Origin of the sequence: Candidatus Anaeroferrophillus wilburensis, from assembly GCA_016934315.1 — a bacterium.
Lineage (GTDB): Bacteria > Desulfobacterota > Anaeroferrophillalia > Anaeroferrophillales > Anaeroferrophillaceae > Anaeroferrophillus > Anaeroferrophillus wilburensis.
Window position 1 is genome coordinate 1 of record JAFGSY010000008.1, and the last position, 57,671, is coordinate 57,671.

Sequence of the window (57,671 nt, forward strand, 5' to 3'; positions counted from 1 at the left end):
CGAATAATTCGTAACAAACGCAGTAAAATCAAGCCTGATTTAGTGAAAATAGCGGCTTAACCCTCTAAAAACTTTAGACTGTCAAGCAACAAGGATAAAGACTGGAAAAATGATAACTGTTTATGATACAGCATGCGGCTCTAAAAATCTTGGTGATCAGATTATCATGGAGTCGGTGGTGCGTGAGCTGGCGGCTATTTTTCCCCATTCCCATCTGGTTACGTATCCGACGCACTATCCCCTCAGCAGACATGCATTGAGGAAAGCATGGGCTAATCAACTGGCATTCGTTGGTGGAACAAATATCCTCCGCAACAAACGTCGTTTTCGGGCGCACAGAAACCCATGGTCATTGGCTTTTCTTGATGCACGGCGGATGACTCCTGCCATTTTCATGGGAGTGGGAGCTTTCAAGTACAGTGGTGCCCCGGACTGGAAGGCCAGGTGGTTTTATCAAAGGGCTCTATCCCATAGTTGGATCCATTCTGTCCGTGATAACTATACATTGTGCCAGTTATTGCAGATGGGTGTGAATAACGTGATGAATACTGGTTGTCCAACCATGTGGTGTCTGACGGATGAACATTGCAGGAACATTCCCTATTCAAGGGCAAATAATGTGATATTTACCCTGACTGATTATCATCAGGATTACGTCAGTGATAAAGCGCTTGTGGCAATACTGCTGAAAAGCTACGAGGGGGTTTTTTTCTGGCCGCAAGGCTCAGGGGATCTTGCCTATGTCAAAAAATTGATGAGAGATGACTGGCACGCACGCATTACGATTATTCCATCTCATTTGCAAGCTTTTGATAGCCTGCTGGAACACTCACATAGTCTTGATTATGTTGGCACCCGTCTCCATGCGGGTATTCGTGCACTGCAAAAATCCAGACGGACAATTATCGTTGGTATTGATAACAGGGCTCTTGAAAAACAGCGGGATTTCAACTTAAAAGTATGTCATAGGAATAATGCGGTTGCTTTGACAGAGGCCATAGAGGGCTCATTCCAAACACAGATTAGGCTGCCAAGTGAATGCATCGAAAAATGGAAGTTGCAATTTGATGGTTGGCAACAGGTATAAACTCATCAATGAACGGCTGCTTATTGGCTGTAAACTCATGAGCTGGCAGATGGGTGGTAGACAAAGTTCGAGGATAGGGGTTTTCTGTTTTTCCAGCTTGACACCTATTCTCCTTGTATCTATATGACGCATGATTGTGGTATTTCTTCTCTGCATGCTTGTGTTATTGCTTGAATCCACTGCTGCAGTCAGTTGTTTTTGATGGCTAAATCGGTGTTATTGTCTAACTGAAAAAAAGAGAGGTGCCGTTTGTATCGAGTGAAAATTTATGGTGCTGGTTCTATCGGCAACCATCTGGCCCACGGTTGCCGTTCCCAAGGATGGGAGGTGACCATCTGTGATCTGGACCCGGCGGCTTTGCAGCGCACCAGGACGGAGATTTATCCCGCTCGCTATGGTTCCTGGGATGCAGCCATCAGACTGGTTGCGCCTGCTCAGGTTGCGGCGGAGCCTGCTGACCTGGTGATTTTGGGAACGCCACCTGACACCCACATGGCGATTGCCAAAACCATCCTTGCCGGAGATAATCCGCCTAAAGTGCTGTTGATTGAAAAGCCTGTGTGTACTCCAGCTCTGGAGGATGCCCGGGAGTTGGTTGCCCTGCAGAAGAGCAGTGGTACTTTTGTTGCGGTCGGTTATAATCACACCCTGACCAGCAATACCCGGCGAGCCGAAGAACTACTGGATAACCAGCTGATTGGTCAACCGCTGACCATCAGCGCCCGATTCCGCGAATACTGGGGGGGGATTTTCCGGGCCCATCCTTGGCTCAACGGTCCTAAGGACAGCTATCTTGGTTTTGCTGCCCGGGGTGGCGGCGCCGGCGGCGAGCATTCCCATGCCACCAATATTTGGCAGCACTTTGCCCATTTGGTAGGGGTCGGACGGATTACTGAAGTTGCAGCCATGCTCGATATGGTTGATGACGGCACTGTATGCTACGATCGGGTTTTTCAGGTTCATGTGAAAACGGATGCCGGGCTCGTGGGTTCGATCATTCAGGATGTGGTGACCGAGCCGGCTGAAAAAATGCTGCGGATCCAAGGAACGGAAGGCTTTCTCGAATGGTGTGTTAACCACGATGCCAGCCATGATGCTGTTCGTTATGCCGGTTCCCGTACAGAAATGACCGAAGAACTTTTTGCTAAAACCAGGCCGGACGATTTTCTTGGTGAGATTGAACATCTTGGAGCTATTCTTGGGGGGCAAAGTCCCGAGGCGTCGCCCATTGCCCTGAACAGAGGGCTTGACACCATGCTGGTTGTCGCCGCAGCCTACCAGTCTCACCAGCTTCAGCGGCCGGTACGAATCAACTATGATGCCGGTTACCAGCAAGAGGCATTGGAAACTGTTTGAAAGGAACAAGGAAGTAATAATGCACACATTTGATTTCAATAATCTCTTTACGTATGATATCGCCAACAACCATCAGGGTGATCTCGACCATGCCCTGCGGATTATCACGGAGATCGGTGCCGTCAATGCCAAGGCGGGTGTTCGTGGTGCCTTCAAATTTCAGTTTCGTCAACTGGAAACCTTTATCCATCCGGACTACAAGGAGCGGCAGGATATTAAACATATTCCGCGGTTTATGGGGACGGCCCTGAGCCTGGAACAGTACCGGCAGCTCGTTAAAGCGGTGGACAACCATGGAATGTATTCCATGTGTACCCCTTTTGATGAAGAGTCGGTGGATATCATCCTTGACATGGGCATTAAAGTCATAAAAGTGGCCAGCTGCTCGGCCGCCGACTGGCCGCTTCTCGAACGAATAGCGACAGCCAGCCGGCCGGTGGTGGTTTCAACCGCCGGCCTGAGTATTGATAAGATTGACCGGCTGGTGAGCTTTCTGGAGACCAGAAATGCCCATTTTGCCCTGATGCATTGTGTGGCTCTCTATCCGACGCCGTTGGAAAAGTTGGAATTAAACCAAATAACAGTGCTGCGGGAGCGGTTTCCCCACGTTCCAGTGGGTTTTTCCACCCATGAAGTTCCAGATAATTATATCCCGGTGCGCCTTGCCTATGCCCTTGGAGCCCGGCTGTTTGAACGGCACGTTGGCATAAAGACGGATGTCCATGCCCTCAATGCCTATTCCTCCACCCCGGAACAGACGGCCCGGTGGATTGAAGCCCAACAGGAGGCGGTTGCCGCCTGCGGCGGTGAGAACCGCAGCCCGGCAACGCCGGAAGAACTTGCTTCACTGCACTCCTTGATGCGGGGCGTTTTTGCCAAAAAGGCGATTGCAAAGGGGGAAGCGCTGACCAGAGAAGAGGTCTTTTTTGCTATGCCCCTGCACAAGGGACAGCTGGTGAGCGGCGATTGGGTTGACGGCCTGCCCGCCGACCGTGATTATGGGCTGAATGAACCGATCAGTGAGACAGTGGCTAATGCCAGCCTGCCGGATCGGGAGATTATTTATCGGATTATGCTGCAGGTCAAAGGGATGCTGAATAATGCCCGGGTTGTCATTGGCAAGGATAGTGCCATTGAGCTTTCACACCACTACGGCCTTGAGCGTTTCCGGGAGTTTGGCGCGGTGATTATCACCTGCATCAACCGTCAGTACTGCAAAAAACTGGTTATTCAGCTACCACGGCAAAAACATCCCTACCATTATCACCAGCAGAAGGAGGAAACCTTTCAGCTCCTCTATGGTGACCTTGAGGTAGAACTGGCCGGTCGGCGCATCAAGGCGGAACCGGGGGATACCATCCTGGTCAAACCGGGGGAGTGGCATAAGTTCCATACCCTTGACGGGGCGATTTTCGAAGAGGTTTCCACAACGCACATCAATAATGATTCCTACTATGAGGACGAGCGGGTTGCCCGGCTGCCCCGTGAGGCCAGAAAAACAGTCATTCCCAACTGGAATGCCATCGCCGGGGATGGTTCTTTTGCCGGTTAGGTGTCCCCGGGCGGTAGCCGGAGTGAGCTGTTTTTCAGGGCGACAATACCGTTGGTGATGAGTTTTATGTTGCGGCTGGCGGAGAGTAATGAATGGCAATGAGGAGTAGGGTCGTTGTTCTGGATTTTGATGGGACGCTGATTGATTCAAATCGCCTGAAGTATGAGGCTTTTTTTCAGCTGTTTGACGGTGATGAGCGGCATCGCCAGGTGATCCAGGCGGTGCTGGCCGAGATGTTGGAGGCCAGCCGCTACATCATTCTCGAAGAGATTCTGCGTCGTCTGCAGAAGACCAGCGATGATCACCGGAGGGTGGAGGTACAGGGGCTGGCCAACCGTTATAATGAGATCGTCCTTGAGGCTGCCAAAACATGCCCGTTGATAACCGGGGTACCGGCGGTGCTGGCTGACTTGGCACCGATGGTCCCTCTCTATGTCAGTTCAACCACTCCGGTTGATGCCCTTCGAGAAATTATTGCCAGTCGCAACTGGGAAGACTATTTTGCGGGTGTGTTTGGTTATCCGGCGGCGAAAGCACAGACCCTCCAAGAGATCATTAAAACGGAACAGGTGAAGAGCAGCGAAGTGCTGGTGGTTGGTGATGGAGAGTCGGATCGAAATTCTGCCAGAGACAATGGCTGCCTTTTTATTCCTGTTCAACGGGATGTTTTCCCGACTGCTGCCGTTATGCGGGCAGTGATGGGATGAACGGTCACCCGTCAGGAGCGAAAAATCGATGATTGACGGTAACACTATTCTGGTGGTTGTGCCGGCCAGAGGCGGCAGCAAGGGGGTTAAACTTAAAAATCTGCGGCCCCTTAACGGGGTTCCCTTGGTTTCCCTGGTTGGTCAGGTGGTTCGGCAGCTTCCCTATGTGGATAGGGCGGTGGTTTCCACTGACCATCCCGAGATAGCAGCTGCCGCTGTAGCCAGCGGCCTGGAAGCACCATTCCTCCGTCCCGACTCCCTTGCCGGGGACCGGATTGCCGACTGGGATGTCCTGCACCATGTCCTCATGATCTGTGAAGAGATGGACAGCTGCCGCTATGATGTCATCGTCATGCTGCAGCCGACCTCTCCTTCCCGGCGGCCTGAGCAGGTGACTGCCACGGTTCAAAAGCTCATCACCGGCGGTTATGACGCGGTGTGGACGGTGAGTGAAACCGATAGTAAAGCACATCCGCTGAAGCAGCTGGTTATTCTCGAAGACCGGCTGTCCTACTATGACCCTGCCGGCGCTACAATCATCGCCCGTCAGCAGCTAACCCCAGTCTACCATCGGAATGGCATTGCCTATGCGATCAGCAGGGACTGCCTGGTGAACAAAAGAAGCATCATGGGGGAACAGACATCTTTTGTCCTCGTCGATGGGCCGGTAATCAATATCGATACGGAACTGGATTTCCAGTTCGCCGAGTTTCTCCTGCGGCAGGCGGGGTCCCATGATTGATGACCTTTATTTTCGTGGTTTGGACACGCCATGAAGGGAACCCTGATTATTCCCATTGAGAATCAGGTCCGTGAGCTTGATCCTAAGTTGCTGTTGGCTTGCATCGCCGTTCGGCAAGGATTTTCCGTCATTATCGGTTCGCGGCAAGAGATTGATTTTCATATTGCCAGCTTTCCCCCCAGCCTCTATCTGGCGAAAAGCATGACCGCCCGCAGCGTCAAAATGTTTCGCATTATGCGGCAGTTGGGCCATGCGATTGCGGTATGGGATGAAGAGGCCCTGATCCATCCGCCAGCTGAGACCTACTTTACCCGTCGACTTTCCCCCGCAGCGATCTCTCAGGTTTCCCACCTGTTTGCCTGGGGGGAAGACAATAGCCATCTCTGGCGGCAGTATCCTCACCTGCCTGCCGGCTTGCCCATCCATGTTACCGGCAATCCCCGGGGTGACATGCTGCGACCGGACATGCAGCCTTTTTTTGCCGCCGAGGTTCGGCAGCGGCGGCAGGAGCACGGCGACTTTATCTTGATCAATACCAACTTCAGTTTTGTCAACGCTTTCTATCCTGAGTTGAACCTTTTCCAGTCGGCTGAAAATCCTGGCCAGCTGCCAGCCTATGGCCGGGCGGCAGTGGGGATGGAGCGTCATTTTGCGGAGAACCTGCGGGACCACAAACAGGCCGTTTTTGCCGATTTTCAGCGGTTGATCCCCGCGCTGGAACGGGAATTTCCCCAGCTGACCATTATTGTCCGACCCCACCCGATAGAGAACCCGAGGGTTTACCATGACCTTGCCGCCCGCTGCTCCCGCGTTGTCGTGACCAATGAGGGGAATGTGATCCCCTGGCTGCTGGCCGCTAAGGCGGTCATCCATAACGGTTGTACCACCGGTGTGGAGGCCTATATCATGGGGGTGCCGGCTCTCAGTTATCAAGCCACGGTCAATGAGGAGCTTGACTATGGTTTTTACCGGCTGCCCAATCTGTTGAGTCACCAGTGTTTTGATTTTGCCAGTTTGCGAGAGACGATTGCCAAAATTCTGGCAGGTGATCTGGGGGCTGCCGGCGGCGATGAACGGAGGAAACTGATGGCCGGCTACCTGACCTCTCAAGATGGTCCACTGGCCAGTGAGCGGATTGTCAGCGTGGCAGAAGAGATTTTTGCGGCCAGTGATTGTTGGCCAACATCGACGCTGCCCGAAAGGCTGGCTGGGCGTTTCCAGGCCAGCCGACGTCGGCTGGCAAAATATCTCAAATCCTTCCAGCTCCAGTCGAAATACAGACCGGAATTTCAGCGTTATCGCTATCCCGGCCTGTCACCAGCAGCACTGGAAGAGCGCCTGGAAAGGCTGCGGCAGGTACTTGGTCAACCGGCAGTCCTGCGGACCAGGCAGCTTACTACCCATATCTTCCGAATCACTTCCTGATCGACGATGTATGTCCGCTATTGACGGGATTGGCCGCTGTTACCGAAGTGATCGCTTCCTTGAGCTTGAAGTGAATCCGGCCGAGAGTTGGCAGGGATCCGCTGATGTGCAAGGGGATGCCTGAGGCATCATCGACTACCATGGATATCTCTCCTTTCAGACCCAAAAATGAAAACTCCTCCCTCTCTTCTGTCGCTTCGTTCAGCGGCCTGCTGACCAGCCGAATGCCGTGGACAGGCGACGGTTGGTTTTTGCCTAAAAGGTTGTTGCCGGGCAGCTGAATTTCAGCGGCGTCAGCGTCCAGGCTTGCCAATCGCACCTGGAGAAACTGTTTTTTGTTGAAAACCGTTAGCGTAGAACCTATTCGGCAGTCCGTCGGCTGGGCCGTAAGGTGGAAGAACAGCAGTGACGGCTCCGAGACCGGTACCATCGATGTCAACTGCGGCGGTCGGGGATAAAAGCTTTCCTCTCGATCAGTCCATTGCTCCGGCGGCAGACCGAACTCATCGGGACCGGCTGGCTGCAGCCTGATGCGACGTACTCCCTCGGCAGTAACCCAGTAGAATTTTTGGTAGCTGTCCGTTCCTGTTCGGCTCCGAACCCTGGCGACCGCCTCGCCGGAGCTGGCCAGAAACCAGACCCTGCTGTGCAGTACTTTGTTGGCAGTCAGGAAAGGCTTGACAGTAGTCGTGGTGGAGAGGGCTAGACAGCCGGATGGCAGCTGCCAGCCGTTATGGCCGCTAAACAATGCCGGCAGCACATCGGCTGACAGCGTGATTTCAACTGTGGCGGTGCCCATGATGGTTTTTGTTTCATATATCAGTTTCTGCCACGATACTGGTCTGAGGTTTGGGGAAGAACACAAGGTTTCCTGCCCCCATGACCGGTTGCCAGGAAGTATCAAGCTGAGCAAAAGCAGGAAGAATAGCAAAATTTTCATGCAGGGGTAGTGGTATAATGTTCAGTGGATGAATGCATGCCTTGCAGCTTATGATTAAAAGTGACGAATTTTTGTTGTCGAAGAAAAGCAGGCTATCTGCCACGTACAGCAGGACCTGGTTTAAGGGTAAATTCAGCTGCTGTTTTGGGCCCGCTTAAAGCGCCATTTGACAATTCCCTTACGTGTCATTCTGAGTGCGTACCAAAACTGTCTGACGGGCTGTGGGGCGGTATGCCTCTTGAATGCGAGCAACGTTTTTCTCCTGATCTCCTCTGGATCATCTAGCTCCATGTCCAGCAAATCCTTTGGAAAGCCACGGGAACTGACCACTCTGACTGATCCCCCATGAAGGCCATAGGATGTTGACAGCACGCTTAAGCCGGATATCTCGAAAAGAGCCCTGAGAGAACGTTCAGTGTGATAGCAGAGGTGGGCTGTATGGATTGAAACCGGATGCTTTCCATAGTTTGTCTGCCACTCGGCATTGGGAACTTCCGCACATAAAAGTCCGTCCCTGGCCAAAAGGCTGCCTGCACATTGCAGAAACTTCCCTGGATTTTCACTGTGCTCGAGTACGTGTGAGCAGGTAACGATGTCGTATGAACCTGGCTGGTCAGTGGCATATTGCTCTAGGGATCCTGAGTACACGTCGAATCCTCTCTCTTGAAGGCGTTTTGCATGCCTAACAGAAGGCTCTATGCCTGACACCGAGGCGCCTCTGGTTTTGGCCTCGGTAATGAGGAAACCATGGCCGCAGCCTATGTCCAACAGTCGGAGCCCTTGTAATAGTCGGTGGTTTCCCACGGCATCCAGAATCTCCTTGGCAATCCGGTGCTTCCTTTTGACCCATGTGGGGTTCTCGGATTTTTTGTCCATTGAGTATTGTTTATAATAGTTTGAGGAGTAGAATTGTGTCAGTCCCTCATCATCCATTCTGGGGTTGAGTTGCCGCAAACCGCAGGTCTTACATACACTCAGCGAGACGGGTTGGCTATGTCTGTCAGTCCAATCGATGACATGTATGAAATCATTACGCCCACAGAGAAGACATGGATATGATTGTAGAATTTGCTGGTTTGACTTCATTCTGTGATTCCTTACGTTGAATGAGGGGAGTAGCGAAGTTGAGTGAAAGGAGTTATGCAAATAGGGTAAAAATTAATAAATACGAGTAGTTGATAAAGAGAAACCTTTATGATTATTGCTGGTTGCAACCAAAAAATACCTATCAAAAACAGAATCTTATCATAGAATTCAGGAATATCAAGTTGATGGTAAAAAAACAACTTAAAAGAGAATCTCCTGAAAAACACCTTCCCCACGAATTAGCTGCCGGACCTTCAGGGATCGGCGGTTGTCCGCAGGCTGCTTCTACAAGCTGTAATCGCTACAGGTGGCTTTTTCTTTTTCACATTATTGACCCCTACTTGTTCTTCTGTTAAGTGGTATGCAGGAATAGCGGGCGGATTGCCAAGTGATCATTGCCTGACAATGGTGATTGCGATTTTTCTTTCAGCGGCAGAAAGGTTATTTTATTCCATGGCAGATCCGACAAAATTCCGTTTTTCCATTGATCGCGGCGGCACCTTTACGGATATTTACGCCGAAGTTCCCGGCGAACCGGCAGGGTGGGTGCTCAAGCTGCTGTCTGAGAATCCGCAACACTATGATGATGCCCCTCGGGAGGGGATCAGAAGGATAATTGAGGCGGCGACCGGTAGTCCACTGGCCGCCGATGAGATTCCGGTGGACAGCATTGAGTGGATCCGGATGGGAACCACGGTGGCGACCAATGCTTTGCTGGAAAGGCAGGGTGCTCGGTGCGCCCTGGTGATCACCAAAGGTTTTGGAGACCTTTTGCAGATCGGCAACCAGACCAGGCCGCATCTTTTTGATCTGGAAATTCACAAACCTGATCTGTTGTATGAAACAGTACTGGAGGTTGATGAGCGACTGCGCCTCCTTGGCGCCGAGGAAGCAGCAGGACCGTTGCAGGTGGTTAACGGAGTGACCGGTGAATCGCTGGTGGTGGCCAGGAAGCCCGATCTGGCGGCAGTCCGTCGGCAGCTGCAACAGGTCTATGACCAGGGCATTCGCAGCCTGGCGGTGGTGTTCATGCATGCCTATGCCTGGCCCGACCATGAACTGGCGGTTGGCCGTCTGGCCGTGGAGCTGGGCTTCTCCCAAGTTTCCCTTTCCTCTGCGGTTATGCCGATGGTCAAGATAGTTCCCAGGGGGGACACTGCCATGGTTGACGCCTATCTCACCCCCCACATCCGCACCTACCTTGCCGGTTTCCAAGCCGGGTTTGCCGGCCGTCTCCAGCCGCGTAATCTGCTATTCATGCAGTCGGATGGTGGTCTGACGCCGGCCGGTGACTTTACCGGCAGCCGGGCAATCTTGTCGGGTCCGGCGGGTGGCGTGGTGGGGTACGCGGCAACCACTTATGAACAGCAGGGTAAGCGGCCGGTGATTGGCTTTGATATGGGTGGCACGTCCACCGATGTCTCCCGGTTTGCCGGCGAGTACGAGCTGGTCCATGAGACGGAAACCGCTGGGGTTCGCATCCAGGCGCCCCAGCTGGAGATCAAAACGGTGGCCGCCGGCGGCGGCTCGCGGCTTTTTTTTACCAACGGCATGTTTCTGGTGGGACCAAAATCCTCGGGTGCCCATCCTGGCCCGGTCTGTTATCGCAACAACGGTTTTTTGTCGGTTACTGATGCCAACCTGGTGCTCGGCCGTCTGCAGCCTGATTATTTTCCCCATATTTTTGGGCCACAGGAGAATCAGCCCCTCGACCTGGAGGCATCAAGAAAGGCATTTGTCCGGCTGACGGCTGAAATCAATGATTATTATGGCCGGTTGGGACGGCCGTCAATGACCATGGAGGAAGTGGCTTATGGCTTTCTCCAGGTGGCCAATGAGGTGATGGTCAGACCCATCCGGGAGATATCGGTGCTGCGCGGCTTTGACATTAAGCAGCATGTGCTGGCTACTTTCGGTGGTGCCGGTCCCCAGCATGCGGTGGCGGTTGCCCGCTCACTGGGTATTTCGCGCATTGTCATTCATCGTTATGCCGGCATTCTTTCAGCCTATGGCATGGGGCTGGCGGCAGTAGTAGTGGAGAAACAGCAGCCGTCGGCGGTGGTCTACAGTAGTGGGGCGGCGGTCGGCCTGCAGACGGCACTGGATACTTTGGAGCAGCAGGCATCAGGAGAGCTGCTGGACCGGGGTTTTACCCCTGAGCAGCTTATCAGTCAGCGATTTCTCAACCTCCGCTATCAGGGGACGGACTCGGCATTGATGATCGCCCAGCCGGCGGACGGCGATTTTGCCGCCGCCTTCCGGGTGGCCTATGAGCGTGAGTTCGGTTTTGAACTGCCCGGCCGTGATGTTGTGGTTGACGACCTGCGGGTCAGGGTCAGCGGCACCCATGACCGGGTGCATGTGCCATCCCCGCTGCCAGCCATGGGAGATCCTGTCCCAGAGGGTGAAGCAGTCTGTTATTTTGCCGGTGGCTGGCACCAGACGCCGATTTTTCAGCTGGCGGTTCTAGCCTCTGGCCAGCAGCTTGCCGGGCCGGCGATGATTATCCATGACACCTGCACGATCCTGGTGGAACCGGACTGTCTGGCCAGGATAACGGCCACCGGTGACATCCAGATCGACGTTGGCGGGAGCTCGTCACAGCGGGCGCAAACCGCTCTTGATCCCGTGCAGCTTGCCATTTTCAGCAACCTCTTCATCTCCATTGCCGAACAGATGGGGCGAACCCTCCAGAAAACGGCGATCTCCACCAATATCAAGGAACGGCTCGATTTTTCCTGTGCCCTCTTCGGTCCCGGCGGCGAGCTGGTGGCCAACGCACCCCACCTGCCCGTCCATCTTGGTTCCATGAGTGCGGCGGTGAAGGAGCAGATCCGCCTGCGTGACGGTGTCTTCCATGAAGGAGAGGTGCTGGTGAGCAACCATCCGGCCGCCGGCGGCACCCATCTCCCCGATATCACGGTGATCACACCGGTGATCCATGATGGCAAGCCGTTGTTCTTTGTTGCCAGCCGGGGCCATCATGCCGATATTGGCGGCATATCTCCCGGTTCCATGCCGCCTTTTTCCCGGCAGTTGGCGGAGGAGGGCGCCTGTATCAGCTCCTTTACCCTGGTGCGTGACGGTGTTTTCCAGGAAGCGGGCATTAGTGCTCTGCTGACGGCATCCGGCGGCGAAGCAGGTTTTTCCAATCATTTGCCAATTCAGGGGACGCGTGCCATTGAGGATAACCTCTCTGATCTGAAGGCCCAGGTCGCTGCCAATCGGAAGGGAATTGCACTGATCAAAGAGATGATCAGTGCCTATTCCCTGGAAATGGTACAAGCCTACATGGGGTATGTGCAGGACAGTGCTGAACGTGCAGTTCGGCGGAGCCTCAAGGCGTTGTCCCGGCAAAAGGGGCTGCGGGAGGTTGATACGGTGTATGCCGAAGAGTTCCTCGATGACGGCAGCCCCATCGTCTTGACCTTGACGCTTGACCGGACAACCGGCAGTGCTATTTTTGATTTCGATGGCACCGGACAGGAGGTATGGGGCAACTGCAATGCCCCCCGGGCGGTGACCATGTCGGCGATTCTTTATGCCCTGCGCTGCCTGATTGCCGAAGATCTGCCGCTGAATTACGGCTGTCTGGTACCGATCACCATCAGGATTCCGGCTGGCTCGCTGCTGGATCCCTCGCCGACGGCAGCGGTGGTTGGCGGCAATGTGCTGACTTCCCAGCGGGTGGTTGATGTCATTCTCAAAGCTTTTGGCGTTGCGGCCGCGTCCCAGGGGTGTATGAACAACCTGACCTTCGGCAATGAACGATTTGGCTACTATGAAACCATCGGTGGCGGCGCTGGCGCCGGCCCCTCCTGGCATGGCCAGTCGGGGGTTCACACCCACATGACCAATACCAGGATTACTGATCCAGAAATCCTCGAAAGACGGTATCCGGTTCTTCTGTGGGAGTTTGCCATTCGGCCCGACTCCGGCGGCGCCGGGCGCTTCTGCGGCGGCAATGGTTTGATCCGTGAACTGGAGTTTCTCGAGCCTCTGCAGGTGGCGATTCTTTCCGAGCGCCGGGTCCACGCTCCCTATGGGCTGGCCGGCGGTGAGCCGGGCAAGCGGGGGCAGAATCTTTTTATCCGGACCGATGGCCGGGTGCTTAATCTGGGCGGCAAAAACGAGATCACTGCCGGTCCCGGAGACCGGATTCGCATTCTTACCCCCGGTGGCGGCGGATTCGGCGGTGAGTAGGGTGCCAGACAGCCTGTCGGCCTGTCAGAGTGTGCACAGTACGCCATGTGCTGCTCTGAGATCGGGGAGAGATGAGTTGCCGGTTCAGCGATTGTGCCATTGGACGGGGGTTTTGTGGAGAAAAGCCTTGATGCCGTTCTGGGCGTCGTCGGCCAGGTTGTTGAGGGCGATGGTATGCTTGGCATAGTGGAGTGCCTTGTCGTCGGTCTGGTCAATCTGGGCGTAGAAAGCCTGTTTGCCGATCCCCAGGGTCAGCCAGCTGGCGGCGGCGATCCGGCGGGCAAGATCCACGGTGCTGTTCTCCAGCTCGGCCAAGGGGACCACGGTGTTCACCAGCCCCAGCTCTTTTGCTTCAGCAGCTGAAACATAACGGCCGGTCATCAGCATCTCCATGGCCGCCTTGCGGCCGATGGCCCTGGTGACCGCCACCATGGGCGTCGTGCAGAACAGGCCGATCTGAACCCCTGGAGTGGCAAACCGTGCCCCCTCTTCAGCAACCACCAGGTCGCACCAGGCGGCCAGCTGGCAGCCGGCCGCGGTGGCAATCCCCTGGACCTGGGCGATCACCGGCTGGGGGATTTCATGGAGCAGCTGCATCATCCTGGCGCATTGATCAAAGATATCCTTATATTCCTTCATTCCCCCATCCACCATCTCATCCAGTTTGTGGCCGGCGCAGAAGTTGCTGCCGGCGGCCCGGAGAATCAGCACCTTGAGGGACTCATCCGTGGCAACATGATGCAACACCGAGATGATCTCCTGGATCATGAGCCGGGAGAGGGCGTTGATTTTTTTCGGGTTGTTCAGAGTCAGGAAGCCAATCTCGCCATCGGCGGCAAACAGGATCTCTTCGTACTTCATGCGATTTCCCCTTGATAAAAATGGTTTGGGCTGTGGCAATATTTGTCTGCAGCAGCGATAACCATGCTTATCCTGCCGCCGGTGGTTTGTCAAGCCGCTCCAGCTGGTAAAAAATATGCTTGCTGTCAGGCCCTACTATGATATGCTTACGTCCACAATATGGAGGGTGCGATGATAGAGAATGGGACAAGGTATCTGGTGATTGTGGTTCTGGGTGTTGTGCTGGCCGCCTGTTCGGTGCTGCCCCAGCGGCTGACGGTGCAGCCTTCCCTTGAGGGCGTCGAGTCCGGCCTGGTCGGCCGGAGTGTCGAGGTTGGGGTGAGGGTGGTTGATCTTCGAGCCGGGATTGATATTGGGTACACTGAAACCTGGGGTGGCGATCGGCAGCCCATTGCCACCACCGGTGACCTCCTTGCTGTTCTGGCCGACAGCCTCAGTGAAGGACTGCGCAAAAAAGGTTTTGTTCCCTGTGCTGATTGGGCCGGGAAGGGCCGGTTGTTGACAGTTGAGGTTGAAAAAGTCAGCCATGTTGTTGTCCATGGTCTGGTGAAAACCACGGTGCAGACCAGTGTTGTTGCTAAGACCATGGCTTCTTGCGGGCGGCGAACACTGAGCAATCAGGTTGACGTCGATAACCAGTCAGTCATGGTTGCCAAGCCGTCTATTGAGGATAACCAACGGCTGGTGAACAAAGCCTTGAGCGACCTGATTGAAAAGATCTTTCAGGATCAAGAAACCCTTGTCCTACTGGCCCGGGGAGAGTAGTAGAGTGACCGGAAGTTTGGGAATGGGATGATGGTGGCTTGGTACCTGTCGTTGTCGCTGGCTGCCCAGCTGGGAATCAGCGTCATTGCCTTCATCTTGGGAAAGGTTGTCATTGTAGCCCTGTTCAGCATCATCCAGTCGCTGTTTCTGCGCTGGTTTGGCCGTCAACGCCCATAGTCATGGCGGCGGTGAAGAGGATGATGTCCATGGGTGGAGGGCGAAAAAAGATGGTTGGTGGCGCGTTTTTTCTTTTGGTTCTTGGCTGGTTGGTGGTAGTCGGCTGTTATCAGCTGAAAAAACCACTGCCTCCCGGGATTGACTACCGGGGGGAGTTGCGTCTGACCGCCGCCGATCAGGTGACCTTTCTCCATGATCTGACTTTTGCTGATCACCTGGGCCGCCGGGTGTTGGACCAGCAGATTTTTGACGCCCTTTTTAGCCTTCTGGAACAGGCCCACCACTATATTCTTCTGGACATGTTCCTGTTCAACAACCATCAGGGCATGATGAGCTCCAGTTTCCGTCCCCTGGCCCAGGAACTGACTGACCTGTTGATTCGCAAAAAACGGGAAATCCCATCGATTAGCATTGACGTTATTTCCGATCCGATCAACTCCTCCTACGGCGGGTCTTCGGCTAAGGAGCTGGACCAGCTTCGTGCTGCCGGTATCAATGTCATCATTACCGACGTCAAGCCGCTTCGTGACAGCAACCCCCTCTATTCTTCCGTCTGGCGGACCTTTTTTCAGTGGTTCGGCAACAGCAAGAACGGTGGTCGGTTCAAACATCCCTTTGCCGGTGATGGCCAGCAGGTGAGCCTGCGGAGCTACCTGGCCCTGCTGAACTTCAAGGCCAACCACCGGAAGATCTGTGTTGCCGACCACCGGGGAGAGATGGTGACAATCATCACCTCAGCCAATCCCCATGATGCCAGTGCAGCCCATTCCAATGCGGCGTTTCGGGTAACCGGGGATCTCTGGCGGGATGTGTATCGCTCCGAGGCGGCGGTGGCCGCATTTTCCGGCGGCCGCCTGTCGCTGGTGGGTGTTGAACAGCTTGCAAAAGCGCAGTTGTCCGTAGAGTCAACCCTACAGGTCCAGCTGCTGACCGAAAAGCGGATCAAGCATGCCTGCCTGGAGATTATCGGCCGGGCCGGCCACAGCGACACGGTTTCCATGGCCATGTTTTATCTGGCCGACCGCCAGATTATCCGCTCTCTACTGCAGGCAGCCAAACGCGGTGCAGAGATCAGGATTATCCTTGATCCCAATAAGGATGCCTTCGGCTATCGGAAAAACGGCATTCCGAACCGTCCGGTAGCCCATGAACTGGTGCAGAAATCGGGAGGGCGGATACACATCCGCTGGTATGATACCCACGGGGAGCAGTTTCACACCAAGATGATTATTGGCAGAAAGGCCGACGGAACGATGAGCGTTCTTTTGGGGTCGGCAAATCTGACCCGCCGCAACATCGATAACTTCAATCTGGAGAGTGATGTGCTGGTGGTTGGTAACCAGTATTCATTGGTAATGCGCCGGGTGGCTGATTACTTTGAAGCTGTCTGGCATAACACTGATGACCGCCGGTATACGGTGCCCTATGACGCCTATGCTGAATCGTCCGACAGCAAAACCATTCAGTACCGTCTGCAGGAAGGACTTGGCCTGGGTACGTTTTAACGCAGCTGCTCAGGTCATTTCCCGGCCGGCCAGATAATTTTTAATGTCATCCAGGCGGCTGTTGATCACCTTGAGCTTTGATGCCAGCTGTTGACGGGTACCAAAATCGGGGATATCTTCCATGTCTCCGAGGCGGGCCATGATCTCATCCAACTCTTCCCAGGAGTGTTCCAGCTCGGCTTCAAAAGCCATCGGGGGAACCATGGTTTCCGTCGGCACGATCTTGCCTTCCGCCAGGTTGATATCAAGAATCTCACCCATTGTTGGAACCATGGCTGACCATCCGAGCTGGTTTTCCAACTGATTGCACAACGTCATGGAGGCCTCCGGCTCACCGTGGACAATAAACGTTGTCTGCGGCGGGGAGGTGAAGTTGCCGGCCCAGCTCAAAAGTCCCTGCTGATCGGCATGGGCGGAGAAGCCGCCGATGGTGTGGCAATGGGCATTGACCGCCACTTCTTCGCCGAAGATTTTCACCCTCCTGGCTCCGTCGACAATCAGCCGGCCAGTGGTCCCCTGGGCCTGGTAGCCGACAAAGACCACATGGGCCTCCGGACGCCAGAGATTGTAGCGCAGGTGATGTTTGATCCGGCCGGCGTGGCCCATACCGCTGGCGGAGATGATGATTGCCCCGCCGGTGATCTGGTTCAGACGCATGGACGCCTCCGTTGAGCGGGTGAAATGGATGCCGGGGAATTCCAGCGGGTGGTTGCCGTTGCGCAGTTTGGTCATGGTATCCGCATCGAAGCATTCTGGATGGTCAAGGAAAATTTTGGTGGCTGAAATCGCCAGCGGGCTGTCGACATAAACTTCCATGTGGGGAATCAGGTGCTGTTCATAGAGTTCATTGATCACATAGAGGAGTTCCTGGGTCCGTCCCAGGGCAAACGCCGGAATGATCACATTGCCGCCATCCTGGTGGGCATCGATAATCACCTGCCGCAATTCCTCATACGTGTTTTCCATTGATTTATGCAGTCGGTTGCCATAGGTTGATTCAATGAACAGGATATCGGCGGTGTCAATTTTGGTGGGATTGGCAATGATTGGTTGACCGGTGTTGCCCAGGTCGCCGGAGAAGACCAGCTTCGTCTGGCGGTCGTTTTCGTCGACCCACAGCTCGATGATTGCTGATCCGAGAATGTGGCCGGCATCGCGGAAACGGGCACGTGCCTGTGGTGAGAGAATAATTTCCTGATTATAGTCGATGGGCCGGAAATAGTGCATCGCTTCCCGGGCATCATTTTCAGTATAGAGCGGTGCGAGAAAACGGGTCCGGCCGGCCCGTTTTTTCTTGCGGTTGCGCCAGCCCGCTTCCATTTCCTGAATGTGGGCGCTGTCGGCCAGCATGATTTCGCACAGGTCGGCAGTGGCCGTGGTGCAGAGGATGGATCCTTGGAAGCCGTCCCGCACCAGCTTGGGAATCAGGCCGCTGTGGTCGATGTGGGCATGGGTGAGCAAAAGATGGCTGATGGTGGCCGGGTCGAAAGGGAAGTCAAGGTAGTTGCGCTCTTCCAGTTGTTTTGAACCTTGGTACATGCCGCAGTCGATCAACAGCCTGATGCTGTCAGCTTCAAGAAGGTGACAGGAGCCGGTTACCGTGCCGGCGCCGCCAATGCAGGTGATTTTCATAGTGCAAACTCCTTTGGTTGATATCTGTTAACCAGGCTGTGGAGGCTTCCCGGGGCAACAGCCGCCTGTCTTTCGACGGCAATAGTTGCAGTTACAGTATAAACGCCCTCCGGCAGTAAAGCAAACGGAAGTTCAGCCCGCTGGGTTTGTCATCTGCAGATGAAAAAAAAAGCCCCGGCTTATTACGGCCGGGGCGAAGTGTGTGGAAGCTGAAGCTGCTGGTTTATGAGAGGCGCTTGACTCTGACGGCATTGCGTCCTTTGGGCGTTTCTTCAATATCAAACGATACCGGCTCATTTTCCTGCAAGGTCCGGAATCCATCTCCATCAATACCGGAAAAATGGACGAAAACATCCTCGCCGCCGTCAGTTTCGATAAAACCATACCCCTTTTTCTGATTAAACCATTTCACTTTTCCCTCGGCCATGAATCCAGCCCTCCTTCACAAAATTGTGTACGCAAACGTACGCTTTAAAAATGCAGGGATAGAACAGACCTTTCCCCGTCAAAAAATCCTATAGTATAAATTTTTGCGAATCACAAGGGAAAAATCGCTAATGTTTGCATTATGGAGGGGAAATATGATAGTTCGCTGGGTAAGGTGGAAAAATGAGAACTTTTTTCTCTCGATGGTGATTTTCGGGCTTGGCCGGCGGCCATAATTCAGGCTTGCGCCCATCATTGCCGGTCATTCATGGCCTCTGCCAGATGACGGTCGGAGTGTCAGATTCCGGTCCAGAATCCTGAGTCGTCTATCATCCCTATATGTCGCTTTTTAAGCGCACAACGAGGGTTTTTTACTTTCCATTGTCAGGGAGTAGTGGTCTTATGCCGGAGCATCAGGGTCAGAAGCCGTATGTTTTTTCGATTATTTTCCTGTTCAGTATGTTGCTGCTCTTGTGGACCATCTATCCCTTTCTCTACACCATTATCTTTTCCTTAATGCTGGTGGGTGTCTCCTATCCGGGATATCTCTGGCTGATGAAGGTAACCTCCGGACGGATGCACATTTCTTCGCTGATGATCTGTCTGGGGATTTTCCTCGGCATCTTTCTGCCGCTGGTTTTTCTCATTACCACCCTGTCGGTGGAAGTGGCCGACTTCTATGCTTATCTGCGCCAGTCGCTGACCGTTGAGTCGATCAGCAGCCTGATGGATCATAACAGCGTCTGGGTGGAACGGCTGAAATCGGTGCTGGACCGGCTTGATATCTCGTATAATCTTTCTGATGTCGAGGAGCATGTGGTCCAGCTTGGGAAAACCCTTGGTCTGGTTATGTATGAACAGACGAGAAATCTGGCCGGGAAGGTGATGCATGTTACCCTGCATTTTGTGATTATGATTGTTATTATCTATTACCTGCTGATTGATGGGCTCAGGTTGAAAGAGTATGTTCTGACCCTGCTGCCACTGCCCAGAGACCAGGAGAATCTTCTGCTTTCCAAATTCAATGACATGGCTATTGCTATTGTTATCGGCAACGGGGTGGCGGCCATCCTTCAGGGAATCCTGGGGGGCTTTGGTCTGACCATGTTTGAGATGCGGTCACCGGTACTCTGGGGGACGGTGATGGGTATCTTTGCCTTCATCCCTTTTATCGGCATCTCGGTTGTCTTTATTCCCATCACCATCTATCTGCTGATTTCTGGCCAGGTAACCAAAGGGCTGTTGTTTTTTTCCTATTTTGCGGTGCTTTCCGGAGTGGTGGAGTATCTTTTTAAGCCGAAACTGGTGGGCAACCGGGTTAAAATGCATGTTCTGCTGGTTTTCGTTTCCATTTTTGGCGGCATTGCCACCTTCGGCATTCTCGGTATCCTGTTCGGCCCCCTGGTGGCCATTGCCTTCCTGACCCTGGCCGAGATGTATCTTGCCGCCATGGGCAAAGACGTGCAGTGATATGAGACAGAACGGTCGTCAATCCATGCTCTGTCCTAATTGTCGACGGCTGATCAGCAATGATGAGCCCAGCTGTCCTTATTGTGGTATTTCCCGGCCGGGATCACGTCTGCGGAGTGATCTGCTGGCCCGTTTTCTTCAACATCCAGAGGATATTATCCGGGCCATTATTTACCTCAATGGTGCTTTTTTTCTCTATACGCTGCTGCTCAATCCGACCCGTTTAGGTTTTTCGGCTAATCCTCTGGCTTTTTTATCGCCGTCTGATCACAGCCTGCTGATTGCCGGTGCCACCGGCACCATTCCCATTGCTCGGTATCACCGGTGGTGGACCCTGATTGCCGCCTCTTTCCTCCATGGCGGCATTTTGCACATCTTTTTCAATATGGCGGCCCTGAAGCAGCTGGGCCCCTTCGTGGTCCGGGAATATGGCCTGCACCGGTTTGTCATTATCTATCTGGTGAGTGGCGTTGTGGGCTTTTATGTTTCCTTTCTGGCCGGGGTATCGTTAACCATCGGTGCCTCCGCCAGCGTCTGTGGTCTTATCGGTGCCATTCTCTATTATGGCCGCAGTCGGGGCGGCAGTTATGGTCAGGCTATCTATCGGCAGGCGACCGGCTGGATTGTCGGTCTGGCAGTCTTTGGTATGCTGGTGCCGGGTATCAATAACTGGGGGCATGGGGGCGGTGTTCTTACCGGGATAGCCGCTGGTTTTCTGCTTGGCTACCGGGAGAAGAGGGCCTCTACCTTCAACCACCAGCTGCTGGCAATGGTGGCAGCCGGGATTACCCTGGTGGTGTTATGCTGGGCTGTTATCCAGTCTTTGATGATTCGTTTTTTTTGAAGGTTCTGTACGGAACCACTGGAGGGTGCATGTTGGAGGGTTTTCAACGAAAATATTTACGGGGCTTGGCCCATGGGTTGAAACCGCTGGTCTATGTTGGCCAGAAGGGATTGACCGATGGGGTGGTTGCCTCGGTGGATGAAGTTCTGGAACTCCATGAGCTGATCAAGGTGAAATTTGTTGATTTCAAGGAAAAATCCCAGAAAGAGGAGCTGGCCGCTGTTATTGTCAAACAGACCGGCAGCGAACTGGCCGGGATAATCGGCAATATTGCTATTTTTTACCGTCAGCAGCAGGATCCGGCAAAGCGGACCATCAATCTGCCGCAAAAATAGTGTGTCTGCCACAACCTCTGGATTGACTATTCTCTCAATCTTACGAAGATATTCAGTCAGGATGTCTGCCCAAAGCTGGACGGTCGTCGAAGCTGTTGCCAGTCCATACCCGTACCGGGTATCCTAGGGCGCCGGCAGGGTGGCGGCACTTTCTGTCAGCCAACTCACGATGTCATCAAGAATCAAACTCACGGCCCGGGAAAACCCCTCGACAGCTCCCCTTGAATCATAACGTTCTACTGCCACTTCTTTCGCAAAGCGTTGCTGGGCGATGATGGCTTTGCGGCGGCTGTCAAACAGCTTTCCCCGGATGGCAATTTTTACCATGCCGGGATTGCTGCCGGCATCATGATAAAACTCATCGAGTTCGAGGGCCAGCTGGAGATCGGTGCTGATTGCCGATGGTCGGCGGCAGACCCCGGCAAAAGGACCGTTCTTTTCAAGCCTGGCCGTCAGCAGCCTGGTGAGGGAGTTGGGAGGGGTGTCAGCCCAGGAGGCATATTGGTAAAAACTTCTGGTTGCCGGTGTCTTACTGTAGATTATTTTACGGCTGCTGATCAGGGCCGGGGCCGCTGTTTCCCTGATCAGCAGGGTAAATGGCTGCTTGCGGAAGATAGGTGTAGCCGGCTGCAAGTCCTGAAGGATATAAGTGGTGGTTGGCGCAGAGCCTTTAGTCGGTTTCAAGCTGCAGCTGCCGCAGGCCAGAGCCATGAGCGCGGCGGCCAGAAGTAGCGCATATTTCATTTCCTACCTCCCTCTCCAGGACCCAAGGATGAGCGGTCTGGTCCCCAGATAATTTCCCTGGGCTGCTTGTACTGCTCCAGGGTATCAGTGATCTGCTGAGCCGTTTTAACCAGTTCTCCGGTTAAATATTCCATCTCCAGGGCGATGGTGGTGGCCGAACCTGAAACCATATCATTCAGCTGCCTGCTGTTGTTTTCAAGGCTGGCGGCCAGTTGGTGGAACTGTGTCAGGACCGGGCCAGCGGCGGTGATGGTCTCCTGTGCCATGCCGATGGTCGCGGTAATTGATTCTTCCATCCTGGCGGTCCTCTGATCGAGATGAGCAACCATTGTACGTGAGGTGCCGGCCAGCCTGGTTGCCTCATCAATCAGGGCGGTTAACCGTGCCTGGCCGTCGGCAAGTTGTTTTGATGCACCGGCAAGATCCTGCAGCAGCGAGTGGAACAGCTGCTGGTTCTCGGGTGACAACAAGGTATTGGCATTGCTGATCATCCGGTCAACATTAGCCAGCAGGGTCGGCAGGGCATCGGTAATCATTGCCGTCAGCTCAGTTTGTCCTTCAGGAATAACCGGGAATTTCTCATCTTTCGGAATTTCCTGCAATAGGGGGCTTTCCTGATGGCTGTTGATCAGGTCGATGTTGGCCAAGCCGGTAAGCAGGTTTCGCTTCACCACCGCTTCCGTATCGGTTTTTACCGGTGCGCTTGCGTTCAGTTTAATCACCACTTTTACCTGCTCGATATTGTCCGAAGAGATGTTTAACTGGTCGACACTGCCGACGCGGATACCTTTCATGGTGACCGCGCTGTCAACCTGCAGACCAGCCAGGGAGTATTGCTCAAAGTAGATGGTAAATTTTTTGCTGTCCTGCTGTCCGGATTTTTCGGCAAACCAAAGCATGGCGATCACCATGATGATGGAGAGTATGACAACCATACTGCCGACCAGAAAATAGTTTGCTTTTGTTTCCATGGATGTGCTCCTGCTGGTTACGATATCCCGGCTCGGGAGGCAAAGTAGGCTTTGATCCAGGGATCATCATGCTTTTTGATGTCAGTCAGGGTGCCGTCTGCCAGGATGGTGCCCCGGCCGAGGACGATAATGCGGTCGGCAATGCTCCTTAGGGTATCAAGGTCGTGGGTGACCATGATAATGGTCAGCCCCAGATTATCACTCAATGTCCTCACCAGCTGGTCAAACGCCCGGGCGTTGATGGGGTCAAGGCCGGAGGTGGGTTCGTCAAGGAAAAGCAACTCCGGTTCCAGGGCCAGGGCCCGGGCCAGTGCCACCCGCTTGCGCATGCCGCCTGACAAATCGCTGGGCATCTGGTGGCTGACTGTGGATGACAGGCCGGCCATGGACAGGCGGAGATCAACCATCGGCATGATTAGTTCCCTGCTGAGTCCGCTCTGTTCCAGCAGGGGAACGGCCACATTATCGCCAACCGTCAGGGCAGAAAAGAGGGCGCCATTCTGGAACAGGACGCCATAGCGGTTACGGATAGCGGCCAGGGTTTCCTGGTCGCAGTGCCAGATGTCTGCGCCGAAAAGAGCAATTGAACCCGCAGCCGGCCGCAGCAGGCCGAGCATCTCTTTAAGCAGGACCGATTTCCCGGTGCCGCTTTCACCGATCAGGGCAACAATGGCTCCCGGTGTGATGGTGAAGGTAAGCTGCTGGTGGACAACCTGAGAACCGAAGCTGGTATGCAAATCTTTAACGCTGACAATCGGTTCGACGGCCCCGCTCTTTGTTTCCATGGACTAAATTCCCAGTTCAACGCAGATGATCGCAAAGACCGCATCCAGGAGAATAACGGAGACAATGCTTTGGACCACGGTCGAAGTTGTGTGCAGGCCGATGCTGAGGGTATTATTCTCCACGTTAAGGCCCATGCGGCAGCCGATCATCGCAATAAATATGGCAAATATGGGTGCTTTGCTGATTCCCACCATGAAGGTTTTCAAAGAAATAACCTCCTGCAGGCGGGTAATGAAGGTGGTGCTGGTAATCTCCAGGTGTAGTCCGGCAATCATCATGCCGCCAATGATGCCCGCGAGATCACCAATGAGAACCAGCAGAGGCATGGCAATTGCCAGGGCCAGCACCCGCGGCAGGACGAGCACCTGCATCGGTGACAGTCCCATGGTAACCAAGGCATCAATCTCTTCGTTAAGCTTCATGGTGCCGATCTGGGCGGTGTAGGAAGATCCGGTTCGGCCGGCAACAACGATGGCGACAATCATCGGCGAGAGTTCCCGGCACATGGCAATGCCCACTCCATCGACAATGAAAATATTGGCGCCATATTGTTTGATCTGGATGGCGGAAAGATAGGCGATGACGATGCCGATGAGCAGGGTTACCAGGGTGATAATGGGAATTGCCTCCAGGCAGGCCTGCTGCAGTTGGACAACCAGTTCCTTGGTGCGGATGTTGGCAGGCCGACGGAGGATCTGCCAGAATTCGATGGTGGTCTGGCCGAGAAAGCTGATCAGCCGGAACAGGTTTTCGAACCAGCTGATGGCTGATTTGCCGATCAGTTCCACCGGAGCGAGCGCTGCCGGTGCTGTCACCGGTGCGGTACTGGGGAGATGTTCCCTGACCAGTGTGGCAATATGGAGGTGGGCTTGCTGGAAACCGGTCAGTTTGATGTGGTCCCGCTCCGCGCCTGCCTTGATCAGGGACTGGAACATGACCAGGGCACCGGCCGTATCGAGAGCTGAGAGCCCGCTGCCGTCCACCATGACCGGTTGGGGGGTGGCAAAAACCGAGGTATTGTGCTTAATCTGCCGGTGGATGGCATTGAGGTTTGCCAGCTGCCAGGCTCCTGAAATAACGAGCATGACGGTGCCGGCCTTCTGCTCAATATGCCACCAGGGCGGAGCATGATCGGTTGCTTCCATGGAGAATATTCCTGCGTGATGATCAACTGGTCAGAGGGAATCGTTGCTGTTCTAGGGCTACCATGTTTATGGCCCCATGGCAAGGAGGAGAGCTGCAAAGACCACCATGGTACAGTGAAACTTGATTATTTGCCGCAGCTGGATTAGAATCTAACTGGAAATGGATCAATTCGCAACTTATTTCATGGAGGTGACATGGGACATCGCATTGCCGTGATGCTAACCATCCTTGGGGTGTGTTTTTTACCTGCCTGCACTACGCCGCCGCCGGTTGGTACCACCCCCTGTCCAGAAGTCCGGCTGCCAGCACCGCCGGAAGAGGGTGCACGCCACTACCTGGGGCTACCGGCCGGCATGGAGGAATTTACCTTTGCCGACATCAGCGCAAAGGTGCTGGTGGTTGAAATGTTGCAGGTCCAGTGTCCCCATTGCCAGGGGGAAGCTCCCTCGGTCAATGAATTCTACCAGCTGGTAAAAAAACGCGGTTTGGCTGACCGCATCAAGGTTATGGGTATTGCCACTGGCAACACCCCTTTTGAAGTGGATCTGTACCGCCGGCGCTACCAGGTGCCATTTCCTCTGATTGCCGATCCTGGAGGCAGACAACTGTCTGTCGCGGCAACCCCGACTTTTTTTGTCATTGAACCCCATGCCGACGGTGGACAGGTGCTCTATGAAAAAAAAGGTGGCCTGCCCGGAGGGGAGAAGTTTCTCAACTTGATCATTGAACGTGCACGGTTGGAGTAGGGAGAGGGATGTATGTGTGGAGGAAGATGCCGATGGAAGATGATTGTTTTGCTGATCTGCTGCCTTATGGGCGGTGCTGTGTCAGCCTCGGGTGCGGGACCGGTTCAGGCTGTCTTTCCTGTACCCCACTTGAGTCCGCAGGACAGCAATCTGCGGATACAGGTGGGTGACCGGGCGCCTGATTTCACCCTGCCGGCGATTACTGGCGACCTGATTACCCTTTCGGCGTATCAGGGGAAAAAGAATGTCGTGCTCTCTTTTGTCCCTGCCGCATTCACACCTGTCTGTTCAGCCCAGTGGCCCATGTATAATATGGCTGAAGACCTCTTTTCCCGCTATGATGCTGTCGTCCTGGGGATTGCTACCGACAATATTCCTTCGCTCTACGCCTGGACCCGGGGGATGGGGACACTCTGGTTTCCCGTGTTGTCTGATTTTTGGCCCCATGGCATGGTGGCGAAGGACTATGGCGTACTGCGGACAAACGGTACAGCTGAACGGGCTCTTTTCATTATTGATAAAACCGGGGTCATTCGTTATGTCGATGTTCACGATATCAATGAGCGGCCACCTTTGGACGTCTTGGCAGCTGCTCTGGCGGCAGTGGCAGACCGGCAGAGTGATACAACAGTGAGGTGAATATATGATGATGACCAAATCTCTTGCTCCGGAACAACTGTTTACCGTCTGTGATCTGGATTCACTTCCTTTTGAGACCACAGCAGATCTTGAGGAATTGACCCAGATTGTTGGTCAGGACCGGGCCCTGGAAGCCTTGCAGTTTGGTATCGGCATGCATCATGCCGGCTACAACCTCTATGTTCTGGGACCCGCCGGGATGGGCAAGCATACGGTCGTCCGTCAGTTTCTTGACCGTCAGGCTCAGGAGGATCACCGTCCTTCAGATTGGTGTTATGTCAATAATTTTGCTGACGCCCATAAGCCCAGAGCTCTTCGCCTGCCGCCGGGTATAGGGGCCAAGTTTCGCCAGGATATGGAGCACCTGCTGGATGAACTGAAGTCGGCTATTCCTTCGATCTTTGAAAGTGATGATTATCGTTCCCAACTTCAGGAGATTGAAGATGAGCTCAACAGCTTGCAAGAAGCAGAGTTCAAAGCCCTCCAGCAGGAAGCTGAAAAAAGTCAGATAAATCTCTTGCGGACTCCCCGGGGCTTTGCCTTTGCCCCCATGCGCAATGGCGAAGTCATCAATCCTGAGGAGTTCAATAAACTTCCCCAGGATGACCAGGACAGGATAGAACAAAAGGTTGGCGAACTGCAGGAAAAACTGCAGAAAATTCTGACGCAGATTCCCCAGTGGCGCAAGCAGAGCCGCAGTAAGATCAAGGCACTCAATAGCAAAGTGACCATGTTTGCGGTCGGGATGCTGCTGGATGAAGTGCGGCGGACGTATGCTGACTTGCCGGAAGTGATGGCCTATCTGCAGGCCCTCCAGCAGGATATTATTGAGAATGTTGATGATTTCCGCCCCCAGGAAAAGAGTCCCATGCAAGTTTTTGGCCTGCCCGATTCTTCCCAACCCTCCTTTCGCCGCTATCAGGTGAACCTGCTGGTTGATCACGGCTCGGCGGCCGGTTCCCCGGTTGTTTATGAAGATAATCCCACCTATCAGAACCTGGTGGGCCAGGTGGAGCATCTGGCCCAGATGGGAGCCCTGGTTACTGATTTTTCCCTGATCAAGTCAGGAGCCCTGCATCGGGCGAATGGCGGCTACCTGGTCCTTGATGTCAGAAAACTGCTCATCAATCCCTATGCCTGGGAGGGCTTGAAACGGGCATTGTACGCCCGCAAAGTGACCATTGAATCCCTCGGGCAGATGCTGAGTCTGGTGAGTACAGTCTCTCTGGAGCCCGAACCCATTCCCCTTGATGTGAAAGTCGTCTTGCTTGGCGACCGGATGCTCTATTACCTGTTGTATCATTATGATCCTGATTTTCGCGAATTGTTCAAGGTGGCGGCTGATTTTGAGGATGAGGTGGACCGGCAGGACGCCAACAATCAGCTCTATGCCCGTCTGATTGCCACCATGGTCAAGCGGGAACAGTTGCTGCCCTTTGACCGATCAGCTGTCGGCCGGGTTATCGAGCACAGTGCAAGGATTGCCGGTGATGCCGAAAAACTGTCAACTCATCTCCATAGCATGGCTGACCTGCTTCGTGAAGCCGATCACTGGGCACGTATCGGTGGCCGTGAGGCGGCCACCAATGCGGATGTGCAGCAGGCTATCAATGCCCAAATCCGTCGGGCAGATCGGGTACGAACCAAAGTCTATGAGGGGATCAAACGAGGGACCATTCTCATTGATGTAACGGGGGAGAAACCAGCCCAGGTTAACGGCCTGTCGGTGATTCAGCTGGGCAACTTCATGTTTGGTCAGCCCTCCCGCATTACTGCTACCGCCAGGATAGGCGAGGGCAAAGTCATTGATATCGAGCGTGAAGTGGAGCTGGGTGGGGCTATCCATTCGAAAGGGGTGCTGATCCTTTCTTCCTTTCTGGCCCATCGTTATGCCCTGGAAAAACCACTTTCTTTGTCTGCCAGTCTGGTTTTTGAACAATCCTATGGTCAGGTTGACGGTGACAGCGCTTCGGTGGCGGAACTGTGTGCTTTGATATCTGCCCTCACCGGAGTGCCCATCAAACAATCGCTGGCGGTGACCGGTTCCGTGAATCAGCATGGCATGGTGCAGGCCATAGGTGGTGTCAATGAAAAAATTGAAGGTTTCTTTGATGTTTGCAAAGCCCATGGATTGACCGGCAGCCAGGGAGTTCTGGTTCCGGCCGCCAATGTTAAACACCTGATGCTGCGACAGGATGTTGTTGATGCCGTTCGTCAAGGACTATTTCATATCTATCCCTTGACAACCATTGACGAAGCCATTGAACTGCTGACCGGGATGACTGCCGGAGTTCGGGATGATGAAGGAGGATTTCCGCCGGCAAGCATTAATGGGAAGATGATAGCTCGTTTGGATGAGTTTTCCCGGCTGCGTCAGGAATTTGCGGAAACTGGCAAGGAAAAGAACCGTGAACATGAAGAATGAAACGCCGGAGGACCAGCCGGTAAAAAGAATTCTGGTAATGTTGGACCCTTCGGCGCCCGGGCGGCGAGCTCTCAGAGCGGCAGCCGGTATTGCTGCTGATCTGCAGGCTGAGCTTCTTGGCTTGTTGGTGGAGGATATGAATCTGTTCCGTCTTGCCAGCCTGCCTTTTACCCGCGAGATAAATCTGTTCACCGGCTCTAAGGAGGATTTCCCCCCATCCAGTTTGGCTCAGGGGCTTCAGGCTCAAGCCGAAAGGTTGCGCCGCAACCTGGCAGCGGCGGCTCAACAGCGGCAGGTTTCCTGGTCCTTTCGGGTGACGAGGGGTGAAATTGTTGCTGAAGTGATGACCGTCATGCCCCAGGTTGATATTCTGATTATCGGCCGACCGCGGCAGTCTTTGCCCAGCCGTTTACGCCTCACCTCCCATGACTTGGGGAGGCGGTCTGGTTCACAACAGGAGCGGCCGAAAGCTGCCGGACACTATCCGGTCATGGCCTATTTTAATGGTTCACCTTCTTCATTGAGGGGAATGGATACTGCCGGTTTGCTGGCCCGTGATAACGGCGGATCGCTGCGCATCATCCTGCCCCTGGGAAACCAGCCGCTGTTGAAAGAGCTGGAGCAGCAGGTTTTGCAATGGATGCGGCAGCGCCATCTGAAAGCCCGCCTGATTTATCTTGCCGAAGTGACCATCGAAAAGGTTGTCCACCTGGTCAATCGTGAACATGGCAGTGCACTTGTCCTCGGGCGGGATACATTTGATCTTGATCAGGGGAGTTTCAGTGAGTTGCTGGACCTGCTGCCCTGTCCGGTGGTGTTGGTGAACTAGGGATCAGGCTTTTTCCGCCAGCAGTCTCATGACCAGCTGCATATCCTCCCAGACATCCCGCTTCTTGTTCGGGTTGCGGAGCAGAAAGGCGGGATGATAGGTGGGAATGACCAGGGTCTGGTCGCTGAACTGGTGGGGATGGCCGCGCAGCTTGCCAATCGGCACGCTGGTCTGGAGCAGGGTCTGGGCAGCAAAGGTGCCGAGGGCGCAGATGATGCGCGGTTGAATAGCGGCAATCTGTCGTTCCAAGAACGGGTAGCACTGTAAGATTTCTTGGTTTTCAGGGTTGCGGTTGTTGGGTGGCCGGCATTTGAGAATGTTGGCGATATACACCTGATCCCGGGTCAGGTTGATGGCCTCGATAATCCTGGTCAGCAACTGCCCGGCCCGGCCGACAAAAGGAATTCCTTCCCGGTCCTCATCCCTTCCCGGTGCTTCGCCGACAAACATCAGGCTGGCTTCAGGGCTGCCGGCGCCAAAGACAATCGTGGTGCGGGTGGCGGCCAAGGGGCAGCGTTGGCAGTCGCCCAACTCTTTTTCAATGTGAGCCATCAACGCTTCTTTGTCCACCACTTTCCTGAGTATCCCCGGATTTTTCAACTTCTGCTGCAGTTTGAGATGGGCTTCCAATTGCTCAAGGTCACTGGTATTGCCTGTTTTCATGTTCACGATGCCATCCCATCCTTTTTCAGGGCCAGCACATGATCCAGAATGATCTCGGCAACCTTTTCTTTCGACATCAGAGGAAAGCTGCTGATGGTTCCTTCCCGGTCAATGATTTTAACAATATTGGTATCGTAGCAGAAGCCGGCCCCGGGGGCAGTGATGTCATTGGCGACAATCATGTCGAGGTTTTTGCGGCGGATCTTTTCCTTGGCATTGTCAACCAGATCATCGGTTTCTGCAGCAAACCCCACCAGGAAGCGGTTTCCTTTATTGCGGCCAAGGCCGGCAAGGATGTCAGGGTTGGCTTCCAGTTCAAGGCAGTGGGGGCCGGCCCGCTTGATTTTTTGGGTTTGCTCTTCCGCCGGGCGGAAATCAGCCACCGCAGCTGCCATGATAATGGTGGTTACCCCATCGAGATGTTCATTGATCCGCTGTTCCATTTCCCGGGCGGTGGTGCAGTGGATGGTTGGCAGGCGGCAGGGAACTGGTAGCCTGCTGGGGCCGGAAATCAGGATTACTTCAGCCCCCCGGCGGCGGGCTACGGTGGCCAGGTTATATCCCATTTTTCCGGATGAACGGTTGGTGAGACAGCGGGCCGGGTCAATGGCTTCCTCGGTGGGACCGGCGGTAATAAGTATTTTTTCGCCGGCCAGATCATCAGGGTAGAGCAAGGTTCTGATCTCTTCCATGATTTCATCCACGTCAGCCAGCTTGCCCCGACCGGTGGTGCCGCAGGCCAATTCGCCTTCCGCCGGATCCATGAAAAAATATCCCATTGATTTAAGCCGGTCGATGTTGGCTTGGACCACCGGACTGGCCCACATGTTGGTGTTCATTGCCGGAGCAAAGAGGACCGGCACTCGGGTGGCCATGACCATGGTGGAGAGAAAGTCATCGGCAATGCCGGTGGCAATTTTGCCGATGATGTTAGCGGTGGCCGGCGCGATGACTAGCAGATCGGCTCGCTCGGCGAGGGAGACATGGCCGATTTCCGACGCGGCGAAGAGAGTGAAAATTTCGGTGGTGACCGGATTTCCGGATAGGGTTTGAAAGGTGAGCTGGCCGACAAATTCCTGGGCGCTTTTGGTCATAATGACATGGACATTAGCCCCTTCCTTGGTCAGTTCCCGCAGCAGCAGCACCGATTTATAGGCGGCAATCCCACCCGTTACTCCCAGCAGAACTTCTTTCCCATTCAGCATAGGTGTTCCTTGTATCGTTACGGTTGAATATCAAATGCTGTTCTATCGTTGGTGCATTTACATGGCCAGAGTTTGGCCGGTCTGTCAAGTTTTTTATCTTTACGGGTGCTATTCCTTGAAATAATGACGGGGGTCGAGGGCATCCCGAATTCCCTCGCCAAGGAGGTTGTATCCCAGAACGGTTATCAGGATGGCCAAGCCGGGAAAGAGGGAGAGCCACCAGGCGTATTCCAGGTTATCCTTGCCGGCGGTGAGCATGTTGCCCCAACTGGGGGTAGGTGGTTGAACCCCGATGCCGAGAAAACTGAGAGCCGACTCGGTGAGAATGGCGCCGGCCACTCCCAGGGTGGCGGAAACCAGCACCGGGGCCATGGCATTAGGCAGAATGTGCTGCATGATGATCCGGAGGTTGCTGGCTCCCTGGCTGCGGGCGGCAAGGATAAATTCCCGTTCCCTGATGGAAAGTATCTCAGCCCGAATTAGGCGGGCCACTCCCATCCAGCCGGTGATGCCGATGACTGCCATAATGTTCCAGATGCTGGGCTCCAGCATGGCAATGACCGTGAGGATGAGAAAAAAGGAGGGGAAACAGAGCATAAGATCCACCAGGCGCATAATCATTGTGTCGACGATACCGCCGAAGTAGCCGGCCATGGTTCCCAGAAAGGTGCCGATCAGGGTGGCGATGCCAACTGCCACGAACCCGACTTTGAGGGAGATGCGGGCGCCCCAGATCATGCGACTTAAAATGTCTCGTCCCAGCTCATCGGTGCCCAGCAGGTGGTCAGCGCCGGGCGGCAGGAGAATGCTCTGCAGATTGATGGCGCCGGGATCATAGGGGGCAAGCAGTGGGGCTAGAAAAGAAACGGCAAAGAGAACCAGCACGACTGCCATGCCGGCAATCGCCAGTCTGTTGTGCAGCAATCGCTGGCTGAAGGTTGAGGTGTGGTGTGAGACCGTACTATTCATGGTGGCCCACCCGGATGCGTGGATCAACGAGGGCATAAGAGATGTCAGCCAGCAGATTGCCGACCAGGGTCAGGACGGCACCGATGACCAGCGTCCCCATAATCAACGGGTAGTCACGGGCCATGACGGCGCCGTAGAACATCTGTCCCATGCCGGGAATGGCGAAGATGGTTTCAAAGATGACGCTGCCGCCGATCAGGCCGGGAAGGGAAAATCCAAGAATAGTGATGATTGGCATCAGGGCGTTGCGCAGGGCATGTTTGCCGATGACGACCGATTCTTTCAAACCTTTGGCCCGGGCGGTGGTGATATAATCCTGGCGGATGACCTCAAGCATATTGCTGCGCATGTAGCGCGACAAGCCGGCCAGACCGCCAAAGGCGGAAACCAGTACCGGCAGCAGCAGATGACGGGCGCGGTCAATAAAGACAATCCAGAAACCAGCATCAGCAGCATGGGGCGACTGGAGGCCGGAAATGGGCAGCCAGCCAAGATGCACACCAAAAAGAATCATCAGGAGCAGGGCCAGCCAGAAGGTTGGGGTGGCAAAGCCCAGAAAAACAAAGATTGTCAGCAAGCGGTCCCAGAGGGAATGCTGCCGGACGGCGGAAAAAATGCCGATGGGCAGGGCTGCAATAATAATCAGCAGCAGGGAGAGGGCGTTGATGGTCAAAGTAATGGGAATGCGCTCGCGGATCTTATCCCATACCGGCCGGTTGTCCTGGGCAAAGGAGGTGCCCAGGTCGAGTCTGACCACCCGTTTCAGCCAGTTGACATAGCGGATAGGCAGGGGCTTATCAAGGCCGTAATGGATGCGCAGCCGTTCTCTGACTTCCGCAGTCGCTTTGGGATTGAGGTTGGTGAGTAGATCAATGGGCTCACCGGGGGCCAGATTCATCACCAGAAAGGAGATCATGGTGATGCCTACCAGCATCGGGACCATCAAGGCTATTCGTTTGCCAATAAAGACGATCATCTTTGCAACCGGCGCCTACTGGGTGTATTTCTGCAGTGCTTGCGGGACATGCCACTTGATGAAGTTGTGGGAGATGCCTGCCGGTGCCGGTTCAACACCATGGAACCGGGAAGCGATAATCGGCAGCGACTCAGGGACGTACAGAAAAGTATAGGGTTGTTCCTCGGCCAGAATTTCCTGGAAACGGGCATAATATTGCTGCCGCTCCTGCTGGTCAAAGGTGTGCCGGCCTTTTTCCAGCAACAGATCCACTTCGGGGTTTGTGAAGCTGATGAAATTCAGTTCTTTGGCATCAGTTTTTGATGAGTGCCAGATATCATAGATGTCCGGATCCTGACCGGTGGTCCAGCCAAGAATAACGGCCTCAAACTTTTTTTTGTCGATAAACTCATTGATGAAGGCGGACCATTCAATGATCCGAATTTTCATCTCAATGCCAATCTCCTGCAGGCGGCGTTGGATGATGACCGCCGCCTGGGCCCGCAAAGCGTTACCCTGGTTGGTCATCAGCGTAAAGGAGAAAGGACGGCCGTCTTTATCAAGCAGGCCGTCGTTATCCCGGTCCGTCCAACCGGCGTCTTGCAGCAGTTTTTTTGCTTTCTCAGGGTCGTAGAGATAGGTTTTTTCTGGGACATGGTAAAACCAGGTATCAGGTTTGTAGGGGCCGGTAGCTACCTGGCCGTAGCCCAGCAGGACACCATCGATAATTTCCTGTTTATTGATGGCGTAGCTCAATGCCTGCCGGACCCGTTTGTCCTGAAACAGGGGATTGAGCAAGTTGTAACCCAGATAGGTGTAGGAAAAGGAGAGGTAACGGTATTTGTTGAACTGCTCGGCAAACTTTTTGCCGTCGGTCTGCCGGTCATACTGGATGGGGGTGAGTCCCATCCAGTCAAGATTGCCCGCTTTAAGCTCGAGGAACATGGTGGCTGTGTCGGGGATAATCCGGTAGCGGTAACGGTCGATGTAGGGGCGGCCTTCGAAATAATCATGATTGGCCACCAGTTCAATTTTCTCACCGCCCAGCCATTGGGAAAAACAAAACGGGCCGGTGCCGACGGGTTGGCGGGACAGGGGGCTTTTGGTGATGTCCTGACCTTCAAGAAGGTGCTTGGGCAGGATGGCCAGCCCCCAGCTGGACAGTGCCGGGGCAAAGGGAACTGCATAGGTGACTTGAAAGGTGTACGGGTCAAGAACCCGGGCTTCTTTTACCTGCTCAAAGTCGCCGGCATAGGCAGTGGGTGTTTTTGGATCGATGATGGTCCGGTAGGTGAACAGCACATCATCAGCGGTAAAGGGGCTGCCGTCATGCCAGTGCACATCCCGACGCAGATGAAAGGTGATTGTCAAACCATCAGCGGAAATTTCCCATGATTCGGCCAGTTCTCCTTCCAGTTTCAGATTCTTATCGTAGCGAACCAAGCCGTTATATATATAGCCGGCAATCTGGTGGGATGGGCTGTCTGAAGCCAGTAGTGGGATGAGATTGCTGGCGTCGCCAATGGAGCCGACCACAATGGTGTCGCCATAGACCGGCTCTGCTATCTTTCCGGCTGGCGTTTCAGCTGAAGAATGCGCGGTTTTTGCCTTGGTTTCAGCTTCAGGGGTCTGACCGCAGGCGGCAATCAGGACGAACAACACAATGCCCGTCAGGGCAGATAAAACTTTCTTTTTCATAGAGTCTCCCACGATAAACAATTGGCTAAGTAGTAGCGTAATCCGCAGAGCAAAACAAGTGGTTTTTACATCAGAAATCATTGCTGCCAACGGGATGAGCGCTGTTTTTGGAGCAGGGGTGATTGTTTGGCAGCCGGCGAGCCCACAGTAGCCGGGGAGAGGTAGCTGCCGGTATGGATGGTGCGCCGGAGCAGGTTACAGCCACTTTTTCCGGTAGAAGAAGTAGACCATCAGTCCCATGGCCAGTGCCATCAGGAGCAGGATCAGGGGATAGCCATACGACCATTCCAGTTCGGGCATGTGTTTGAAGTTCATGCCGTAGATGCCGGCAACAAAGGTTACCGGAATGAAGATAGTGGCAATGATGGTCAGTACCTGCATGATGGTATTCATGCGGTTACTGAGACTGGAGAGATAGATTTCCATGATGCCGGTGGCCATTTCCCGGTACATTTCCATCAAATCAATCAGCATATTGAGGTTGTCAGACAAGTCACGAAAAAAGGGTAAAACTGCTTTCGAAAACCAGGGAACATCTCCTCGCTGAATTTCAATGACAATCTCTTTAAGAGGCCAGACAGCCTTTCTGGCAAGCATGATATCCTGCTTGAGACCATGGATGATTGGCACCATCTCAGGCTGGGGATCGGCAACAGCTTGAATCTGGAGGTTTTCGAGGGCAGTATCAAGATGGGTCAGACTGAGGAAGTAATGGTCAACAATCAGGTCGATAATGGCGTAGGCGAGGTAGTCCGTGCCCAGTTCTCGAATCCAGCCGCGTTTTTTCCTGATCCGTTCCAGCAGCAGATCAAAGGAGGTCATTTTCTGATTGCTGATGGTGACCAGGAAATGGCTGCCCAGAATCAGGCCGAACTGGCCGATGGTGAGCCGCTTGGAGTGTTCATCCAGCTGGATGACCTTGATGACCATGAATGTGTGGTTAGCAAAGTTTTCTATTTTGGGACGCTGATGGGTGCTGCCCAGATCTTCAAGAACCAAGGCATGAATGCCGAAATGCTTGCCAATTTCCTCCAGTATCCCGGAGTCAGGCAAGCCGGCAACATGCAGCCAGTTGACGGCTGCCGGATCAATGGCCTCGAGACATGCGGCAAGCGGCTGCTCATAGCGTTCCTCAAGGGAGGTTGCCGTATAGGTGAGTAATGATATCCCAGGTGGCTCTGCAACCGTTGTGGTAACGGCAACGGTTCCCGGTGGTTGACCGATCTTGCTGACAGCTTGACGAAGGTGGTTTTTCATAATTTCCCAAGTATGGCACTAACGGGTTGCTGCGTCAATCATTCAAGTGCAATGAACTGCTGAAGAAGACGGGTGCTGGTGAACATGATATCGTAGCATGGCAACGGACGGTATTTCCTCTAATGCCGGTAAAAAAAATCGGCAAGTGCACTATTGTGCAGATTGCCGATTTTCATACTGGTCGGGGCGAGAGGATTTGAACCTCCGACCACCTGAACCCCATTCAGGTACGCTACCAGGCTGCGCTACGCCCCGTTGTGTCATTTTGCTGCAAGCTATCGTGATTGAAGCAATTCCTTTAACTGTTCCAAACCCTCCTTTACCCCGGCCAGAAGATCAGGGCATGGCGGCGGTATTTTTTTGTGTTGTTTGAGCTGATTCAGTTTTTTTCTGGCGCCGGCAACCGTGAAGCCTTCATCATAGAGAAGGCGCTTAATTTCCAATAGCAATTCCAAATCTTTACGCTGGTAGAGACGCTGCTTGGAGTTGCTTTTTTCCGGCGAAACCAGCTCAAACTCAGATTCCCAATAACGTAAAACATAAGGTTTTACGTTAACAATATCGCTCACTTCCCCGATGCGGAAAAAAAGTTTATTGGGTATTCGGCCAGCGTCCATGACAGCTTGTCATCAGCTGTTGTTTATAAGTTTTCGCAGTACGTTGCTGGGTTTGAAACTCAGAACCCGGCGGGCTGAGATGGTAATCTCTTCGCCGGTTTGCGGATTGCGTCCCCGACGAGCATTCTTGTCCCGGATGGTAAAGCTGCCAAAGCCAGAGATCTTGACGTTTTCACCATATTCCAGCTTGTCTTTCATGATTTCAAAAATCATGTCGACAATGCGGGCTGATTCTCGCTTTGACAACCCTACTTTTTCGTAGATCGTTTCAACGATATCCGCCTTGGTCATCGTTAGTCCCCTTTTTTCCCTGTCACACTACATAAAAAATCAGCGTATCTGACCGCTGAAGTCCTGTTTGAGCCTTCTACCTATTTTATCGATAATGGCATTTAGCTTATTATCTGTCAAGGTTTTATTCATATCCTGAAAGGTAATTCTGAAGGCAATGCTTTTTTTGCCGACCGGAATATTGTCACCTTCATAGAGGTCAAAAACGGCGACCTTGACAATCAACCGGTTGATCGCCGATATGGTTTCCATCATTTCCGTTGCAGAAATGCTGCGATCGACCAGCACCGCCAGATCCCGTTCAGCGGCCGGATAACGGGGAATGGGCTGGAATGTCGGGCAAAAATCTGTGGCTGCGATCAGGGGACTGAGCAGCAATTCAAAGACAAAAATTTCCTGATTGCCGGCAAAATGTACCGCCACATCAGGGTGCAGCTGGCCAAAACTGCCGATAAGCTGATCTTCCAGCATGATGGCTGCCGACCGTCCAGGGTGATGGTATGGTTCCGATCCCTTAGCTGAAAAAGAAAAGTGCCGGCCGCATGTTGAGGAAATTTCTTCAATCATTCCCTTCAGATCAAAGAAATCAATATTCTCAGCTGTAGTGTTAAAATGCTGCGGGTAGCGCTTGCCGCTGGCCACTCCGGCCAGACAGAGATCCTCCCGGGGGAGCTTTTCCCCGGCCCGGGCAATATAGGTTTTCCCCAGTTCAAACAGGCGTATATCCCTGGTTTGTACCCGGTAATTGTCAGCCAGATTCGTTAAAAGGGCCGGCAGGAGGGTTGTTCGCATAGCTGACATTTCTTCCGTCAGCGGATTGCGCAGGTAGACCAGCTGCCGACGGTAATCATCGGCGGGGATGGCAAGCCGCTCGAGTGCTTTCGGATTCATGAAGCTATAGTTGATTGCTTCATCGTAGCCGAACGAACGGGCCAGGGATTTAAGGGTGACCGGCAGACGGTCATCATTAAATCCGCTCCCTCCCTGTTCCCGGATGACGGGCAACGTTGTGGGGATTTTATGGTAGCCATAGACCCTGGCAACTTCCTCAATCAGGTCCGCTTCCCGGTCGATATCGAAACGGTATGAGGGAGGGAGGACCGTCTGGCTGGTGTCCGTGGCCTCGACAATCGTAAAGTTGAGCCCGGAAAGAATAGTTCTGACTGTTTCAGCTGTCAGCTCAGTACCCAGCAGCCGGTTGGTATAATCGGTGCGGATGGTGATTGCCGTCGGCTGGTGCGGCAGAGGATGAATATCCAGCCGCTCGGCAACAATCTCCGCCTTGGCCAGCTGAGCCAGCAGTTCAATAGCCCGATCGGCGGCCCGTTCAGTTCCCAGGGGATCAACACCCCGTTCAAAACGGTAGGATGACTCGGTAGAAAGTCCCAGGAGCCGTGATGACCGACGGATTGAGGCCGGCTGAAAATATGCGCTTTCGATTAATATATTTCTGGTTCGGTCGGTGATTTCGGAGTTCAATCCCCCCATAATTCCGGCCACGGCCACCGGCCCCCTGCCGTCACAGATCATCAGGGTATCCTGATCCAGCGGCCGTTCGATTTCATCAAGGGTGACAAAGGTTTTGTCCTGAGCTGCCTTGCGGACAATAATAGTTTGATCGGTCAGCGACTCCAGGTCAAAGGCATGGAGCGGCTGACCAGTTTCCAGCATCACATAGTTGGTGATGTCAACAACATTGTTGATGGACCGGACGCCGGCCGCCTGAAGCCGCTGCTTCATCCAGAGCGGTGAGTCGGCCAGCACGATATTTTTCGCCACCCGACCCACGTAGCGGGGGCACAGGTCGGGATCTTGGATGCTTATGGACACCAGGTCGGCATTCTTCTCGTTGCTTTCGGCATATGTCGGGGTAGGATAGGAGAACTGGCGGTTGAAGAGGGCGGCGATTTCTCTGGCAACCCCGATGACACTCAGGCAGTCGCCCCGATTGGGGGTGATTTCCACTTCAAGAATATGGTCGTCAAGTTCCAGGTAGTGAAAAAGGGGTATGCCCAGCGGTGCGGATTCAGGGAGAATAATAATTCCTGCCGATTCCTCTTCCAGGGCCAACTCAGCAGCGGAACAAAGCATGCCGGAGGAGGAGATTCCCCTGATTTTAGCTTTTTTTATGGTTATGCCGCCCGGCAGCCTGGTGCCAACCGGGGCCATGGCTACATGATCACCTGCTTTCATGTTGGTGGCGCCGCAGATAATCGAAAAACTTTCGCTGCCGTCAAAGACAGTGCAGAGAGAGAGTTTGTCGGCCTGGGGGTGTTTCTCCATCCCGGTGATTTGGGCGGTAACCACACTGGACAGATCCGGGTTGACGGTGGGCATCACCCCGGCAACTTCCAGACCGGACATGGTCAGCCGTTCGGCAGCCTCAGCAGGAGCAATACCTGTAAGGTCAACAAAATCACCTATCCATCGCCAGCTGACGTTCATTGAATATCCTTAAAATTGTTGGAGAAAACGATCATCATTGGTGAAGAAGAGTCGTAGATCATCGATTTGGTAGCGCAGCATGGCCAGTCGTTCAACCCCCATGCCAAAGGCAAAACCGCTGACCGCTTCAGGATCGTAATTGACCGCCTTGTAGACTGCCGGATCGACCATGCCGCATCCCAAAACTTCCAACCAGCCGGTATTGCCGCATACCCGGCAGCCTTTGCCGGCACAGATGACGCAGGCAATGTCGACTTCAGCACTTGGTTCAGTAAAGGGAAAGTAGCTGGGTCGGAAGCGGACCTTGACGTGAGGAGTGAAAAAGAGATGCAGGAATTCGGTGAGCACCCCCTTGAGATCGGCAAAGGTTATGCGGCTGTCCACCATCAACCCTTCAACCTGGTGAAACATGGGGGTATGGGTAAGATCGGAATCACAGCGGTAGACTTTGCCGGGAACAATGACAAATACCGGCGGCTGCTGCTGTTCCATGACTCTAATCTGCACCGGTGAGGTATGGGTGCGCAGGACAACGTCATCACTGACATAGAAGGTGTCCTGCATCTGCCGGGCCGGATGGTCCTGGGGAATATTCAGAGCTTCAAAATTATAGTAATCAAGCTCTACTTCCGGCCCCCTGGCAACCGTAAAACCCATACGAATAAAAATGGCGGTGATGTCATCAATGACCAGCGAGATGGGATGCTGATGGCCGTAAAACTGCCGTCGGCCGGGCAACCCGATGTCAATGGTTCCAGCCATCAACTGATGCTGCCGGGCTTCCAATCCAAGACGCTTCTTAGCTGCTTCCAGATCTGCAGCCAGTTGTTCCTTGATCTCATTGGCCAGCTGTCCCATTGCCGGGCGCTGGTCAGCCGGCAGGGTGCCGAGGGTTTTCAGCAGGGAAGTGATCTCGCCTTTGCGGCCGAGAAATCGGATCCTGACATCCTCTACTTCCTCAACCGTAGCAATGGCGGCCAATGCCTGGCGGGCATCGTCAAGCAGTTGATTAAGCCTGTTTTCCATTACCCCTAGCCGTTAAGCGCCGTGGCAGCCAGATCAACGAATTTGCCAAAAGATGAGGGATCATTAACCGCAATATCCGCCAGGATCTTACGATCAACCTCAACGTTTGCCTTGGTCAGGCCATTGATCAGCCGGCTGTAGGACATGCCGTGCAGTCGGGCGGCGGCATTAATTCTGGTAATCCACAGGGTGCGGAAATCACGTTTTTTGACCCGCCGGTCCCGATAGGCATAATTGAGCGCCCGATCAACGGTTTCCACCGCGTTCCGGTACAGCTTGCTCCGGGCACCACGATAGCCGCGGGCCAACTTCAAAACTTTTTTATGTCGGCGGGTAGCTTTGAACCCACCTTTTACTCTAGGCATTGAAAACTCCTTAGATCATCTGTCGCTACTGTCGCCTTTATGGCACAGGCGGCGACAATCGGTTGTTCCGTCAGTCAGCTACCCGCCTACAGGTAGGGCAGCATCCTGATGATTCCTCTTGCGTTGGACGCATCGACAATCGTCGATTTGCGGAGATTCCGCTTTCTTTTCCTTGATTTGCAGCTCAGGAGATGGCTGGCATAAGCCTTTCTCCGGACAATCTTGCCGGTACCGGTAGTTTTAAAGCGTTTCCGTGCACCGCTGTTTGATTTCATCTTTGGCATTGTTAACTCCTTGTCATCCTACATCAATAGCATATTTATGGCTGGCGCTTCTTTTTAACCGGGGCCAGCACCAGAGACAACTGACGTCCTTCCCGTTGGACCTGCTGCTCCACTACGCCATGCTCTTTAACGGCTTCTACAACCCGTCCCAGCAGTTCAATCCCCTGATCGGTGTAAGCCATCTCCCGGCCGCGAAAACGGATGGTGATTTTAGCTTTATCACCTTCCTCAAGGAACCGGATGACATGCTTGATTTTAAAATTAAAATCATGGGAGTCGGTCCGAGGCCGCATTTTAACTTCTTTAACCTGGATGGTGGTCTGTTTCTTTTTGGCTTCCTGGGCCTTCTTGCTCTGCTGGTACTTAAACTTCCCATAATCCATGATCTTGCAGACTGGTGGATCGGCATTGGGTGATACTTCCACCAGATCAAGCCCTCGCTCACTGGCAATATCCAGCGCTTCATCGATGGTTACAATGCCGAGCTGACTGCTGTTGTCGTCTATGAGCCGGACGCTGCCAACTTTTATCTGTCGATTGACTCGTGTGCGTTCAGTTGCTATGGGAATTTCCTCCTGTTACCTGGCGTTGACATTCCTGCTTGAGGTAGGCGCTGAATTGCTCAACGGTCATGGGCGCCAGATTTTCGCCCTTTTCCCGTTTCCTCGATGTTACGGTGCCATCGGCCACTTCCTGATCGCCAATGATCAGCATGTAAGGCACCTTTTCCATTTGGGCCTCCCTGATTTTGTAGCCCAGTTTCTCATTGCGAAAATCAGTTTCCACCCGGATCTCATCCCGGCGTAATGCTTCAGCGACCAGCCTGCCGTAGGCTATGTGGTCGTCGGTGACCGTCAGCACCTTAACTTGGACCGGTGAAAGCCACAGGGGAAAGGCGCCGGCAAAATGTTCAATGAGAACACCGATAAACCGTTCAATGGACCCCAGAATAACCCTATGGAGCATGACCGGCCGGTGTTTTTCGCCATCGGTGCCAATGTAGCTTAAATCAAAACGTTCCGGGAGGGTGAAGTCACACTGAATAGTGGCGCACTGCCACTGGCGGTTCAAGGCGTCCTTCAGTTTAATGTCAATCTTTGGTCCATAAAAGGCACCGTCGCCAGCGTTGATGTCGTATGCCAGCCGGTTGCGTTCAAGGGCCTGGGTCAAGGCGTTGGTTGCCCGTTCCCAGTCTTCGTCACTGCCGATGGAGTCGGCCGGCCGGGTACTGAGCTCCAAATCAAAAGCAAACCCGAAGACCTGCATGACATCAGCAACGAAAGCAATGACCGCGGTTATTTCATCCTGCAGTTGCTCCGGGGTGCAGATAATATGTGCGTCATCCTGCGTAAACCCCCGGACTCTGAGCAGTCCATGGAGGACGCCTGATTTTTCGTGCCGATAGACAGTCCCAAGCTCAAAATAGCGCTGGGGCAAATCCCGGTAACTGCGAACCTTGGCTTTGTAGATCATCATATGGGCCAGGCAGTTCATCGGCTTAATGCCGTACTCCTGATCCTCGATCCGGGTGAAATACATATTTTCCCGGTAATGATCAAAATGACCGGACTGCTTCCAGAGTTCCTGCTTTAACAGCTGGGGGCCAATGACAATCTGATAGCCACGCTTCAGGTGTTCGCGTTTTTCAAAATCCTCCAGCAGGGTGCGGAGCAAGGCCCCTTTGGGGTGCCAGATGACGAAGCCGGCGCCCACTTCATCCTGGATGCTGAATAGTTCCAGCTCTTTTCCCAGCTTCCGGTGATCCCGGCGCTTGGCTTCTTCCAGCATCGAGAGATGGTTCAGGAGCTGTTCCTTGCCGGGAAAGGCTGTGCCATAAATGCGCTGCAGCATTTTGTTGTGCTCATCACCGCGCCAGTAGGCCCCGGCGACACTCAACAGTTTGACGCAGCCTTTCAGCAGCCCGGTCCTGGGAATATGGGGGCCCCGGCAGAGATCAACAAAATCACCAACCCGATAGAGAGAGATGGTTTCGTCTTCGGGCAGTTCATTGATCAGTTCCATCTTATAAGTTTCACCCAGGGAACTGAACAAAGCCAACGCTTCCTCCCGGCTGACTTCCTGGCGGGAGAAAACCATATTTTTCTTGATCAGCTCCTTCATCTTTTTCTCGATGTTCTTGAGATCATCGGGGGTGAAGGACTGATCGCGGTCAAAATCATAATAAAAGCCATCGTCGATGGCCGGCCCAATAGTAACTTTTACCTCGGGGAACAGGGCTTTAACCGCTTCAGCCATGACATGGGCGGCACTGTGGCGGAGAATGTCCAATCCTTCAGGTGAAGAGGAATCAATCAGTCCAACCTCTTCACCGCCAGCCGGGATGGCAGAGGTGTCCACCAGTCTGCTGCCCACACGGGCGGCAACAATCCGGGATTTAACCCCTGGATGTTGCTCGGCGATGAGCTGGTCCACATTTTTCCCCGTTTCGTCCGCAATGATAACCAGGGTGTTTTCGGCAGATTGTAATGCGACCATTGGTGCTTGCAATGTCCAGCTGACTTCCGTTCGGAATAAAAAATAAAGGCATCGATGCTTCCTGAGGGTCCGATGCCTTGCCTAACATGCCCTGCTTTATGCGAACACAAGGATTGTGTCAATAATGGTAGGCGCAGGCGGTTTTGAACCGCCGACCTCTACCGTGTCAAGGTAGCGCTCTCCCCCTGAGCTATGCGCCTGGATAAAATCTCCCGTTTAAGGGCCTTGTTTGTAAACAATTTTCTATCGCCTTGTCAAGATTTTTTCTTGAAATTAGCGATTCAATTCAACGATTTTCTTAATAAACCAAAGAATCTCCGCTCTGCGCTTCTGATGCTAAGCCAAAACATCAGTATGATTGCTCGAGAACGGTTCGCTGGTGGGAATGGCTATGGTGTGAAAGGTCTCTTTATGCCGGTAAACCGTACCGGTTTGCTGGGAGTGCTGCCTCCGTGCTGCCGGCGTTGGAAAGTGGAGACCCGGCAGGGGACAGAAGACCGCAGACAACCATTATGCTATCCTTAAAATGTCTGAAAAGAACACACGTCCTATGAAGATGGAGACAGCCGTCAATAAAGCAATGTGATGCCGTCAGAACGCATAATGGCTTTGAGGTCTATTTTCGTTGCCACCCGGTGCCTTCGGCGGTATCCTTGAGGATGATGCCGATGGCGGCCAGCCGGTCACGGATGCTATCAGCTGCCGCCCATTGTTTTTCTTTGCGGGCCTGGTTCCGCTGCTCAATCAGCTGCTGGATTTCCTCCTCACTTATGGAGAGTGTTTCTTCATGGCCTTTGCTTTTGAGGAATGCAGCCGGCTCACTTTGCAGGATGCCCAGGATGTCAGCCATTTCTTTGATCTGGGCATGGGCAGTCAGGAGGTCATTGCCATCGTGCAGGTCGTGGTTATCCAGGAAACGGTTGATACATTTGCCGGCGTCAAACAGGCATCCAACTGCTAATGCAGTGTTGAAGTCATCGTCCATGGCAGCGATAAAGCTGTTTTTGATGGCGGCGATTTCATCGGTGAGTGCGGTACGGGTTTTCTCTGGCGACGGGGATGTTCCCCCCGCATTCTGGCAGGCTGTCTGCAGTCGTTCCAAAGCCTGGTAGAGCCGGGTCAGTCCTGTGCCGGCGGCATCCATATTCTCCCAGGAAAAATCGATGGGTGAACGATAGTGGCTTGCAAGAATGAACAGTCGCAGAGTCTCGGGGTGGTATTTCTGCAGAATCTCACGGATAGTGAAAAAATTGCCAAGCGATTTGGACATCTTTTCTTTATTGATATTGACAAAACCGTTGTGCAGCCAGTAGCGGACAAAGGGTTTGCCGGTGGCTCCTTCGGATTGAGCAATTTCATTTTCATGGTGGGGGAAAACCAGATCTTTGCCGCCGCCATGAATATCAAAGGTTTCTCCCAGCAGGTATTGGCTCATGGCCGAGCACTCGATATGCCATCCAGGACGGCCACTGCCCCAGGGGCTGTTCCATGACGGTTCTCCTGGCTTGCTCTTTTTCCAGAGGGCAAAGTCCAGGGGTGATTCCTTGCGGTCATCCACGTCGATGCGGGCTCCGGACAGCAGATCGTCAATTTTTTTGCCGGAAAGTTTGCCGTAGGCGGGAAAATTTTTAATCCGAAAGAAAACATCACCATCGACGGTGTAGGCAAGGCCGTTGGCCTCCAGCTTCTGCACCAGCGCAATGATGTGTTCAATATGGTCGGTTGCCCGTGGTTCAGCGGTGGGGCGCTTCAGCTGCAGGCGATCCATGTCAGTATAAAACTCACGGATGTAGTTTTTCGCCAGCTGCTTCCAGGTTGTCTGCTGCTCTTCGGCCCGCCTAATGATTTTATCATCAACATCAGTGAAATTACGGACATATTTGACATCATAGCCTTTATAGCTCAGGTAGCGATAGATGACATCAAAGACGATCAGGGAACGGGCGTGGCCAATATGGCACAGGTCATAGACGGTGACGCCGCAGGCGTAGATGCCGACCTTGCGGTCGAACAGTGGAACGAACTCTTCCTTTTTTCCCGTCAGGGTGTTGTAAACCTGCAAAAAAACTCTCCTTTTCAGGGTTGTAGTTGGGTATTGTCCTCGTGGATAAAACAGAATCATTATAAAATTTTTACCTGCTTAAAGTCAATACTTTTCCCGTGTGGCATCCACCAGGGGAAGCTGCCTGGTAAATCCGACTATCGGGCTTTGCGGGTGCAGATATTATACTGTGAACAATATAATTATCCTTGACTAACGCGAAAATATCAGTCATAAAAATGGTCGATTTAGGTAGGTCAGGTTGTAGTAGGAAATTTCCGTTAACCCGTTTTAAGCTTATGGAGGGATGCTGATGAGCTTAAAGAGCAAATTTGACGCAGGGGAATTTGTCACTTTGGCAGAGATGGAACCCCCGAAAGGGGTTGATGTTTTGGCTATGATTACCAATGCCAATCAGGTCAAATACAAAGTCGATGCTTTTGTTGTACCCGAGATGAGCAATGCAGTCATGCGCATGAGCTCCCTCGGCGGCGCGCTGATTCTGCAAAATAAGGGCCTGGAAACGATTATGCAGGTTAATTGTCGGGACCGCAATCAGCTTGCTCTGCAGGCGGACCTTTTGGCCGCCGGTGCTGCCGGGGTTAGTGGTGTTATTGCCGTACCCGGTGACGATCCGGTGATTGGGGATCATCATCAGGCCAAATCGGTGTATGACCTTGATATGAACCAGCTTCTGCAGGCGGCCAACGGCCTGCGAAATGGTACCGATCTCGCCGGCAACAGTCTGGCTGGAGCTCCCGGGTTTCTGCTTGGGGCCTCCGTTAATGCCGGTGCCAAGGATAAGGCGCTGGCTCAGGAAATTAAAAAAGCTAAAGAGAGCATTGATGCCGGTGCCCGGTTTCTGATAACCAATCCTTTGTTTGAGCTTAATTCCATTGATTCATTCATTGACCAGTTTGGCGGCAGCAAAGCAACGATAATTCCGACGGTGCTGGTGCTTAAATCAGTTGGGATGGCACGCTATATCAACCAGACCCAGGAGCACATCTCAATTCCCGATGCTTTGATCGAGCGTATCCGCAAGGCATCCGACAAACCGGCCGAGTGTATTCGCATCGCCAGGGAGATGATTTCTGCCATCCACGATGCCGGGTTTGGCGGCGTGCTGATCTCCACCGTTGGTTGGGAGCATAGACTGCCGGAAATCTTACCCTGATGTTTGTCCCATGCCCCGGTATTGATGGTGGCGGAAGGTTCGATGGAAAAGAAAAAATCTTAATGTCTTTATATTTTAGTAGTTGCAGCAAAGGAGGGAATGTATGAGCGAGAAAAAGAAAATTCTTGTGGTGGACGATGAGCCTGATTTCTCTTCCATTGTGAAGACCAATCTGGAAGCAGAGGGTTTTGCTGTCGATGTTGCCTATAATGGGGTAGAGGGGCTGGCAAAGGTAAAGGCCGATCCCCCGGATGCGATTGTCCTCGACGTTATGATGCCTGAAAAGGATGGTTACCAGGTGTGCGCCGAACTGAAAGCTGATGCGAAATATGCTGACATCCCTATTGTTATGCTGACGGCGGTGGCTTCTCACGTCAGTTCGACCCGCTATTCACACCATGGCGGGATGAGCATGGAAGCTGATGATTATCTTCCCAAACCAGCTTCGGCAGAGCAGATTAGCGCCAGTGTCAAAAGGGTTCTAGGTCTGTAGCGAAAACCAGTGCACACGTTCCGGCAAGTGGCGGGAACGTGTGCACTGTCAGAGATAGCTGACGTTGTCTTTTGATCCAGGTTGGGAGACAGCCTGTACCCGTAGTTTGAACTGTAGAGAATCCGGCTCTGGTTGAGCTGGTTTTAAGAAGTAGTAGATCTCGTTGCATAGTCTGTGTGACCGCAGTGGAGGTGATGATCAACGGCCAAGACCGAAGAACCGGTCCAGCGATGGGTGCAGGGGGAGCTTGTCCATCCCTGCATCGGCAAAATTCATCAGTGCCGTGGACGGGGGGATGCCCCACAACAACATTTATCAACCTTCCTGTGAAAAATCTAACTATTTCCTGCTGCTCCCGTTTTGGATGCCCTTCCCGGTTAATATTCATGTATTCTTCTATATGTTTTATGAAATGAACAACCACAATGGGTCGGAGATGGGCGTTGGTGGTTTGAGAACCTATGATAATGAGGTGGCGACAATCGCTACCGCAATGAGAAAGCAACATATGATTCCGGCTGCCGGATCACCTCATGAGAAAGCAATACCCGCAAAAGCGGTTTTTTATAGTTTTGTAGTCCCGGCAGGTCCGGGTAAGGCTAGGCATTCTTGATAAAGTCAGGTTGTTTTACAGGAGATCCAAGATGGAAAAAGTGAACAAAAAAACCAAGGTTCTAGTGGTGGGCAGCGAGTCGGCTTTCCATGATATGATAGGCAAGAGCCTCGAAGATCAGTTTGAAGTCATTAGTGCTTCCAACGACGACGAGGGTTTGTCTAAAGCCAGGACCGAGCGGCCGGATGCGATTGTGTTGGGATACCTTGAACCTCGGGGAACCTCATTCAAGCTGCATAAGAAATTTCGCAGCGGTTGGTTGACCAAGCACACCCCATTACTGATTGTTGAAATTGGCAGTTCAGAACTGTCGCAGAAGGGGTGGACGAGACAGGAAGCCCTGGAAATGGATGCCGATGACTACATTACCATTTCTCCAGAGGATTCAGCATCGATCTCCCGTTTGAAGGAGTCGGTGGGCTTGACCGAAAAGATTACCATCAGAATGAGCGAGCGGGAAAGTGTTCTCAAAGAGAAACTGCGTGACCCCAATGCATTCTGCGTGACCTGGGAACAGATTCCCGGCCGCGGTGCCTTTGAGATGCAGCATGAAGAGGTGATTGACAATGTTGCCAAGGCTGCCGCCGGCGGTAAAATCGATGCCATCAGCGTTACCGACAACCCTGGCGGTAATCCGGCGCTGTCAACCGAAATGCTCTGTGTGCAGATTAAGAAAGCCGGGATGGAACCACTGGTTCATCTGGCCTGTAGAGATAAGAACCGTAGTGAGATTGAGAGCCTGCTCTGTGGTATGGCCGCCGAAGGAGTCAAAAATATCCTGGTGTTGACCGGCGACTATTCAGGCAGTGATGCCTTTGAAGGCTTGGCGAAACCGGTGTTTGACCTTGATCCTCCCAACGTCCTGCGCCTTGTAGGCGAGATGAATAAGGGGCTCGAGCACAAGGCAATGCGTAAGACCATCAAACTTGCTGCTACGGATCTGTTTGCCGGTGCTTGTGTTTCACCCTTCAAAAAGTGTGAATCCGAGCTGATGGGGCAGTACGCCAAGCTGAAGAAAAAGATTGAAGGCGGCGCCCAGTTCATTATCACCCAAGTTGGTTATGATGCCAGAAAATACCATGAACTGCTGACCTGGCTGCGGCTTAACAACTATAATATTCCGGTGCTGGTTAATATCTATGTGCTGCCCTATGGCGCCGCCCGATTTATGAATTCCAACGGGATTCCCGGTTGCGTGGTTACCGATAAGATGCTGGCCGATCTGGCCCGGGAAAAAGAGGCTGATGACAAGGGCAAGGCTGCCATGCTGCTGAGAGCCGCCAAGATGTATGCCTATGCCAAGGGTATGGGTTGTGCCGGGGCTCACATCGGTGGTCACGGGATTACCTACGAACAGGTGGAATACATTATTGACAAGGGTGAGGAGCTGTCGGCAAACTGGGAGAGCCTGGTGCCTGAATTTGACTATCCTCAGGATGATGGTTTTTATCTTTTCGAAAAAGATGAAAAGACCGGCTTGAATACCGACGTCTATGCCCAACGGACTTCAAAGCCGTCCGTACCCTTTATCTATCGCTTCTCACGTCTGGCCCACCATCTGCTCTTCGAGGAGAAGAGTCCGGTCTACAAAACCATGAAACCGGTGGCCGCCTGGTTGGATAACACCCATACGCCCAAACATATGTTTGATTTCTTTGAGCATATGTCGAAGGTGGCGATGTTTAACTGCATGAACTGCGGTGACTGTGCCCTGTTCGATACTGCCTATGTCTGTCCCATGTCACAATGCCCGAAGAACCAGCGGAACGGACCTTGCGGCGGCAGCTACGACGGCTGGTGTGAGGTGTACCCCAATGAGAAGAAGTGCATCTGGGTGCAGGCCTATGATCGCTTGAAGCCCTATAAAGAGGAAGATAAGATTGCCGCCTACACCGTGCCGCCGTGCAACTGGAACCTGTGGCAGACCTCTTCCTGGCTCAATTTTTATCAGGGCCGCGACCATACAGCCAAAAGGCTGGGTATTAAGCCGCCGCCTAAAAAGGATGCCGCAAAGAAATAATCAGGTGAGCTGACATGGTTCTGGCTGATCAACTCCAATGCTGCTGAACTGAAAGGCCCTGCCACATCCTTGGATGATGTGGCAGGGCCTTTTTCATGGGTGACGAAAGCTGCTGTCGGCAGACAGCAGCCGGGCACTGTTGCCTGAGCGTATAAATGGGTGACTGTTGTGGTGAAACGGACGGTTGCTGCTGAGGTAGAATCAGAAACAGGAAGGAGAACTCTTGTATACCGTAAGCTCGCCGGATAAAAGTGCCGCCAACATCTTTGGCTTGTTAAGCGATGACCGGGCCTACGATTCTCCTGCACCGGTGGTTTATCGCAATCTGATGGCCAGGGCAGGAATGGCTGGCAGTTACACTGCTTTTAAGGTTGATCCCGGCAAACTTGAAGCGGCTGTCCAGGGCTTGGGAGCCCTCAATATCATTGCCGCCAATATTGGTGTTCCCTACCAGGAGGAGATTATCCCCCATCTTTTCGCCCTTTCCGAGGGAGCAAAAATTATTGGTGCGGTTAATACCATTTTTCGTCATGGTCTGTACTATAAAGGGTATAATACCAATGCCCTGGGCCTGATGGATGCTCTGCATGCCGTTGGTTTCCACACAGGTGCCAGTAAATCTGCCTTGGTTCTTGGCGCCGGCGGCGCTGCCCGGGCGGCGGTCTTCCTTTTCCACTGGCTGGGAATTCCTGCCATTACTGTTGCCGCCCGCCGCCTGGATCAGGCCAAAAAGCTTGCTGCCCATCTTGGCGGGGCACAGCCGGTTTCTTTTGCTGATCTTGCCGATCGGCCGGTTGCAGGGCAGATTGTTGTCAATGCAACCTCGTCAGCCGGTTGCGTGCCGGAGCTGTCTGCGTTTGTGAAGGGTCTGGTATGCCGTGAATGTTGCATCGTGGTGAATTTTAATGCTGCTGACAGCCAGGGGAATATCTGGCAGGAACTGGCAGAACGCCTGGAAGTGCCCTATATGGGCGGGCTGCCTATCCTGGGGCACCAGGCCAGGCATGCCCTTGCCCTTTGGACCGGGGTCAGGATTCCTCCTGAGGCCGTGCAGGAGATTCTTTGACCGCTGATCAGCGGTCGTTCAATGAACCGCCTTTTTTGAGCCCTGCCTTGTGCGGCAAACGGAAAGATGTGCGGGTAGAGATATCGGAGATCGCCCGGCTTTGATCTGCTGATGGGGGGCTCTCTGGCCTGTGCCTATCGCTGACTGCCGTTGCCGCTTGCCGCAGCTGCCGGCAGCCTGACGGTGAAGGTCGTGCCCTTATCGGGCTCACTTGCAACCGTGATCGAGCCGTTCAGTTTTTCCACCAGGCTTTTGACAATGGATAGTCCCAGCCCGGTACCGGTAATGTAACGGGTTTTTTCATTTTTAACCCGGTAAAACTTGTCAAATATCTTTTCCAGCTGTCTGGCTTCCATGCCATAACCGTTGTCAATAACCGCCACTTGTATCTGGCTGTCAACCTGTTCAACTTCTACCTTGATGGTGCCGCCCTCCTGGGTATACTTGATGGCATTGGCAATCAGGTTGCCGAAAATACTTTCCAGTGCCATCGGGTCGGCAACAACATCCGGCAGCGCTATTTCCGGCAGTTCCAGGGATAGCGTCTGGTTTCTCCCCTGGGCCTGCGCACCGATGAAATCAACGATATTGGCCAGCAGTTCAGCCAGGGAAACCGGTTTGGCTACGGCGCCCATATTGCCGGCTTCTATGCGGGAGAGATCCAGCAGGTCGCCAATGAGGGAGATCAGGCCTTGGGTTTTTTCGCGGGCCCGCGACAGGATATATTGATCTTTGGTCGGTTTCTTCTCCACCATGACCAGTTGTTCATGGATGGTTGACAGGGGGGAGCGCAATTCATGGGAGACCTTGGCAACAAATTCTGATTTCAGCTGATCCAAAGCTTTCAATGCCGTTACGTCAACCAGAATTACCACCGCGCCTAGACAGTCATCTTCTTCATTGACAATTGCCTGCCCCTCAGCCAGCAGAAACTTATTGTCCGGCAGGGCAAACTCGTAGGTTGGGGGTTCCTTCATATTTTCGCAGCCGCCATGGGACAACTCCCTGACCATGCGGCAGAAGCCTTCATCATTACTGTAGTGCTCGATCTCCCTTCCCGGTTTCATCTCGGCATCAAGGCCGAGGCACCAGAGAAAAGCGGGGTTCATGAGAACGACCACCCCTTCCGTATTGGTTACGACCACCCCGCTGGGCAGGGCCTCGATGATTGTCCTGGTACGGCTTTTTTCGGCATCGAGATCAGCCAGGGTCCGCTGTCGTTCTTTTTCCAGCTGTTCGGCTTCATTGAAAAGGTGCACCCGCTCCTGGGCCCGACGGACGACAATCCGCAGATGGTCAGGTTCAAAGGGCTTTGGAATGAAATCATAGGCCCCCATTTTCATCGCTTCAATGGCTGTTTCAACGGTGGCAAAGCCGGTGATGACAATGACAACAATCTCCTCATTAATCTTTTTTATTCTTTCCAGTACTTCCATGCCATCCATGCCCGGCATTTTAAGGTCAAGGAGGACGATTGCCACGGGTTCCTGTTCGATGATCTTCAGCCCTTCATCACCCCGGGCTGCTTTGGAAACCCGAAACCCCATGCGTATTAATATACGCTCAGAGCCATCCCGCAGGTCCTGCTCATCATCAACTACCAGCACGTGTAAAGGGTCGATTTTTTTATTCACGCTCTCCTCCTTCCATATCCTGGGCAGCCAGCGGCAGAGTGACAATAAAGGTTGTTCCTGTACCGGGTTTGCTTTTGGCAATGATATTGCCACCGTGATTTTCGACAATGCCGTAGACCATGCTCAGCCCCAGGCCGGTTCCCTTGCCTTCTTCCTTGGTGGTGAAAAAGGGGTCGAAAATATGGGGTAAGACCTCCTCGGGAATGCCGGCACCGGTATCGGAAATTTCGATGCACAGACGATCACCATGGGAGGGCAGCCAGCAGAAAGGATATTCGAGTACCGGCGTGTCGCCGTCTTCAGTGTAAATGCGCTCCCCGGCCTTTGGCAGCCGGGTGATGATGGTCAGCTTTCCTTTGCCGTCCATGGCATCAACGGCGTTGAGAATGATATTCATCAGCATATGGTTGAGCTGCTGGGTGTCGGCGTGCACCTGGGGGAGGTTATCAGTCAGATGTTTTTCAATGGTGATGTTTTGAAAGATCGGCTGGCTTTCCAGGAGAAACATGGTCCGGTTGATCGCCTGATTGATATCGCAAGGCTGCATGAACTGGCGGGTTTGACGTGAAAATTCCAGCAGCTCCTTCACCGTATCCCGGCATCGCTCAGCGTCACGCAGTATGCGGCGCAGGTCCTCCTGAACTTCGGTGGACAGTTCATTTTCCTCCATTACCAGCTTGGTGAACAGGATAATGCCTCCCAGGGGGTTGTTGAGCTGGTGGGCGACGCCGGCGGCCAGCTTGCCGAGAGAGGCCATTTTTTCCGACTGCAGCAGCTGCTGCTGGGTTTTTTCCAGCTCCTTTTCCATTTGAATGGTTCCCCGGAGGTCACGGAAAAAACCGATGGTTGCCACTTCCTGGTCATCCTTGTAGACGATGGAGGCATTCAGGCGAACCGGAATCCGCTGGCCATTTTTCCCCAGCAAGTCCACGTGGTGCCCTTTCAGTTTTCCCTTGCCGCCATACTCTTCACTCCTCAGTTTCCGCATGACATCGGCTGCTTCGTTCTCATTGGCATAAATGTTATTCACATGCAGCTTTTCGAGGGCTTCATCGATTGTGTAGCCAAGGATCTCGGAAACGGCATTATTGAAAATAACCAGTTTGCCGGTTTTGTCAGCGGCAACAACACCGTCAACGGAACTCAGCAGCAGGTTGTGCAGAAAGGTGCTGGACTGGTTCATCTGCTCTTCCAGCCAGACCTGGACGGGCAGATCAAAGTCGACGACCACCAAGGCGTCAATCTCGCCGTTGAAGAAGAGAGGGTAGCTGAAGACGCAGGCCATCTTGCGCTGGGAGATGTCGTGTTTGCCGATATAGGTGGGTGTGCGGGTATGGAGTGATTCCAGCACCGGACAGTGTTCACAGGGACCATCAATTCCTTTGAACTGTTCGTAGCAGAACCGGCCGTTCAGCTCGATATCCTGGTCCATCTGACCCTGCTTGTTGACGGCCAGGATGCGGAAATCGGGGGAGATGACAATTAGTTTCCTTTTAAACGCATGGATGGCCCTGAAGAGATAGTCCTGCTGTTTGCCGGTCAGTTGCATGGATGAAGTCCTTGTCAGGGATTGCAATAAAAACTTTTTGCCCGGGAGAACGGTGGAATTGTTCCCCCATTCCATCAAAATAGCCCAATCGTGATTCAGTAAACGACCATATCATAGTTGAAAAATCTGTAAAGTACTTATTTTCACAGCATCTGGCCGGCCACCGGCAGCTTGGTTTGGAAAACTTTGATCCGCTGCTTGTGGCGGACATCAGGGTGTGTCCATGGGCGGGAAAACCATGAAAACGGGGTGTCGGGTGAGGTGAAAGATTTTTTTCAACCGTGCCAATAGCCGCTTGACATAATGGAAATTTTAGACTAATAAGATCATCACTTTTCACCGCCGGTTTGTCATTCGTGGCAGTGACGGTGATGTTTTGGATGGCCTGTACGGTTGATGCCGAAGTGGCGGAATTGGTAGACGCGCTAGGTTCAGGGTCTAGTGGGTGTATGCCTGTGCTGGTTCGAGTCCAGTCTTCGGCACCATTTTTTAGTAAGGGGTTGGAATCTTTAAAGGTTTCAACCCCCTTTTTTTTGGCGGCGCGCGCGGAAAGTTGAAGGACGATTTTCGAAAGGCCGCTCCGGGCTCCCGGTCAATTCTGTACCGGACTTCCGGTGCTTTATCTCTTGACGCTCTTCACCTCAAGTCGGAAGCAATATCTGCCTGAGCCATGAGACCAAAAATCCTTATGAAGAGCATTGTGCTCTTCTGCTGTATCGTGCGCGAAATGTGCGCACAACTCATAAGTATTGCCGCTGAGCACCCTGTACTCATAAGGCTGCTCTGTTTCGGGGTCTAACAGCTTTACATGTACTCCTGGTTTTCTCGAGAGCTCCTCAAGTGAAGATGGCAGACAACCGTGCCGAGTCCAGTGGAAATCCACCGCGTTGGCGGCCTCCCGCAGGTCGGATACCCGCCGGGCATCCAGCTTGCGCATGCGCTCCTGAGCTGGCGAACCAAGCAGGATAAGCCCGGCGACCACAGCGACAGCGACTACGGCAACAACGGTCGCTGCCAATATGCCCTTGCCCGACGTCCTCACGTCTTAGTCTCCAATTCTTCCTGACGCAGGTCCCACAGGTAATACCCAAAGATCGTGCCGGCAATGGTGCCGACGGTCAGAACTTTTAGCAGAAAGCGCAGGGTAAGCTCTCCGGCCAGAAAGTTGTAAACCAGGGCGATCAGGTCACCGATTATCACGCCGGCGGCGATAAACAGCGTCATGTACGTCAGCCACTTGCGGACCTTTGAGGCGCGCTTGCTGGGGTCGCGCCTGACGGCACGGCTGAGCAATCGGGAGACATACAGGAAAATCGGGAAAGCGATGATCAGGGATGCAACCGACCAGCGAATCGCTTGCCGGGTGTACGCAGCGAAACCGGCAGGCACAGCGGGGTCGGGAAAAGCGCGGTTGATGAACTGGAAAACGAGGCTTCCCAGGTTATAGGAGCTGATATACAACGTAGTAAAGAGTACGAGATACATGAATGCTTCACGTGCTGAAAGGTATGGCTTTGGCCTCGGCACTGGGATTGGGAAATCGAACTCCGCGAAGGCGGCGAGGGCACTCTTCACCTGGTCTGCTCCCCAACCTGCGCGCAGCAGTGCATCCTCAATCTGTGCACGCGAAAGACCGTGCACCAATGCGTCCCTGACGAAGCTTAACATTTCCACATCAACGGCCATCGTTTTTCTCCTCCATAGTGTGCCTGATCGCCGCGAATCAATCGCGAGCTCAAAGCGTCCTCAACAACGCCAAGGTTCAGCAGTCGCTCCTTTTTGCGGTCTGCCGGAACCTTTTGTTCTGGACCCTTTGTTGTTACTCTTCCAATCCTTCAACCACTGAATCGTACTTTTCGTGAATCATCTTCCGATCAAACTCCCAAAATTTTGCCAACATGGCTTGATCCTCTTCATCTGTAAAGTAGTTTCTGGAGGAAGGAAAAAATACTTTGTCTTCTTTTTCGATATGCTTGGGATAGAATTCGATAAGGGTTTGAAGTTTGTCAGAAATGTCAGCCAAAGCACTCTCATCCCCTTTCCGGTAGCGGTTGTTGGCTTCAACAAGCATTTTGGTTGTCTGGCGCCCAATGACATGTTCCTCGATCAGTTCTTTCATAATTTGACCGTCTTCTGAGGTCAGCGTTTTTTTATTCAGTTCTCGAAAAAGAATATCTTCCTCTTTTCCGTGATGCGTACGGTCGGCGTACACCCGGATGAAATCGACCGCAATATCCACGAAAACAGGATCCACCTCGTGTTCCGATTCAATTTTGACCAGAACCTTTTTGATAACCGAAAGCATGCGCTCAATAAGACGGTGTTCTATCATGAGCTGGCCTCGTGCTTGCATATTGATACCTCCTTTTTTTACTCCCCAACGTCCACGCTGTGCGGCGCAAACGAAGCGCAGTGTAGCAAAGCGGTCCGGTGGTGGAATGACTGGTTAAGCATTTCTTCGCCATACGTTTAGGCCTCTGAGTTTAACAAACCTAACATCCTCACTGTCGAATGTGCCTCGGTCCCCGACCTCCGGAGTTACTCGGACTGTATACGACGCTCGACCCGACTCTATCTTACGCCAACGCCAAGTCTTGAATTGGCCTGAGAATTCCATGGTCTGACCTTCCAGCAAATAATTCCAATTTGGATCGACGCGAATGATATCGACCTGGTCGTGACGTGCACTACGTTCTGATATCCGATCACTGACGAAGGCTATGAAGTCCCAATCCGAATCTGCGCGCTCAGTCCTGTTGGCACGGGAGCCTATAAACCAAATTGAATCTGTTTCTTTTTCGCTTGCCAGGTCCTCAAGCACGGCAGCGACCTGTCCCGGAAAATTCGTCATAACCGGCGTGCAAAAGCAAAGCAAAGCGGCGCTTTTGCACGTCCGTGTTGATATGGCGTGGTTAGGTTGCTGCATGAAGTTCCACCAAGGCTGATTTTACGACCCGAATCGCCGAACGCATGAGGAGCCAGACTAAACCAAGGGCGACTAAGATGTCCGGCCAGCCTGAGCCGGTCAGCCACACCGCACCAGCGGCCACAAATACGGAAAGATTTGATGCAATGTCATTTCGTGAGCACTCCCACACAGAACTCATGTTTACGTCTTCGTGACGATGCCGCCAAAGCAAGAAAAGGCAAATTGAATTTGCAGCAAGACCGAGAAGACTGAAGGCGCCCATGACTTCGAACAAAGGGGTGCTGGGGACAGTAAGCTTGTAGGCTACTTGGGCAACTACAGCGAGAGCGGCCAGAAAGATTAAACCACCCTTGAACAGCGCGACCTTTGCTTTAGCGACAGCGCCCCTCGAGACGGCGTATAGGCTAAGGCCATACGTCAAGGCGTCTCCAAGGTTGTCAAGGCTGTCTGCCAGCAGTGCCGTTGAGTTTCCATACAGT

Annotated in this window: 51 protein-coding genes and 3 tRNA genes (1 of these 54 running past the window's edge); 23 read left to right on the forward strand and 31 right to left on the reverse strand. The window is 53.3% G+C overall.

Going from position 1 to position 57,671, the window contains the following annotated elements; all coding sequences use genetic code 11:
• Window positions 1-109 precede the first annotated feature (109 nt).
• The 6 genes from JXO50_01360 (at window position 110) to JXO50_01385 (ending at window position 6,869) form a co-directional block, all read left to right on the forward strand.
• Entirely contained in the window at window positions 110-1,087 is a 978-nt protein-coding gene (locus JXO50_01360; protein MBN2331736.1) for a polysaccharide pyruvyl transferase family protein, read from the forward strand.
• 258 nt (window positions 1,088-1,345) lie between these two features.
• On the forward strand, window positions 1,346-2,443 hold the full coding sequence (locus JXO50_01365) for a Gfo/Idh/MocA family oxidoreductase (protein ID MBN2331737.1): 1,098 nt from the start codon (window positions 1,346-1,348) through the stop codon (window positions 2,441-2,443).
• A complete protein-coding gene (locus tag JXO50_01370) occupies window positions 2,403-3,995 on the forward strand; it encodes an N-acetylneuraminate synthase family protein (protein ID MBN2331738.1) in 1,593 nt (530 codons plus the stop codon). Before JXO50_01365 ends, JXO50_01370 begins: the two co-directional genes overlap by 41 nt.
• 98 nt (window positions 3,996-4,093) lie before the next feature.
• Complete coding sequence (locus JXO50_01375) at window positions 4,094-4,702, forward strand: HAD family hydrolase (protein ID MBN2331739.1); 609 nt, start codon at window positions 4,094-4,096, stop codon at window positions 4,700-4,702.
• Window positions 4,703-4,730: 28 nt separating this feature from the next.
• Entirely contained in the window at window positions 4,731-5,444 is a 714-nt protein-coding gene (locus JXO50_01380) for an acylneuraminate cytidylyltransferase family protein (protein ID MBN2331740.1), read from the forward strand.
• A gap of 30 nt (window positions 5,445-5,474) precedes the next feature.
• On the forward strand, window positions 5,475-6,869 hold the full coding sequence (locus JXO50_01385; protein MBN2331741.1) for a hypothetical protein: 1,395 nt from the start codon (window positions 5,475-5,477) through the stop codon (window positions 6,867-6,869).
• Here the strand turns inward: JXO50_01385 and JXO50_01390 are convergent.
• Window positions 6,859-7,668 carry a hypothetical protein gene (locus JXO50_01390; GenBank protein ID MBN2331742.1) on the reverse strand — a complete coding sequence of 270 codons (810 nt, stop codon included), beginning with the start codon at window positions 7,666-7,668 and terminating at the stop codon, window positions 6,859-6,861. The genes JXO50_01385 and JXO50_01390 overlap by 11 nt on opposite strands.
• A 273-nt stretch (window positions 7,669-7,941) precedes the next feature.
• Window positions 7,942-8,895, reverse strand: coding sequence for a class I SAM-dependent methyltransferase (locus JXO50_01395; protein MBN2331743.1), 954 nt, complete (start codon window positions 8,893-8,895; stop codon window positions 7,942-7,944).
• A 453-nt stretch (window positions 8,896-9,348) separates the two neighbouring features.
• Between JXO50_01395 and JXO50_01400 the strand changes: the two genes are divergently transcribed.
• Entirely contained in the window at window positions 9,349-13,098 is a 3,750-nt protein-coding gene (locus tag JXO50_01400; protein ID MBN2331744.1) for a hydantoinase B/oxoprolinase family protein, read from the forward strand.
• A gap of 84 nt (window positions 13,099-13,182) precedes the next feature.
• Here the strand turns inward: JXO50_01400 and JXO50_01405 are convergent, their stop codons facing one another.
• The gene (locus tag JXO50_01405) at window positions 13,183-13,959 is read right to left on the reverse strand and encodes an enoyl-CoA hydratase/isomerase family protein (protein ID MBN2331745.1); all 777 of its coding nucleotides are present in this window, start codon (window positions 13,957-13,959) and stop codon (window positions 13,183-13,185) included.
• A 171-nt stretch (window positions 13,960-14,130) separates the two neighbouring features.
• Between JXO50_01405 and JXO50_01410 the strand changes: the two genes are divergently transcribed.
• From JXO50_01410 to JXO50_01420, 3 genes are read left to right on the forward strand one after another with little or no spacing between them, the layout of a single operon-like run.
• On the forward strand, window positions 14,131-14,724 hold the full coding sequence (locus JXO50_01410) for a hypothetical protein (protein ID MBN2331746.1): 594 nt from the start codon (window positions 14,131-14,133) through the stop codon (window positions 14,722-14,724).
• 27 nt (window positions 14,725-14,751) lie between these two features.
• Window positions 14,752-14,901, forward strand: a complete 150-nt coding sequence (locus JXO50_01415) for a hypothetical protein (GenBank protein ID MBN2331747.1) — start codon at window positions 14,752-14,754, stop codon at window positions 14,899-14,901.
• Window positions 14,902-14,930: 29 nt separating this feature from the next.
• Window positions 14,931-16,406 carry a phospholipase gene (locus JXO50_01420; GenBank protein ID MBN2331748.1) on the forward strand — a complete coding sequence of 492 codons (1,476 nt, stop codon included), beginning with the start codon at window positions 14,931-14,933 and terminating at the stop codon, window positions 16,404-16,406.
• 9 nt (window positions 16,407-16,415) lie between these two features.
• Here JXO50_01420 and JXO50_01425 read toward each other — a convergent pair whose 3' ends face one another.
• Together JXO50_01425 and JXO50_01430 are read right to left on the reverse strand one after the other, a co-directional pair.
• Window positions 16,416-18,038: an MBL fold metallo-hydrolase gene (locus JXO50_01425; protein MBN2331749.1), complete on the reverse strand. Its 1,623-nt coding sequence runs from the start codon at window positions 18,036-18,038 to the stop codon at window positions 16,416-16,418.
• A 223-nt stretch (window positions 18,039-18,261) separates the two neighbouring features.
• On the reverse strand, window positions 18,262-18,465 hold the full coding sequence (locus tag JXO50_01430; GenBank protein ID MBN2331750.1) for a cold shock domain-containing protein: 204 nt from the start codon (window positions 18,463-18,465) through the stop codon (window positions 18,262-18,264).
• 401 nt (window positions 18,466-18,866) lie between these two features.
• Here JXO50_01430 and JXO50_01435 point away from each other — a divergent pair, with 401 nt between their 5' ends.
• Genes JXO50_01435 through yhbY form a run of 3 tightly spaced genes read left to right on the forward strand, consistent with a single transcriptional unit; the run spans window position 18,867 to window position 21,113 of the window.
• On the forward strand, window positions 18,867-19,934 hold the full coding sequence (locus tag JXO50_01435) for an AI-2E family transporter (protein MBN2331751.1): 1,068 nt from the start codon (window positions 18,867-18,869) through the stop codon (window positions 19,932-19,934).
• A 1-nt stretch (window position 19,935) separates the two neighbouring features.
• Entirely contained in the window at window positions 19,936-20,778 is an 843-nt protein-coding gene (locus JXO50_01440) for a rhomboid family intramembrane serine protease (GenBank protein MBN2331752.1), read from the forward strand.
• 29 nt (window positions 20,779-20,807) lie between these two features.
• Window positions 20,808-21,113, forward strand: coding sequence for a ribosome assembly RNA-binding protein YhbY (yhbY, locus tag JXO50_01445; protein MBN2331753.1), 306 nt, complete (start codon window positions 20,808-20,810; stop codon window positions 21,111-21,113).
• 123 nt (window positions 21,114-21,236) lie between these two features.
• On the opposite strand, the gene JXO50_01450 is transcribed toward yhbY, so the two are convergent.
• Genes JXO50_01450 through JXO50_01465 form a run of 4 tightly spaced genes read right to left on the reverse strand, consistent with a single transcriptional unit; the run spans window position 21,237 to window position 24,759 of the window.
• Complete coding sequence (locus tag JXO50_01450) at window positions 21,237-21,857, reverse strand: membrane integrity-associated transporter subunit PqiC (GenBank protein MBN2331754.1); 621 nt, start codon at window positions 21,855-21,857, stop codon at window positions 21,237-21,239.
• Window positions 21,854-22,828: an MCE family protein gene (locus tag JXO50_01455; GenBank protein ID MBN2331755.1), complete on the reverse strand. Its 975-nt coding sequence runs from the start codon at window positions 22,826-22,828 to the stop codon at window positions 21,854-21,856. The genes JXO50_01450 and JXO50_01455 overlap by 4 nt, the downstream gene beginning before the upstream one ends.
• Window positions 22,829-22,845: 17 nt before the next feature.
• Complete coding sequence (locus JXO50_01460) at window positions 22,846-23,613, reverse strand: ATP-binding cassette domain-containing protein (protein ID MBN2331756.1); 768 nt, start codon at window positions 23,611-23,613, stop codon at window positions 22,846-22,848.
• A 3-nt stretch (window positions 23,614-23,616) separates the two neighbouring features.
• On the reverse strand, window positions 23,617-24,759 hold the full coding sequence (locus JXO50_01465) for an ABC transporter permease (protein ID MBN2331757.1): 1,143 nt from the start codon (window positions 24,757-24,759) through the stop codon (window positions 23,617-23,619).
• A gap of 195 nt (window positions 24,760-24,954) precedes the next feature.
• Between JXO50_01465 and JXO50_01470 the strand changes: the two genes are divergently transcribed.
• From JXO50_01470 to JXO50_01485, 4 genes are read left to right on the forward strand one after another with little or no spacing between them, the layout of a single operon-like run.
• The gene (locus JXO50_01470; GenBank protein ID MBN2331758.1) at window positions 24,955-25,506 is read left to right on the forward strand and encodes a TlpA family protein disulfide reductase; all 552 of its coding nucleotides are present in this window, start codon (window positions 24,955-24,957) and stop codon (window positions 25,504-25,506) included.
• A 39-nt stretch (window positions 25,507-25,545) separates the two neighbouring features.
• Window positions 25,546-26,145: a peroxiredoxin gene (locus JXO50_01475; protein MBN2331759.1), complete on the forward strand. Its 600-nt coding sequence runs from the start codon at window positions 25,546-25,548 to the stop codon at window positions 26,143-26,145.
• Window positions 26,146-26,155: 10 nt separating this feature from the next.
• Window positions 26,156-28,570: an AAA family ATPase gene (locus JXO50_01480; GenBank protein MBN2331760.1), complete on the forward strand. Its 2,415-nt coding sequence runs from the start codon at window positions 26,156-26,158 to the stop codon at window positions 28,568-28,570.
• A complete protein-coding gene (locus tag JXO50_01485; GenBank protein ID MBN2331761.1) occupies window positions 28,554-29,399 on the forward strand; it encodes a universal stress protein in 846 nt (281 codons plus the stop codon). The genes JXO50_01480 and JXO50_01485 overlap by 17 nt, the downstream gene beginning before the upstream one ends.
• 3 nt (window positions 29,400-29,402) lie before the next feature.
• Here the strand turns inward: JXO50_01485 and JXO50_01490 are convergent, their stop codons facing one another.
• The 17 genes from JXO50_01490 to JXO50_01570 form a co-directional block, all read right to left on the reverse strand.
• Entirely contained in the window at window positions 29,403-30,062 is a 660-nt protein-coding gene (locus tag JXO50_01490) for a uracil-DNA glycosylase (GenBank protein MBN2331762.1), read from the reverse strand.
• Between the two features lie 2 nt (window positions 30,063-30,064).
• The gene (coaBC, locus tag JXO50_01495) at window positions 30,065-31,267 is read right to left on the reverse strand and encodes a bifunctional phosphopantothenoylcysteine decarboxylase/phosphopantothenate--cysteine ligase CoaBC (protein MBN2331763.1); all 1,203 of its coding nucleotides are present in this window, start codon (window positions 31,265-31,267) and stop codon (window positions 30,065-30,067) included.
• Between the two features lie 108 nt (window positions 31,268-31,375).
• Entirely contained in the window at window positions 31,376-32,236 is an 861-nt protein-coding gene (locus JXO50_01500) for an ABC transporter permease (GenBank protein MBN2331764.1), read from the reverse strand.
• A complete protein-coding gene (locus tag JXO50_01505; protein MBN2331765.1) occupies window positions 32,229-33,212 on the reverse strand; it encodes an ABC transporter permease in 984 nt (327 codons plus the stop codon). Before JXO50_01505 ends, JXO50_01500 begins: the two co-directional genes overlap by 8 nt.
• Window positions 33,213-33,227: 15 nt before the next feature.
• A complete protein-coding gene (locus JXO50_01510; GenBank protein MBN2331766.1) occupies window positions 33,228-34,889 on the reverse strand; it encodes a peptide-binding protein in 1,662 nt (553 codons plus the stop codon).
• Between the two features lie 195 nt (window positions 34,890-35,084).
• A complete protein-coding gene (gene corA / locus JXO50_01515) occupies window positions 35,085-36,146 on the reverse strand; it encodes a magnesium/cobalt transporter CorA (GenBank protein MBN2331767.1) in 1,062 nt (353 codons plus the stop codon).
• A gap of 178 nt (window positions 36,147-36,324) precedes the next feature.
• A tRNA-Pro gene (locus JXO50_01520) sits at window positions 36,325-36,401 on the reverse strand.
• A gap of 20 nt (window positions 36,402-36,421) precedes the next feature.
• The gene (locus tag JXO50_01525) at window positions 36,422-36,763 is read right to left on the reverse strand and encodes a MerR family transcriptional regulator (GenBank protein ID MBN2331768.1); all 342 of its coding nucleotides are present in this window, start codon (window positions 36,761-36,763) and stop codon (window positions 36,422-36,424) included.
• Window positions 36,764-36,775: 12 nt separating this feature from the next.
• Window positions 36,776-37,054: an integration host factor subunit alpha gene (locus tag JXO50_01530; GenBank protein MBN2331769.1), complete on the reverse strand. Its 279-nt coding sequence runs from the start codon at window positions 37,052-37,054 to the stop codon at window positions 36,776-36,778.
• Window positions 37,055-37,093: 39 nt separating this feature from the next.
• Entirely contained in the window at window positions 37,094-39,499 is a 2,406-nt protein-coding gene (locus tag JXO50_01535) for a phenylalanine--tRNA ligase subunit beta (GenBank protein MBN2331770.1), read from the reverse strand.
• 9 nt (window positions 39,500-39,508) lie between these two features.
• Window positions 39,509-40,525: a phenylalanine--tRNA ligase subunit alpha gene (gene pheS / locus JXO50_01540; protein ID MBN2331771.1), complete on the reverse strand. Its 1,017-nt coding sequence runs from the start codon at window positions 40,523-40,525 to the stop codon at window positions 39,509-39,511.
• Window positions 40,526-40,530: 5 nt separating this feature from the next.
• Window positions 40,531-40,890 (reverse strand): 50S ribosomal protein L20, encoded by a 360-nt coding sequence (gene rplT / locus JXO50_01545; protein MBN2331772.1) that lies wholly within the window; start codon window positions 40,888-40,890, stop codon window positions 40,531-40,533.
• Window positions 40,891-40,976: 86 nt separating this feature from the next.
• The gene (gene rpmI, locus JXO50_01550; GenBank protein ID MBN2331773.1) at window positions 40,977-41,174 is read right to left on the reverse strand and encodes a 50S ribosomal protein L35; all 198 of its coding nucleotides are present in this window, start codon (window positions 41,172-41,174) and stop codon (window positions 40,977-40,979) included.
• Window positions 41,175-41,209: 35 nt separating this feature from the next.
• Complete coding sequence (infC, locus tag JXO50_01555) at window positions 41,210-41,743, reverse strand: translation initiation factor IF-3 (protein ID MBN2331774.1); 534 nt, start codon at window positions 41,741-41,743, stop codon at window positions 41,210-41,212.
• Entirely contained in the window at window positions 41,727-43,670 is a 1,944-nt protein-coding gene (thrS, locus tag JXO50_01560; GenBank protein MBN2331775.1) for a threonine--tRNA ligase, read from the reverse strand. The genes infC and thrS overlap by 17 nt, the downstream gene beginning before the upstream one ends.
• Before the next feature lie 125 nt (window positions 43,671-43,795).
• A tRNA-Val gene (locus tag JXO50_01565) sits at window positions 43,796-43,870 on the reverse strand.
• A 416-nt stretch (window positions 43,871-44,286) separates the two neighbouring features.
• A complete protein-coding gene (locus JXO50_01570; GenBank protein MBN2331776.1) occupies window positions 44,287-45,792 on the reverse strand; it encodes a cysteine--tRNA ligase in 1,506 nt (501 codons plus the stop codon).
• Window positions 45,793-46,024: 232 nt separating this feature from the next.
• Here JXO50_01570 and JXO50_01575 point away from each other — a divergent pair, with 232 nt between their 5' ends.
• The 5 genes from JXO50_01575 (at window position 46,025) to JXO50_01595 (ending at window position 51,080) form a co-directional block, all read left to right on the forward strand.
• The gene (locus JXO50_01575) at window positions 46,025-46,888 is read left to right on the forward strand and encodes a methylenetetrahydrofolate reductase (protein MBN2331777.1); all 864 of its coding nucleotides are present in this window, start codon (window positions 46,025-46,027) and stop codon (window positions 46,886-46,888) included.
• Between the two features lie 103 nt (window positions 46,889-46,991).
• Complete coding sequence (locus tag JXO50_01580) at window positions 46,992-47,381, forward strand: response regulator (GenBank protein MBN2331778.1); 390 nt, start codon at window positions 46,992-46,994, stop codon at window positions 47,379-47,381.
• Between the two features lie 247 nt (window positions 47,382-47,628).
• Window positions 47,629-47,994 carry a hypothetical protein gene (locus tag JXO50_01585; GenBank protein ID MBN2331779.1) on the forward strand — a complete coding sequence of 122 codons (366 nt, stop codon included), beginning with the start codon at window positions 47,629-47,631 and terminating at the stop codon, window positions 47,992-47,994.
• Window positions 47,995-48,439: 445 nt separating this feature from the next.
• Window positions 48,440-50,014: a methylenetetrahydrofolate reductase C-terminal domain-containing protein gene (locus JXO50_01590; protein ID MBN2331780.1), complete on the forward strand. Its 1,575-nt coding sequence runs from the start codon at window positions 48,440-48,442 to the stop codon at window positions 50,012-50,014.
• 223 nt (window positions 50,015-50,237) lie between these two features.
• Complete coding sequence (locus JXO50_01595) at window positions 50,238-51,080, forward strand: hypothetical protein (GenBank protein ID MBN2331781.1); 843 nt, start codon at window positions 50,238-50,240, stop codon at window positions 51,078-51,080.
• A 134-nt stretch (window positions 51,081-51,214) separates the two neighbouring features.
• Here the strand turns inward: JXO50_01595 and JXO50_01600 are convergent, their stop codons facing one another.
• Together JXO50_01600 and JXO50_01605 are read right to left on the reverse strand one after the other, a co-directional pair.
• The gene (locus JXO50_01600; GenBank protein ID MBN2331782.1) at window positions 51,215-52,702 is read right to left on the reverse strand and encodes a response regulator; all 1,488 of its coding nucleotides are present in this window, start codon (window positions 52,700-52,702) and stop codon (window positions 51,215-51,217) included.
• 4 nt (window positions 52,703-52,706) lie between these two features.
• Window positions 52,707-54,263: a PAS domain S-box protein gene (locus tag JXO50_01605; protein MBN2331783.1), complete on the reverse strand. Its 1,557-nt coding sequence runs from the start codon at window positions 54,261-54,263 to the stop codon at window positions 52,707-52,709.
• Between the two features lie 398 nt (window positions 54,264-54,661).
• On the opposite strand from JXO50_01605, the gene JXO50_01610 reads away from it, so the two are divergent.
• A tRNA-Leu gene (locus tag JXO50_01610) sits at window positions 54,662-54,748 on the forward strand.
• 553 nt (window positions 54,749-55,301) lie between these two features.
• Here the strand turns inward: JXO50_01610 and JXO50_01615 are convergent.
• The 3 genes from JXO50_01615 to JXO50_01625 all read right to left on the reverse strand — a co-directional run.
• A complete protein-coding gene (locus tag JXO50_01615) occupies window positions 55,302-55,949 on the reverse strand; it encodes a hypothetical protein (protein ID MBN2331784.1) in 648 nt (215 codons plus the stop codon).
• A 133-nt stretch (window positions 55,950-56,082) separates the two neighbouring features.
• Entirely contained in the window at window positions 56,083-56,616 is a 534-nt protein-coding gene (locus JXO50_01620) for a hemerythrin domain-containing protein (protein MBN2331785.1), read from the reverse strand.
• A 559-nt stretch (window positions 56,617-57,175) separates the two neighbouring features.
• Window positions 57,176-57,671, reverse strand: the 3' portion of a protein-coding gene (locus tag JXO50_01625) for a cation transporter (protein MBN2331786.1). 119 nt of this gene lie beyond the right edge of the window; the window shows 496 of its 615 coding nt (coding positions 120-615); its start codon lies off the right edge, out of view — the gene reads right to left on this strand; it ends in the stop codon at window positions 57,176-57,178.

Excerpts from the sequence above, each read along its gene's own strand:
- thrS (MBN2331775.1), bottom strand. The coding sequence starts at position 43,670 with ATGGTCGCATTACAATCTGCCGAAAACACCCTGGTTATCATTGCGGAC.
- JXO50_01425 (MBN2331749.1), bottom strand. The coding sequence starts at position 18,038 with ATGAAAATCACCTGCATTGGCGGCGCCGGCACGGTAACCGGCTCCTGT.
- rpmI (MBN2331773.1), bottom strand. The coding sequence starts at position 41,174 with ATGCCAAAGATGAAATCAAACAGCGGTGCACGGAAACGCTTTAAAACT.
- JXO50_01440 (MBN2331752.1), top strand. The coding sequence starts at position 19,936 with ATGAGACAGAACGGTCGTCAATCCATGCTCTGTCCTAATTGTCGACGG.
- pheS (MBN2331771.1), bottom strand. The coding sequence starts at position 40,525 with ATGGAAAACAGGCTTAATCAACTGCTTGACGATGCCCGCCAGGCATTG.
- JXO50_01505 (MBN2331765.1), bottom strand. The coding sequence starts at position 33,212 with ATGATCGTCTTTATTGGCAAACGAATAGCCTTGATGGTCCCGATGCTG.
- JXO50_01530 (MBN2331769.1), bottom strand. The coding sequence starts at position 37,054 with ATGACCAAGGCGGATATCGTTGAAACGATCTACGAAAAAGTAGGGTTG.
- JXO50_01400 (MBN2331744.1), top strand. The coding sequence starts at position 9,349 with ATGGCAGATCCGACAAAATTCCGTTTTTCCATTGATCGCGGCGGCACC.
- JXO50_01480 (MBN2331760.1), top strand. The coding sequence starts at position 26,156 with ATGACCAAATCTCTTGCTCCGGAACAACTGTTTACCGTCTGTGATCTG.
- coaBC (MBN2331763.1), bottom strand. The coding sequence starts at position 31,267 with ATGCTGAATGGGAAAGAAGTTCTGCTGGGAGTAACGGGTGGGATTGCC.
- JXO50_01415 (MBN2331747.1), top strand. The coding sequence starts at position 14,752 with ATGATGGTGGCTTGGTACCTGTCGTTGTCGCTGGCTGCCCAGCTGGGA.
- JXO50_01570 (MBN2331776.1), bottom strand. The coding sequence starts at position 45,792 with ATGATTCTGTTTTATCCACGAGGACAATACCCAACTACAACCCTGAAA.
- JXO50_01490 (MBN2331762.1), bottom strand. The coding sequence starts at position 30,062 with ATGAAAACAGGCAATACCAGTGACCTTGAGCAATTGGAAGCCCATCTC.
- JXO50_01405 (MBN2331745.1), bottom strand. The coding sequence starts at position 13,959 with ATGAAGTACGAAGAGATCCTGTTTGCCGCCGATGGCGAGATTGGCTTC.
- JXO50_01500 (MBN2331764.1), bottom strand. The coding sequence starts at position 32,236 with ATGAATAGTACGGTCTCACACCACACCTCAACCTTCAGCCAGCGATTG.
- JXO50_01620 (MBN2331785.1), bottom strand. The coding sequence starts at position 56,616 with ATGCAAGCACGAGGCCAGCTCATGATAGAACACCGTCTTATTGAGCGC.
- JXO50_01370 (MBN2331738.1), top strand. The coding sequence starts at position 2,403 with ATGATGCCGGTTACCAGCAAGAGGCATTGGAAACTGTTTGAAAGGAAC.
- JXO50_01525 (MBN2331768.1), bottom strand. The coding sequence starts at position 36,763 with ATGGACGCTGGCCGAATACCCAATAAACTTTTTTTCCGCATCGGGGAA.
- JXO50_01385 (MBN2331741.1), top strand. The coding sequence starts at position 5,475 with ATGAAGGGAACCCTGATTATTCCCATTGAGAATCAGGTCCGTGAGCTT.
- JXO50_01375 (MBN2331739.1), top strand. The coding sequence starts at position 4,094 with ATGAGGAGTAGGGTCGTTGTTCTGGATTTTGATGGGACGCTGATTGAT.
- yhbY (MBN2331753.1), top strand. The coding sequence starts at position 20,808 with ATGTTGGAGGGTTTTCAACGAAAATATTTACGGGGCTTGGCCCATGGG.
- JXO50_01430 (MBN2331750.1), bottom strand. The coding sequence starts at position 18,465 with ATGGCCGAGGGAAAAGTGAAATGGTTTAATCAGAAAAAGGGGTATGGT.
- corA (MBN2331767.1), bottom strand. The coding sequence starts at position 36,146 with ATGAAAAACCACCTTCGTCAAGCTGTCAGCAAGATCGGTCAACCACCG.
- JXO50_01590 (MBN2331780.1), top strand. The coding sequence starts at position 48,440 with ATGAGCGAGCGGGAAAGTGTTCTCAAAGAGAAACTGCGTGACCCCAAT.
- JXO50_01360 (MBN2331736.1), top strand. The coding sequence starts at position 110 with ATGATAACTGTTTATGATACAGCATGCGGCTCTAAAAATCTTGGTGAT.
- JXO50_01410 (MBN2331746.1), top strand. The coding sequence starts at position 14,131 with ATGATAGAGAATGGGACAAGGTATCTGGTGATTGTGGTTCTGGGTGTT.
- rplT (MBN2331772.1), bottom strand. The coding sequence starts at position 40,890 with ATGCCTAGAGTAAAAGGTGGGTTCAAAGCTACCCGCCGACATAAAAAA.
- JXO50_01605 (MBN2331783.1), bottom strand. The coding sequence starts at position 54,263 with ATGCAACTGACCGGCAAACAGCAGGACTATCTCTTCAGGGCCATCCAT.
- JXO50_01575 (MBN2331777.1), top strand. The coding sequence starts at position 46,025 with ATGAGCTTAAAGAGCAAATTTGACGCAGGGGAATTTGTCACTTTGGCA.
- JXO50_01420 (MBN2331748.1), top strand. The coding sequence starts at position 14,931 with ATGGGTGGAGGGCGAAAAAAGATGGTTGGTGGCGCGTTTTTTCTTTTG.
- JXO50_01460 (MBN2331756.1), bottom strand. The coding sequence starts at position 23,613 with ATGGAAACAAAGAGCGGGGCCGTCGAACCGATTGTCAGCGTTAAAGAT.
- JXO50_01465 (MBN2331757.1), bottom strand. The coding sequence starts at position 24,759 with ATGGAAGCAACCGATCATGCTCCGCCCTGGTGGCATATTGAGCAGAAG.
- JXO50_01395 (MBN2331743.1), bottom strand. The coding sequence starts at position 8,895 with ATGAAGTCAAACCAGCAAATTCTACAATCATATCCATGTCTTCTCTGT.
- JXO50_01475 (MBN2331759.1), top strand. The coding sequence starts at position 25,546 with ATGATTGTTTTGCTGATCTGCTGCCTTATGGGCGGTGCTGTGTCAGCC.
- JXO50_01390 (MBN2331742.1), bottom strand. The coding sequence starts at position 7,668 with ATGGGCACCGCCACAGTTGAAATCACGCTGTCAGCCGATGTGCTGCCG.
- JXO50_01380 (MBN2331740.1), top strand. The coding sequence starts at position 4,731 with ATGATTGACGGTAACACTATTCTGGTGGTTGTGCCGGCCAGAGGCGGC.
- JXO50_01435 (MBN2331751.1), top strand. The coding sequence starts at position 18,867 with ATGCCGGAGCATCAGGGTCAGAAGCCGTATGTTTTTTCGATTATTTTC.
- JXO50_01535 (MBN2331770.1), bottom strand. The coding sequence starts at position 39,499 with ATGAACGTCAGCTGGCGATGGATAGGTGATTTTGTTGACCTTACAGGT.
- JXO50_01450 (MBN2331754.1), bottom strand. The coding sequence starts at position 21,857 with ATGAAATATGCGCTACTTCTGGCCGCCGCGCTCATGGCTCTGGCCTGC.
- JXO50_01455 (MBN2331755.1), bottom strand. The coding sequence starts at position 22,828 with ATGGAAACAAAAGCAAACTATTTTCTGGTCGGCAGTATGGTTGTCATA.
- JXO50_01615 (MBN2331784.1), bottom strand. The coding sequence starts at position 55,949 with ATGGCCGTTGATGTGGAAATGTTAAGCTTCGTCAGGGACGCATTGGTG.
- JXO50_01580 (MBN2331778.1), top strand. The coding sequence starts at position 46,992 with ATGAGCGAGAAAAAGAAAATTCTTGTGGTGGACGATGAGCCTGATTTC.
- JXO50_01470 (MBN2331758.1), top strand. The coding sequence starts at position 24,955 with ATGGGACATCGCATTGCCGTGATGCTAACCATCCTTGGGGTGTGTTTT.
- JXO50_01510 (MBN2331766.1), bottom strand. The coding sequence starts at position 34,889 with ATGAAAAAGAAAGTTTTATCTGCCCTGACGGGCATTGTGTTGTTCGTC.